General features: G+C 70.8%; 49 protein-coding genes and 2 pseudogenes (2 of these 51 only partly in view). 26 read left to right on the forward strand and 25 right to left on the reverse strand.

What is annotated here, in order from left to right; translation table 11 throughout:
- A protein-coding gene (locus AQJ84_RS19790; RefSeq protein WP_030042407.1) for a membrane protein crosses the window boundary here: on the reverse strand, positions 1–948 show its 5' portion. Its footprint begins 906 nt before the window's first position; 948 of the gene's 1,854 nt are visible here — the first part of the coding sequence; the start codon lies at positions 946–948; its stop codon lies off the left edge, out of view.
- 150 nt (positions 949–1,098) lie between these two features.
- The gene (locus AQJ84_RS19795; RefSeq protein ID WP_059198845.1) at positions 1,099–3,768 is read right to left on the reverse strand and encodes a D-alanyl-D-alanine carboxypeptidase; all 2,670 of its coding nucleotides are present in this window, start codon (positions 3,766–3,768) and stop codon (positions 1,099–1,101) included.
- A gap of 242 nt (positions 3,769–4,010) precedes the next feature.
- Here AQJ84_RS19795 and AQJ84_RS19800 point away from each other — a divergent pair, with 242 nt between their 5' ends.
- The 3 genes from AQJ84_RS19800 to AQJ84_RS19810 all read left to right on the forward strand — a co-directional run bounded on the left by AQJ84_RS19800 (position 4,011) and on the right by AQJ84_RS19810 (position 6,333).
- Positions 4,011–4,766, forward strand: coding sequence for a GOLPH3/VPS74 family protein (locus AQJ84_RS19800; RefSeq protein WP_030039000.1), 756 nt, complete (start codon positions 4,011–4,013; stop codon positions 4,764–4,766).
- A gap of 316 nt (positions 4,767–5,082) precedes the next feature.
- Entirely contained in the window at positions 5,083–5,940 is an 858-nt protein-coding gene (locus tag AQJ84_RS19805; RefSeq protein WP_059198846.1) for a helix-turn-helix domain-containing protein, read from the forward strand.
- Between the two features lie 201 nt (positions 5,941–6,141).
- On the forward strand, positions 6,142–6,333 hold the full coding sequence (locus AQJ84_RS19810) for a DUF397 domain-containing protein (protein WP_030039003.1): 192 nt from the start codon (positions 6,142–6,144) through the stop codon (positions 6,331–6,333).
- Between the two features lie 138 nt (positions 6,334–6,471).
- Here the strand turns inward: AQJ84_RS19810 and AQJ84_RS19815 are convergent, their stop codons facing one another.
- Positions 6,472–7,338, reverse strand: a complete 867-nt coding sequence (locus AQJ84_RS19815; RefSeq protein WP_030039004.1) for a MerR family transcriptional regulator — start codon at positions 7,336–7,338, stop codon at positions 6,472–6,474.
- A gap of 56 nt (positions 7,339–7,394) precedes the next feature.
- Positions 7,395–7,907, reverse strand: a complete 513-nt coding sequence (locus AQJ84_RS19820; protein WP_030039005.1) for a glutathione peroxidase — start codon at positions 7,905–7,907, stop codon at positions 7,395–7,397.
- Positions 7,908–8,096: 189 nt separating this feature from the next.
- Between AQJ84_RS19820 and AQJ84_RS19825 the strand changes: the two genes are divergently transcribed.
- The 4 genes from AQJ84_RS19825 (at position 8,097) to AQJ84_RS19840 (ending at position 13,341) form a co-directional block, all read left to right on the forward strand.
- Complete coding sequence (locus tag AQJ84_RS19825) at positions 8,097–9,233, forward strand: GNAT family N-acetyltransferase (protein ID WP_037802486.1); 1,137 nt, start codon at positions 8,097–8,099, stop codon at positions 9,231–9,233.
- A gap of 338 nt (positions 9,234–9,571) precedes the next feature.
- Positions 9,572–10,804: a DegT/DnrJ/EryC1/StrS family aminotransferase gene (locus tag AQJ84_RS19830; RefSeq protein ID WP_051869687.1), complete on the forward strand. Its 1,233-nt coding sequence runs from the start codon at positions 9,572–9,574 to the stop codon at positions 10,802–10,804.
- Positions 10,805–11,311: 507 nt separating this feature from the next.
- A complete protein-coding gene (locus AQJ84_RS19835; RefSeq protein ID WP_030039008.1) occupies positions 11,312–11,596 on the forward strand; it encodes a DUF3040 domain-containing protein in 285 nt (94 codons plus the stop codon).
- A gap of 521 nt (positions 11,597–12,117) precedes the next feature.
- Positions 12,118–13,341: a cation:proton antiporter gene (locus AQJ84_RS19840; RefSeq protein WP_030039009.1), complete on the forward strand. Its 1,224-nt coding sequence runs from the start codon at positions 12,118–12,120 to the stop codon at positions 13,339–13,341.
- Between the two features lie 361 nt (positions 13,342–13,702).
- Here AQJ84_RS19840 and AQJ84_RS19845 read toward each other — a convergent pair whose 3' ends face one another.
- The gene (locus tag AQJ84_RS19845) at positions 13,703–14,188 is read right to left on the reverse strand and encodes a cation:proton antiporter regulatory subunit (protein ID WP_225877164.1); all 486 of its coding nucleotides are present in this window, start codon (positions 14,186–14,188) and stop codon (positions 13,703–13,705) included.
- A 188-nt stretch (positions 14,189–14,376) separates the two neighbouring features.
- Here AQJ84_RS19845 and AQJ84_RS19850 point away from each other — a divergent pair, with 188 nt between their 5' ends.
- From AQJ84_RS19850 to AQJ84_RS19870, 5 genes are all read left to right on the forward strand, one after another.
- A complete protein-coding gene (locus tag AQJ84_RS19850; protein WP_030039011.1) occupies positions 14,377–14,826 on the forward strand; it encodes a hypothetical protein in 450 nt (149 codons plus the stop codon).
- 214 nt (positions 14,827–15,040) lie between these two features.
- Positions 15,041–16,387, forward strand: coding sequence for an MFS transporter (locus tag AQJ84_RS19855; protein ID WP_030039012.1), 1,347 nt, complete (start codon positions 15,041–15,043; stop codon positions 16,385–16,387).
- The gene (locus AQJ84_RS19860; RefSeq protein ID WP_030039013.1) at positions 16,384–17,808 is read left to right on the forward strand and encodes an alpha/beta hydrolase family protein; all 1,425 of its coding nucleotides are present in this window, start codon (positions 16,384–16,386) and stop codon (positions 17,806–17,808) included. The genes AQJ84_RS19855 and AQJ84_RS19860 overlap by 4 nt, the downstream gene beginning before the upstream one ends.
- A gap of 54 nt (positions 17,809–17,862) precedes the next feature.
- Entirely contained in the window at positions 17,863–18,732 is an 870-nt protein-coding gene (locus AQJ84_RS19865; RefSeq protein WP_030039014.1) for a PaaX family transcriptional regulator, read from the forward strand.
- Positions 18,733–19,526: 794 nt separating this feature from the next.
- Positions 19,527–19,871, forward strand: coding sequence for a MerR family transcriptional regulator (locus tag AQJ84_RS19870; RefSeq protein WP_030039015.1), 345 nt, complete (start codon positions 19,527–19,529; stop codon positions 19,869–19,871).
- Positions 19,872–19,916: 45 nt separating this feature from the next.
- Here the strand turns inward: AQJ84_RS19870 and AQJ84_RS19875 are convergent, their stop codons facing one another.
- The 6 genes from AQJ84_RS19875 to AQJ84_RS41065 form a co-directional block, all read right to left on the reverse strand.
- Entirely contained in the window at positions 19,917–20,303 is a 387-nt protein-coding gene (locus tag AQJ84_RS19875; RefSeq protein ID WP_030039016.1) for an FhaA domain-containing protein, read from the reverse strand.
- Between the two features lie 71 nt (positions 20,304–20,374).
- Positions 20,375–20,683 (reverse strand): SCO5918 family protein, encoded by a 309-nt coding sequence (locus AQJ84_RS19880; RefSeq protein WP_030039017.1) that lies wholly within the window; start codon positions 20,681–20,683, stop codon positions 20,375–20,377.
- A gap of 50 nt (positions 20,684–20,733) precedes the next feature.
- On the reverse strand, positions 20,734–21,135 hold the full coding sequence (locus tag AQJ84_RS19885; protein ID WP_030039018.1) for a CBS domain-containing protein: 402 nt from the start codon (positions 21,133–21,135) through the stop codon (positions 20,734–20,736).
- 46 nt (positions 21,136–21,181) lie between these two features.
- Entirely contained in the window at positions 21,182–22,675 is a 1,494-nt protein-coding gene (locus AQJ84_RS19890) for a DEAD/DEAH box helicase (RefSeq protein ID WP_030039019.1), read from the reverse strand.
- Positions 22,676–22,951: 276 nt separating this feature from the next.
- The gene (locus tag AQJ84_RS19895) at positions 22,952–23,155 is read right to left on the reverse strand and encodes a cold-shock protein (RefSeq protein WP_030039020.1); all 204 of its coding nucleotides are present in this window, start codon (positions 23,153–23,155) and stop codon (positions 22,952–22,954) included.
- Between the two features lie 304 nt (positions 23,156–23,459).
- On the reverse strand, positions 23,460–24,446 hold the full coding sequence (locus AQJ84_RS41065; RefSeq protein ID WP_078631687.1) for an STAS domain-containing protein: 987 nt from the start codon (positions 24,444–24,446) through the stop codon (positions 23,460–23,462).
- A 605-nt stretch (positions 24,447–25,051) separates the two neighbouring features.
- Here AQJ84_RS41065 and AQJ84_RS19905 point away from each other — a divergent pair.
- From AQJ84_RS19905 to AQJ84_RS43530, 3 genes are read left to right on the forward strand one after another with little or no spacing between them, the layout of a single operon-like run.
- The gene (locus tag AQJ84_RS19905; RefSeq protein ID WP_225889110.1) at positions 25,052–27,139 is read left to right on the forward strand and encodes a sensor histidine kinase; all 2,088 of its coding nucleotides are present in this window, start codon (positions 25,052–25,054) and stop codon (positions 27,137–27,139) included.
- Positions 27,136–27,555 carry a roadblock/LC7 domain-containing protein gene (locus AQJ84_RS19910; RefSeq protein ID WP_030039022.1) on the forward strand — a complete coding sequence of 140 codons (420 nt, stop codon included), beginning with the start codon at positions 27,136–27,138 and terminating at the stop codon, positions 27,553–27,555. The genes AQJ84_RS19905 and AQJ84_RS19910 overlap by 4 nt, the downstream gene beginning before the upstream one ends.
- A gap of 57 nt (positions 27,556–27,612) precedes the next feature.
- The gene (locus tag AQJ84_RS43530) at positions 27,613–27,786 is read left to right on the forward strand and encodes a hypothetical protein (RefSeq protein ID WP_164873018.1); all 174 of its coding nucleotides are present in this window, start codon (positions 27,613–27,615) and stop codon (positions 27,784–27,786) included.
- Between the two features lie 73 nt (positions 27,787–27,859).
- On the opposite strand, the gene AQJ84_RS19915 is transcribed toward AQJ84_RS43530, so the two are convergent.
- Positions 27,860–28,282: a hypothetical protein gene (locus tag AQJ84_RS19915; protein ID WP_225877166.1), complete on the reverse strand. Its 423-nt coding sequence runs from the start codon at positions 28,280–28,282 to the stop codon at positions 27,860–27,862.
- A gap of 141 nt (positions 28,283–28,423) precedes the next feature.
- On the reverse strand, positions 28,424–28,663 hold the full coding sequence (locus tag AQJ84_RS19920) for an Imm32 family immunity protein (RefSeq protein WP_030039024.1): 240 nt from the start codon (positions 28,661–28,663) through the stop codon (positions 28,424–28,426).
- Between the two features lie 812 nt (positions 28,664–29,475).
- Between AQJ84_RS19920 and chvE the strand changes: the two genes are divergently transcribed.
- Entirely contained in the window at positions 29,476–30,582 is a 1,107-nt protein-coding gene (gene chvE / locus AQJ84_RS19925) for a multiple monosaccharide ABC transporter substrate-binding protein (RefSeq protein WP_030039025.1), read from the forward strand.
- Positions 30,583–30,629: 47 nt separating this feature from the next.
- Here the strand turns inward: chvE and AQJ84_RS19930 are convergent, their stop codons facing one another.
- The 6 genes from AQJ84_RS19930 to AQJ84_RS19955 form a co-directional block, all read right to left on the reverse strand.
- Positions 30,630–31,097: a DUF7144 family membrane protein gene (locus tag AQJ84_RS19930; RefSeq protein WP_030039026.1), complete on the reverse strand. Its 468-nt coding sequence runs from the start codon at positions 31,095–31,097 to the stop codon at positions 30,630–30,632.
- Between the two features lie 30 nt (positions 31,098–31,127).
- The gene (locus AQJ84_RS19935) at positions 31,128–31,595 is read right to left on the reverse strand and encodes an SHOCT domain-containing protein (RefSeq protein ID WP_030039027.1); all 468 of its coding nucleotides are present in this window, start codon (positions 31,593–31,595) and stop codon (positions 31,128–31,130) included.
- Between the two features lie 265 nt (positions 31,596–31,860).
- Complete coding sequence (locus tag AQJ84_RS19940; protein ID WP_030039028.1) at positions 31,861–32,058, reverse strand: hypothetical protein; 198 nt, start codon at positions 32,056–32,058, stop codon at positions 31,861–31,863.
- A 292-nt stretch (positions 32,059–32,350) separates the two neighbouring features.
- On the reverse strand, positions 32,351–34,996 hold the full coding sequence (locus AQJ84_RS19945; protein ID WP_053192824.1) for a LuxR C-terminal-related transcriptional regulator: 2,646 nt from the start codon (positions 34,994–34,996) through the stop codon (positions 32,351–32,353).
- A 309-nt stretch (positions 34,997–35,305) separates the two neighbouring features.
- The gene (locus AQJ84_RS19950) at positions 35,306–36,742 is read right to left on the reverse strand and encodes a DUF2252 domain-containing protein (RefSeq protein ID WP_053192817.1); all 1,437 of its coding nucleotides are present in this window, start codon (positions 36,740–36,742) and stop codon (positions 35,306–35,308) included.
- A 158-nt stretch (positions 36,743–36,900) separates the two neighbouring features.
- On the reverse strand, positions 36,901–37,227 hold the full coding sequence (locus tag AQJ84_RS19955) for a carboxymuconolactone decarboxylase family protein (RefSeq protein ID WP_030039033.1): 327 nt from the start codon (positions 37,225–37,227) through the stop codon (positions 36,901–36,903).
- A gap of 461 nt (positions 37,228–37,688) precedes the next feature.
- Here AQJ84_RS19955 and AQJ84_RS19960 point away from each other — a divergent pair, with 461 nt between their 5' ends.
- From AQJ84_RS19960 to AQJ84_RS19975, 4 genes are all read left to right on the forward strand, one after another.
- Positions 37,689–38,087 carry an amphi-Trp domain-containing protein gene (locus tag AQJ84_RS19960; RefSeq protein WP_030039034.1) on the forward strand — a complete coding sequence of 133 codons (399 nt, stop codon included), beginning with the start codon at positions 37,689–37,691 and terminating at the stop codon, positions 38,085–38,087.
- A 329-nt stretch (positions 38,088–38,416) separates the two neighbouring features.
- A complete protein-coding gene (locus AQJ84_RS19965; RefSeq protein WP_030039035.1) occupies positions 38,417–39,754 on the forward strand; it encodes a hypothetical protein in 1,338 nt (445 codons plus the stop codon).
- 117 nt (positions 39,755–39,871) lie between these two features.
- Positions 39,872–40,138 (forward strand): DUF6959 family protein, encoded by a 267-nt coding sequence (locus AQJ84_RS19970; protein ID WP_030039036.1) that lies wholly within the window; start codon positions 39,872–39,874, stop codon positions 40,136–40,138.
- Between the two features lie 174 nt (positions 40,139–40,312).
- Positions 40,313–40,897 (forward strand): GNAT family N-acetyltransferase, encoded by a 585-nt coding sequence (locus tag AQJ84_RS19975; protein ID WP_030039037.1) that lies wholly within the window; start codon positions 40,313–40,315, stop codon positions 40,895–40,897.
- A gap of 163 nt (positions 40,898–41,060) precedes the next feature.
- On the opposite strand, the pseudogene AQJ84_RS19980 reads toward AQJ84_RS19975, so the two are convergent.
- A pseudogene (locus AQJ84_RS19980) lies at positions 41,061–43,298 on the reverse strand (family 43 glycosylhydrolase); the annotation flags it as partial.
- A 265-nt stretch (positions 43,299–43,563) separates the two neighbouring features.
- A complete protein-coding gene (locus AQJ84_RS19985) occupies positions 43,564–44,994 on the reverse strand; it encodes a glycoside hydrolase family 43 protein (protein WP_059198847.1) in 1,431 nt (476 codons plus the stop codon).
- A gap of 604 nt (positions 44,995–45,598) precedes the next feature.
- On the opposite strand from AQJ84_RS19985, the gene AQJ84_RS19990 reads away from it, so the two are divergent.
- The 4 genes from AQJ84_RS19990 (at position 45,599) to AQJ84_RS20005 (ending at position 48,950) form a co-directional block, all read left to right on the forward strand.
- Complete coding sequence (locus AQJ84_RS19990; protein WP_053190216.1) at positions 45,599–46,345, forward strand: dienelactone hydrolase family protein; 747 nt, start codon at positions 45,599–45,601, stop codon at positions 46,343–46,345.
- Positions 46,346–47,201: 856 nt separating this feature from the next.
- Complete coding sequence (locus AQJ84_RS19995; RefSeq protein WP_030039042.1) at positions 47,202–47,519, forward strand: hypothetical protein; 318 nt, start codon at positions 47,202–47,204, stop codon at positions 47,517–47,519.
- Positions 47,520–47,566: 47 nt separating this feature from the next.
- Positions 47,567–48,322, forward strand: a complete 756-nt coding sequence (locus AQJ84_RS20000; RefSeq protein WP_225877167.1) for a hypothetical protein — start codon at positions 47,567–47,569, stop codon at positions 48,320–48,322.
- Positions 48,323–48,656: 334 nt separating this feature from the next.
- Positions 48,657–48,950, forward strand: a complete 294-nt coding sequence (locus AQJ84_RS20005) for a hypothetical protein (RefSeq protein WP_157874912.1) — start codon at positions 48,657–48,659, stop codon at positions 48,948–48,950.
- A gap of 171 nt (positions 48,951–49,121) precedes the next feature.
- Here the strand turns inward: AQJ84_RS20005 and AQJ84_RS20010 are convergent, their stop codons facing one another.
- Together AQJ84_RS20010 and AQJ84_RS20015 are read right to left on the reverse strand one after the other, a co-directional pair.
- Positions 49,122–51,353 carry an arylsulfatase gene (locus AQJ84_RS20010; RefSeq protein ID WP_259294266.1) on the reverse strand — a complete coding sequence of 744 codons (2,232 nt, stop codon included), beginning with the start codon at positions 51,351–51,353 and terminating at the stop codon, positions 49,122–49,124.
- A 689-nt stretch (positions 51,354–52,042) separates the two neighbouring features.
- A complete protein-coding gene (locus AQJ84_RS20015) occupies positions 52,043–52,936 on the reverse strand; it encodes a helix-turn-helix domain-containing protein (protein WP_051869669.1) in 894 nt (297 codons plus the stop codon).
- 77 nt (positions 52,937–53,013) lie between these two features.
- Between AQJ84_RS20015 and AQJ84_RS20020 the strand changes: the two genes are divergently transcribed.
- A complete protein-coding gene (locus tag AQJ84_RS20020; protein WP_053190214.1) occupies positions 53,014–54,834 on the forward strand; it encodes an ABC transporter ATP-binding protein in 1,821 nt (606 codons plus the stop codon).
- Positions 54,831–56,546: an ABC transporter ATP-binding protein gene (locus AQJ84_RS20025; RefSeq protein ID WP_053190213.1), complete on the forward strand. Its 1,716-nt coding sequence runs from the start codon at positions 54,831–54,833 to the stop codon at positions 56,544–56,546. Before AQJ84_RS20020 ends, AQJ84_RS20025 begins: the two co-directional genes overlap by 4 nt.
- Before the next feature lies 1 nt (position 56,547).
- Here AQJ84_RS20025 and AQJ84_RS44220 read toward each other — a convergent pair.
- Both AQJ84_RS44220 and AQJ84_RS20035 read right to left on the reverse strand, forming a co-directional pair.
- Positions 56,548–56,763, reverse strand: a pseudogene (locus AQJ84_RS44220) (adenosylhomocysteinase); the annotation flags it as partial.
- Positions 56,764–57,250: 487 nt separating this feature from the next.
- A protein-coding gene (locus AQJ84_RS20035) for a hypothetical protein (RefSeq protein ID WP_051869670.1) crosses the window boundary here: on the reverse strand, positions 57,251–57,549 show its 3' portion. The gene runs 190 nt beyond the window's last position; only the last 299 of its 489 coding nucleotides appear in the window; its start codon lies off the right edge, out of view; it ends in the stop codon at positions 57,251–57,253.

Genomic DNA, 57,549 nt, shown 5'->3' on the forward strand with positions numbered 1-57,549 from the left:
CTGCGAGTTGACCAGCCAGACCAGGACGATCCCGAGGGCGTACACGCCGGAGGTGATCCGGACCGTCTTCCAGTCGCGTGGGACCAGGAAGAACACGAGCAGGGCGTACGCCAGCGGCAGGATCACCGAGCCGATCTTCATCGGCTGGGTGCCGGAGAAAGGGAAGAGCCAGGCGGACACCGCGACGACCGCGGTGGGGGCGATGCCCAGCGCCCAGGCGCCCGGCCGGCGCTTCTGCAGGAACAGCGCCGCCGCCACCAGCCCCACGAACAGGCCCGCCACCGGCGAGGCCATCGTCGCGAGGGCGGCCAGCGGGGCCGCGCACAGCGCCTTCGCCCACCGCTTGTAGCGCCAGCGGTACGGCCAGCAGAACACGACGGCGACCGCGCCGAGGGCGAACACCGTGCCGAGACCGAACGTCACCCGCCCCGAAGCCGCGTTGCACAGGAACGCGAACACCCCCGCCAGCGCCGCCCACAGCGGGTTTCTCACCGACCGGCTGCGGATCAGGACCATCGTCAGCAGCCCGGCCGAGACCGTGCCGGCGATCATCATCGTCGTACGGACCCCGAGGACCGACATCAGATACGGCGACACCACGCTGTACGACACCGGGTGCATCCCGCCGTACCAGGCCAGGTTGTACGCAGAGTCCGGATGCCGGCCGACGAACTCCGCCCACGCGTCCTGCGCCGCGAGGTCGCCGCCACTGTTGGCGAACGTGAAGAACCAGACGATGTGCAACGCGCCCGACAGGGCGGTGACGGAGAGGACGGGGTACCGCAGCAACCGCTCGCGCAGAGCGAGGAAGGCGGTCCGGGCCCTGGCCCGGGCGGTGCTACGGCCGTGCTCGGGATCCTCGGGATCCGGTGCGGGCACGCGTATTCGCGGGCCGGTACCCGGGCCCGGATCGGTGTCGTCGGCGCGTGTCGGCTCCGCTGTGGCCACCTGAAGGCACTCCCCGTGGTGTCCCGTCTTCTGTTTACGGCCGCGTCCCATGAGCGACCTGCCCCGATTCGTGACGCTAGCACGCACCCCGCCGACCGGAACCCGGACGGGCTCCGGTCGGCGGAGTGCGCGGCGCACTTATGGGCCGGATCAGCCGAGACGCGTCAGCTTGTCCTGCAGGCCCGGCTCGACCAGGTCCTTCTGCAGGGCCACCGGGACCTTCACCGCGCCGCCGGATCCGTCACCGACGGTGAGCGTGCCGACCTTGGCGCCGGCCTTCGCGGTGTGCGGTACCTCGTCGGAGGCGAAGGACAGCTTCACCTTGAAGCCGGCCCAGCCGACCGCGGTGACGTCCTTGGTGACGACGACCGGCGTCCTGCCGCCCAGCCCGTCGTCCACGTATCCGACGACGTCGCCCTTCTTGAGGATCTTCGCCGACGTCATCTCGTCCTGCGCCGCCAGCATCGCGACCTTGCTGACGTCGTTGACGGTCTTGATGATCGGCGACTTGTGCTGGCCGAGGATCGCGCCCACGAGGGTGACGGTCTCACCGCCGACCTCCTTGCGGGCCGCGAAGAGGAGGTTGCCGCCGGCGGCGGTCGTGGTGCCCGTCTTGATGCCGATGGCACCGTCGTAGGGGACCAGATAGTTGTAGTTGTACCACTTCTGTCCGGACGGATCGATCCACTGGCCCATGGACGTGATCTCCATCAGGCCGGGCATCTTCACCAGCTCGTTGCCGAGCTTCACCTGGTCCTCGGCGGTGGAGACGGTGGTCTCCTTGAGGCCCGAGGCGTCGGTGTAGGTGGTGTTCTTCATCCCGAGGTCCTTGGCCGCCGCGTTCATCTTCTTGATGAACGCCGCCTCGCTGTCCGCGTCCCAACGGGCCAGCAGACGCGCGATGTTGTTCGCGGACGGGATCATGATGGCCGCGATGGCCTGGCGCAGGGTGAGGTTGTCACCCTCCTTGACGGTGTTGAGGGTGGACTCGCCGTCCTCGTTGTAGCCGCCCTCCTTCTCGGCGGTGGCGTCGACGGGGACGTTCGGCCCCTCCGAGCCCGACTTCAGCGGGTGGTCCTGGAGGACGACGTACGCGGTCATCGCCTTGGCGACCGATCCGATGGCGACCGGCGTCTGCTTGCCGAAGTCGCCCATCGTGCCGATGCCGTTGACGTCCATCCAGCCCTGACCGGTGCTCGGCCAGGGCAGGTTGGCCTTGCTGCCGTCGAAGGTGTACGAGTCCTCCGCGGTCAGCGTCAGAGTGGGCGCCGGCAGCGGGCGTACGGCCTGCGCGATCGCAAACACAACCGCCAGCAGCAGTACCAGCGGAGTCCAGATCTTGACCCGCCGCACGGCCGTGCGGACCGGCGTCTGTGGAGGCGGCGGCGTGTTCGTCAGCTCCGCCAGCAGGTCGAGCGGTGGCTTCGGGGGCAACGGCTGCTGGGTCGTCCGCTCCGGGCCCAGCTGGGGGACGGGGGCGGTCGCGTCGGCGGGGGCCGGGGTGGGGGCCTGGGTGGGGGCCGGGGTGGGGGCCTGGGTGGGGGCCTGGGTGTTCGGCGCCGGCTTGCGCGTCGCCGGATCGTCCAGCGGCTTCAGCGCGACGAACTTGCTGGTGCGCTCGGCCGGAGTCTCGGGCTCCTCGCCCTTCTTCCGGACGGCGTCCCCGAGCTTCAGCATGGTCGTCGGCTGATCCACGGGGGGTGCGACCGGCCGAGGAGCCTTGAAGACCGCGGTGGGCTGGTCCACGGGGGGCTCGTCGTCGTCCTCGGCGACGGGGGCAGCGGTGTCCTCGGAGGCGTCGTCGGTCTTGGTGCCGTCGGCAGCCTTGGCTTCGGTGTCGGTGTCGGCTGCCGCCTCGGCGCCCGAGGCCGACTGGTCGCCGGGTCCGGCGGCCGGAGCGTCCGGGGCCGAGGCCTGGTCGGCCTCGGCCGGCGCGGGCTTCCGGTCCGCGACCTCCGCCTCGCCCTCGGCCTTGGCGGGCTCGTCCGCGACCTTCGCCTCGCCCTCGGCCTTGGCGGGCTCGTCCGCGTCCGCGTCCGCGGTCTCGGCCTCTGCCGCAGCGGCGCTGTCCGCGTCGTCGGCGGCGGGCCCGGCAGCCGGAGCGTCCGGGTCCGAGGCCTGTTCGGCGTCGGCATCGGCGTCGGCGTCGGCTTCGTCCCGCGCCGACTCCTGGTCCGTGGTGTCCTCGGCATCGGCCGCGGAGCGGTCCGCGTCCGTCCCCGCGGGGTTCTCGCCGTCCGCGGTGGCCACCCACGCGGCCACGGCGTCACGCAGCCGCGCGTCACCCGGCGTACCGGCCTCGCCGCGACCCTCGGAGCCGTCGGCGGGGTTCTCCCCCGCCTCGGCGGCCTCCGCGCCGTCAGCGCCCTCACCCGGCGGCTCCTCGGCGTTCTCAGGGTCCTCCTGGAAGTCCTCCGTCGAGTCCGCGTCGGCGGGCTCCTGCCCGGCCTCCGCCTCATCGGCGTCGCCCGGCGTCCCGTCGGCGTCGGTCTCCGCCTCGGAGCCCTCCCGCGCGGCCCCTGGGGCCTTCTCCGCGTCCCCGGCGCTCACGGCGTCCTCGATGTCCTCGGTCCGCTCCGCCGGATCGGCGTCCGCGTCCTGGGTCCGCTTCGTCTCCGCGGTGAGCTCTCGTACCGAGAACACCCGCGTCGCCGTGTCGACGCCTCCGCGGGCCACCGCGAGGCGCGGGTCGCGCTTCTCGGCGGTTTCGGGGCGCTCGGGAGACTCCGTCCTGGCCTCGGGAACCGGGCCCGTACTCCCCGACGTCGGTTCTGCCGACGACTCGCGCTTCTTCGACCTGTCGGGGGACTCGCCCGCCACCGATGCCTCCTCCTGCGCCGCACGCCATCCGTGTCCGTGCGCCTATCGAACCGTGAACCGCCGCCCGGAACACCGCTCCCCCGCGTTGTCCGAACCATGTACCAGTGTCCTGTGTGTGGGCTTGCCCAGAGCGGTAGACGAGAACGACATACCTACCGGTTCCCTTACAAACAGGTCACGCACCCTCGACAGACCAATGTGAGAGGGGTCACCCTGTCATTCATCCACGCGGGGAGGCATGGATGGGCAGGAGCCGCAGAACGATTCCGGAAGAGCTTCTACTGCTGGCGTTGGACCCGACCACGGGTACCACCGCACAGCCGCAGTCGCTCGACCTTGGTCTGGCCGGAGCACAGCTAGTGGAGCTGGCGCTGGCCGGACGGATAGCCCCAGACGGGGATCGTATCGCCGTGGTGTCCCCACGGCCGACTGGAGATCCGACACTGGACTGCGCGTTGGAGTTGCTGCGAAGGCGTGGCGCTCCCGTACGGGCTGTTCACTGGATCGGCGGGCCGCGTCTCGGGCTCCGCCAGACCTACCTCTCGCATCTGGAGCGGTGCGGCATGGTGCATGCCGTGGCGGGCCAGATGTGCGGAGTGCTGCCGACGACTCGCTACCAGGCGACGGACACCGAGATCAGCCGGGAGATCAAGGCCCGACTGGACTCCGCGATCCGCACCGGCGTACCGCCGGACCCGCGGACCGCGGCGCTCGCCGCACTGGCCCACGCGGTCGGCCTCGGCAAGCACCTGTATCCGGGGAACGAGGGACGCTCGTCCCGGTCCCGGCTGCGGGACCTGATCAGGCACGACCCGATGGGCGGCCTCGTGGCGCACGCCGTGATGGACGTCCAGAACGGCGCGGCCGCCCAGCCACGCCGCAGCCCGGCACCGACCGGCCGCCAGGCCGCCCCCGGAGCCAGGCCCGCACCGGAACCCGCGCGCGGCGTTCCGATGCAGCCGCACCGCGGATCCATGGTGCGTGTCGTGGCCCACTGAGCCGCGGTCACACGACAAGCACGACAGGAGCCACGGGCACCACAGCACGACAGGCACGACAGGGCATCACGCACCACGCACCGCCGAGCGCCGCACCGCAGTCCCCAGGACCGGTCCGGGAGCCGCAGGTCCGCGCGGGGTGACGGAACCGTACGTCCGGACGACGACGCGGTTCCGCCACCCCGCGCGGCCGTGTGTGCGGGGACCGCGCATATCCCCCGTTTCCCAGCGGTAGTAAGCACCTTGGTGGCAGTCTGCTCAACAGCAGATACGCAAAGTGGCAATCATGAGGCACGCAGCCGGAGGTGCACGTCCCGTGGCGTCCAATGTCAATCCCACTGTCAGGCGACGCCGGCTGGGCCAGGAGCTGCGCAGGCTCCGCGAGCTCAAGGGCATGACGGCCGAGGAGGTCGCCGAGCGGCTGCTGGTGTCGCAGTCGAAGATCAGCCGGCTGGAGAACGGCCGGCGCAGCATCAGCCAGCGTGACGTCCGGGATCTGTGCGGGGTGTACGAGGTCGACGACCAGCGCATCGGCGAGTCGCTGATGCAGATGGCCAAGGACTCGCGCCAGCAGGGCTGGTGGCACGCGTTCGGGGACATCCCCTACAGCGTCTACATCGGCCTGGAGACGGACGCCGAGTCGCTGCGGGTCTACGAACCCCAGATCATCACCGGCCTGATGCAGACCCGCGCCTACGCCGAGGCCATCATCAGAGGCGGTTCGCCGGAGACGTCGGACACCGAGATCGACAAGCGGGTGCAGGTCAGGATGCGGCGGCAGGATCGTATCGCCGCCGACGGGGAGCCGTTGCGGCTGTGGGTGGTCCTCGACGAGGCGTCGCTGCGCCGGGTCGTCGGGAGCCGGCCGGTGATGCGCGAGCAGCTGGAGCACCTCGCGGAGATGTCCCAGCGTCCGCACATCACCGTGCAGATCCTGCCGTTCGAGGTCGGCGCGCACCCCGGCATCAACGGCCAGTACTCCATCCTGGAGTTCGCCGACGCGGCCGACTCCAGCGTGGTGTACATCGAGGGCGTCACCAGCGACCTCTATCTGGAGAAGGCCCACGACGTGCAGAAGTACACGGTGATGTACGAGCACTTGAGGGCGCAGGCGCTGAACGTCGACCAGTCGACCCGGCTCATCGAGGACGTGGCGAAGGAGTACGCCCGCTGAGCCTCTCCCGCCCCTCTGGTGGGCGAAGGGCCGGATGCTACACCCCAGTTGGGTCGGACTGGAAGTATCCCCTGGAATATGCCATCCAGAAGAGTGAACGACTGCTCCGGAAGGGGAGGCGAGCGAGTAGCGTCGATCACGCCAACGATCAGCAAAGGTTGGCGGAAACCGAACTGCGCAACTCGCTTACGGAGCAAACACATGGCAATTCTTCAGGGCGCCACCGACGCGTGGACGAAGTCCTCGTACTCCAACAACAACGGCGCCTGTGTCGAGGTCAAGTCGCCCACCGTCGCGGTGCTGGACGTCCGCGACTCCAAGGTCACCGACGGGCCGACGCTGGCCTTCCCCACCGAGGCATGGAGCGCGTTCGTGGCCTCGGTCAAGGCGTAGGGAGCGGGTCTTCCTGATCCCCATCCCCGGCCGACCGCACCACCGACAACTGCACAAGCACCATGAGAGCCCTCTCGACCAGATCGCCGTCCTTGCCGAGAGGGCTCGGCTTGTGGCCCGGTGCGCCCCGACTCCCGCTCAGCGCACCGGGAACGCCACGTCACACACCGGATCCTCCGCGCCCGCCGCGTCCCAGTCCGCGAAGTAGACCTCCCGGCACGGCCCGTCGTACTCCAGACCCTCCCGCCTCATCCAGGCCTCCACCGCCTCGAACGCGGCCAGGATCTGCGGATGGGCCACCTGCGCCTTGGTGATCCGGGTGTAGGCCAGCCGCAGAGCCGGCTCCACCCGCACCGCGAACTCCCGGCCGCGGCCCTGTCCGGCCAGCCAGGCCCGCGCCGCAGCCTCGTCTGCCACCGGTACGCACGACTCGGCCGGGCCGTCGCTCTCCATCGACACCTCGGAGTGGTAGGCGACGTAGGGCGGGGCGGTGATCCCGCCGCACTCCCGTGCCGCCTCCTCCAGCCGCCCCAGCGACGCGCCGATCCAGGCCGGCAGCTCGTCCGCCAGCGTGTGCCTGAGCTCGGTGATCACCACCCGCGCCGGTACGTCCACCGTCTCGACCACGAACTTCCCGTACATCTCGGAGTTCCTCCCCGACAGTCGTCCACGGAGGTACTCGACGAGTGTCCGCTGCCCGGCCATCCGCGCCTCGACGTCCGTCCAGTAGGCGGCCAGCCGGTCGGCGCTCCTGACTCCGTCCGCCTCGACCACCTCGGCGATCCTCGCCAGCGGCATGTCGAGTTGGCGCAGCATCGCCACCAGCCGGGCGCGTTCCACCTGGTCCGCGCGGTAGTAGCGGTAGCCGCTGACCTCGTCGACGTGCGCCGGGGTGAGCAGTCCGAGCCGGTCGTACAGCCGCAGGGCCTTGGCCGACAGCCGGGCCCGCGCGGCGAACACGCCGATGGTGAGCAGATCCTGGTCCACCGCGTCATCCTCCGTCATCGGACGGCTTGCTCCGCCCGATGAGGAGGACGCTCGACCCTGCCCCAGGGGCAAGGTCAACCGGCCAGCTGAGCCTCCACGGCGGCCACCAGTTCCGCGGCCTCCGGCTCGGTCTGCGGCGAGAAGCGGGCGACGACCTTGCCGTCCCGGCCGACGAGGAACTTCTCGAAGTTCCAGCGGATGTCGCCGCTGTGGCCCTCGGCGTCGGCGAAGCCGACGAGGCGGTCGTACAGCGGGTGCCGGTCCTCGCCGTTGACCTCGACCTTCTCCGTCATCGGGAAGCTCACGCCGTACGTCGCCGAGCAGAACTCGGCGATCTCCTCGGCGCTGCCGGGCTCCTGCCCGAGGAACTGGTTGCAGGGCACGCCGAGCACCGTGAGGCCGCGCTCCCCGTACTGGGCGTGCAGCCGCTCCAGACCCGTGTACTGCGGGGTCAGCCCGCACTTGGAGGCCACGTTCACCACGAGCACGGCCCGGCCGGCGTACTGGCCGAGATCCGCGGAGCCGCCCTGGAGGGCACCGATCTCGACGTCGAGGGGGGAAACACCGTTGCTGTCTACAGTCGTCATGAGCGGATGCTAACTCCGCCGGGTGAAGCCGTGGCCATCGGCGCTACGCGCGGAGCCACCCGATCCGCACCCATCCGTTACGACCGGCACCCTTGACAGGCTGCGTGGTGTTTCGCGACTTTTGACCCTTGGGGTAGGGCGCGGCAACGCGTCCTGGGGGACAACAGGGGGGCGTCGCCTGTGCGAGCCATGAGCAAAATCGAGGCGGACATAACGATCCACAGACCCGAGGAGCTGAGCACCGGGCTCCGCGAGGCCTGGCACCGGGCGATGGACGAGTCGCCCGACTACCAGAACCCTTTCCTGGCACCGGAGTTCGCGGTCGGCGTCGGCCGATACCGGAGTGGGGCGGCCCGGGTGGCCGTTCTGCACGAGCACGGGGAGCCCGTCGGCTTCCTCCCGTACGAGCGGGGCGCGTTCGGCGTGGGCCGGGCCATCGGGCTCGGCCTCTCCGACTGCCAGGCCCTCGTGCACCGGCCCGGCGTCACCTGGGACGCCCGGCGACTGCTGCGGGCCTGCGGACTGTCCGTCCTCGAGTTCGACCACCTCGTCGAGGAGCAGCGGCCCTTCGGCGACCACGTGACGGGCACGTTCGCCTCCCCGATCCTCGACCTCAAGGACAGCGGCGACAGCACCTACCCCCAGTGGCTGCGCGCCACCTACCCGGGGCTGGCCAAGACGACGCTCAAGAAGGAGCGCCGGCTGACCCGCGACCATGGCGAGACTCGGTTCGTCCACGACGAGCGCGACCCGAGGATGCTGCGCCGGCTCATGGAGTGGAAGTCCGCGCAGTACCGCAGGACGGGCCGCATGGACCGGTTCGCCCGGCCGTGGATCGTGGGCCTGGTCGACCACCTCTTCCAGGTCCGCGAGGAGCACTTCACCGGCGTCCTGTCCGTGGTGTACGCCGGGGACCGCCCGGTCGCCGCGCACTTCGGCCCGAGATCGCGCACGGTCTTCGCGGCCTGGTTCACCGCCTACGACCCGGACTTCCACTACTACTCGCCCGGCCTGATCATGCACCTGCGGATGGCCGAGGCGGCCGGCCGGGACGGCGTACGGATCATGGACATGGGGCGCGGCGACAAGGAGTACAAGGACTGGCTCAAGACCCGCGAACTGCGGGTGGGCGAAGGGTTCGTGACGCGTGCCCATCCGGTCGCGGCGGCCCACCGGCTGTGGCGCAGACCGGTGCGGGGCCTGCGCAACACGGTCCTGGCCCACCCCTCGCTGCGGGAGCCGGCCGACCGCCTCCTGAAGACCGTCGGCACGCTGCGCACCTCGGCCCGCCCGGCCTCGGGCAGGGCGGCCCCGCGGCCCCACTGAACCGACCGACCACCCCGCCCCGCGTGCCCGTCGGCCGAGCGGGCCCGCCCGCCCACCGAACCACCGGGCCCGCCCGCCTACCGAACCACCGGGCCTGCCCGCCTACCGAACCACCGGGCCTGCCCGCCTACCGAACCACCGGGCCTGCCCGCCTACCGAACCACCGGGCCCGCCCGCCGAACCGACGGCCGCCCGCCCGGCACCACCTCACCGCGGCCTTCTCCCCACGCCGGCGCGCCATGCCGCCAGACGCGTCCTAGGCCGCCCCTGGCCGGCTCCGGTGGCCCTCGCACGACGAACGACGTCCACGCACGGCCCATTCGACAGAAGAGGTGACGATGCCGTACGGATCCCGGCTCGCCGCGACGATGACACGGCGACTCGGACGGGAGTGCGTCTACGTGCCCTCGGCACGGCTGGCCCTGTACCTCGCGCTCAGGCGCTGGTGCCGGCCCGGCGGCCGGGTGCTGATGTCGCCGGTGAACGACGACGTGATCCTCTTCGTCGTGCTGGCGGCCGGACTGCGCCCGGTGCAGGCCCCGGTGTCGGCCTGGGACGGCAACATCGACCCGGCGGCCGTACCGGAGGCCACCTGGCGCGGCGTGGACGCGGTGCTGAGCACCAATCTGTACGGAATACCGGACCGGGTCGGCGAACTGAGCCGCCGCTGCGCGCAGTTGGGCATCCCGCTCATCGAGGACGCGGCACACGCCATCGGCACCCACGTGGACGGCCGGCCCATCGGGACCTTCGGCAAGGCGGCCGCCTTCAGCCTCTCCAAGCACGTGGCGGCGATGGCGGGCGGGTTCCTCGCCGTGGAGGACGGCCGCACCCGGCGGGAGCTGGAGCTGCTGCGCGACGACCTCCTCGAACCGACCCGGCTGCGCGCCGACCTGGCCGCGACCCTGCGCCCGCTGGCCCGCTCGGCCGTGCGGACCCTGCACCTGGTCCGCCCGGCATGGCGCACCATGCAGCGCCTGGGCCTGCTCGAACGCGACGACTTCCGGATGCCTCTGCACGCCCCGCGGCTGTCCGCCTCCGCGCTGCGCGCGCCGAACCTGACCGCCTACGAGCCCTGGGTCCGTGTCGACCTGCACGACTTCCGCACCCGTCACGGGGCCCTGGTCCGCGGCCAGTTGCGGCTGCGGATGTCCCGTCTCGACACCGACCTCACCCACCGCAGGGCCGGCGTCACCCTCCTCTCCGGCACGGCGTGGGCCTCCCCGGCCCTGCGCGACCGAGCCGCTCACGACGGCCCCTACCCCCTCTTCCGCGCCCCGCTGCTGGTCGACGACCGGGACGCCCTCGCGGAACGCCTCGTGGACCACGGCATCGTCTCCGGGTACATCTACGACCCCCCGCTCGACGACTACGCGGGCGCCGAGTTCGTCGACCCGTCCCCCGACCCGGCCCCCGCGCGCTGGTTCGCCTCCCATGTCCTCCCGGCGGACCCGCTCCTCGCCCACCGGGTCATCCGCGCCCTCACCAGGGAACGCGCCACGACGGCCCAGCCGGCGGCCCCGGCCCCGGTCCCCGACACCAGGAAGCCGCCGACACCGCTGGGACAGTAGGGACTCCGGGCCCGCCCGGAGCGACGCCGTGGGTGGCGGCACGGCACCCCGCCACCCATTTCTCCGGCGTGGGGTGCGCACCGGCGTTTGCCGGGGCCGACCGCCAGGAAGAATGCATGGTGAACCCAATAACCGGGGCGGCCCAAGGGCGACATGCCGAAGTCCGGTTGAGACAAGCGCGTCGGTGGGCGGCCCGGGCGGCGCCGCGCAGTTCGCCGTGCGGTACGAGGGCGGGCCGGACGGGACGTACGTGTGGGCGCGGGTCGGCGCGACGGCGCGGGCCGGCGTGACGTTTCCGTAGCGCCTCACCCAACCTGCGGGTGCGCAGAGCGCCCGAATCCTGCATCGGTGGCCGGCTGCCTCTGCCTCGCATCGGCCGACTGACCCTGCCTCGCTTTGTCGTGCCCGCGACAGTCGGCGGGCGGGGGAGGGGCGCCCCGAAGCGCCACGTCTCACCCTGCCGCGTCAACTCCCTGTGCGGCAGCACGCTCCCGGGAAGGAGAAGGCATGCCCCAGTCCGACGACGAGCTGCTGGTCGCGCTCCAAGCACGGTTCGAGCGCGACGATCCGAGATTCGCCCGGGCGATGAGCGCCGGACGCCCTTTCCAGCCCCGTGAGTACCGGCACACACGCGCGTGGTGGTCGCTGGCCGTCGCGCTGGCCGTACTGGTCGCCGGCGTGGTCGTGGCCGACGGACTGCTCATCGCGACGGGCCTGGTCCTCGCCGGGATGGCCGCGCAGCTCTTCGACCCGCAGCGTTCACGCGGGCGTCGCTGCCCGCCCCGCCGCTGAAGACGGACCCGTACGGCCCCTTCTCCGATCTCCGCTTTACCGTATGCGCTAAGCTTCTTTACCAAGCACTTACGCTCTCTTGAGCGTGAGTATGCTCAGCCGTAGCAGTGATCGCCGATTTCGGGACTGACGTGAGTTGGGGGGCGTGCCATGGGTCGAGTCATCCACGTGCGCGTCGACAACGCGGCTCGCGACGGCGTCCCTGATACCAGCGGCACCGGTCCCGGCCGCCTCTCCGTGCGCTGACCCGCCGTTTCTCCGGCGCGACCGCCCCGCCGCCCGCCCGAGCCGCGTCCGCCGGCTCGCGCACACCCACCCTCACAGCGCCGACCCGCTGCCTCCCCCGACTCCCTGACACCTCGTCGAGACCACGACCGACCTCCACGAGACCTCGACAGGGCCCACGGGGAACCCGCCACCCGTACGGCGCCGACGCCCCGCACCGCGCTGACCGAGCGCGCCGTCGGCACCCGCCCTGGCACAGACGCCGCCGCCGAATCGACCACGGAGGACAGACGCCCGTGCACAACACCACCGCCCTGCTCATCGAACTCGGCGCGATCATCCTCGTCCTGGGTCTGCTGGGACGCCTCGCCGGCCGGGTGGGGTTCTCGCCCATACCCCTGTACCTGCTGGCCGGCCTCGCCTTCGGGCACGGCGGCATCGTGCCCCTGCAGGCCAGCGAGGAGTTCGTGGCCACCGGCGCCGAGATAGGCGTCATCCTCCTGCTGCTCCTGCTCGGCCTCGAGTACAGCGCCTCCGAACTCGTCACCAACCTCAAGTCCCAATACCCTTCCGGCGCGGTCGACTTCGTCCTCAACGCCGCTCCCGGCGCGGTGATGGCGCTGCTGCTCGGCTGGGGTCCGGTCGCCGCCGTCGCGCTCGCCGGCGTCACCTGGATCTCCTCCTCCGGCGTGATCGCCAAGGTCCTCGGCGACCTGGGGCGGCTCGGCAACCGGGAGACCCCGGTCATCCTGAGCATCCTGGTCCTCGAGGACCTCTCCATGGCCGTCTACCTGCCGATACTCACCGCCCTGCTCGCCGGCGTGAGCCTGGCCGGCGGCACCGTCACCCTGCTGATCGCCCTGGGCACCGTCGGCGGCGTCCTCTACCTGGCACTGCGCCACGGACGCCTGATCAGCCGCGCGGTCTCCTCGGACAACGCCGAGATGCTGCTGCTCGTCGTCCTCGGCCTCACCCTCCTCGTCGCCGGCCTCGCCCAGCATCTCCAGGTCTCGGCGGCGGTGGGCGCGTTCCTCGTCGGCATCGCCCTGTCCGGCGAGGTCGCCGAAGGCGCGCACAGTCTTCTGACGCCGCTCAGGGATCTGTTCGCCGCGGTCTTCTTCGTCTTCTTCGGCCTGCACACCGACCCCGCGGACATCCCGCCGGTCCTCCTCCCGGCGCTCGCCCTGGCCGCCGTCACCACCCTCACGAAGATCACCACCGGCTACTGGGCCGCCCGACGCGCCGGCATCTCCGCCAAGGGCCGCTGGCGGGCCGGCGGCACCCTGGTCGCGCGGGGCGAGTTCTCCATCGTCATCGCCGGACTCGCCGTCGGCGTCGAACCCCGCATCGGCCCGCTGGCCACCGCGTACGTCCTCATCCTGGTCATCCTCGGCCCCCTCACGGCCCGTTGGACCGAACCCCTGGCCCACCGCCTCACCCACCGCCGCACCCCGCCACCCGCACCGCGAGACGAACCGACGGTGACCGAACCGGCGACGGCTGTGCGGGCCGGTCACTGAGGGGCGATCGGGCCGACCTGCGGTGCGGGTGTCGGCCCGCCGCGGGGGAGCCCCTCCGGCATCCACTCGTCGGACACCGCAAGGCCTCCAGGCTCGGGGGACGAGACGGCTGTCCCTCCTCCTGTGGTGAGGGTGAGCGGGTGTCACGTGCGGTACGAGGGCCGGGGGCGGGGACCCCGCCGTGACGGGCGGCGCACGGTCCCTTCGCGTTTGGCCTGCGGCGGGGCGGCCTGGGGGGACGCGAGCCGAGCCGGACGGACGCTCCCGGTTCCGTCCCGCGCGGCGGAAGGGCGAGAACCGGTCAGTTCCCGCCCGCCGCCCGGGCGTGGCGCGCGGAGGCCGGTGACCGGCGTCGAAGCCGTTACTCGCGGGCGAGGATCGTCGCGGCCGCCGCCACGCCCTCCCGGGTGCCGATCACGATCAGGATGTCACCGCCGGCCAGCCGGAAATCGGGCTTCGGCGAGGGGATGGCCTCGGCGCGACGCAGTACCGCCACGATCGACACCCCCGTCTCGGTGCGCATCCGGGTGTCCCCGAGCAGCCGCCCGTTCCAGTGGGCCGTAGCCGACAGTTCGACCCGCTCCGCCACCAGCCCCAGCTCGGTGGTGGACAGCAGGTTCGGGTTGTGGTGCGCCGGCATCATCGCGTCGATGAGCGCCTCCGCCTCACCCGCGGTCAGCCGCACCGACAGGGCGCAGGCGTCCGGGTCGTCCTCCTCGTACGCGCTCAGCGTCCGCGCGCCGTCGCGGTGCGCGACCACCGACAGACGGCGCCGCTCCTTCGTGGTCAGGTCGTAGCGAACCCCGATCCCGGCCAATGGCGTACTGCTCAGGCGTGGAGCACCCACGACTGCCCCCTGTCTGATTCCGGCGTCCCTCAGGACGGCTGTTGGTGCCACCCTAGCCAGCGTCCGGAATCGGGCAACGCGAGTGTGACGGCCGTCGGCCGGATGGGAGAATCCGCTTCCAGGGTCCACGCCGCCGTGGCGGCAGGCGTCCCTCGTGCGTCGAGGAGGACCGAGGAAGGGCGGGGAGCATGATCAGGCTGGTGACGCTCAGGACCGGCGCCAGGCCCGTCCCCCGCCCCGTCGACACCCCGCTGGTGTGGGCCTCCGCCTTCGGGGGTGCACTGATCCTGGTGGCACTGCACACCACGCTCGTGGGCACGGACCGCCCGGGGCTCGCCCTGGCCGCGCTGTCCCTGCTGGCCGCCGCACTGGGCCTGTGTGCCCGCTTCACCGCCGCCCCCGGCACCGCCGTACTGTGCTGGCTGTTCCTCAACGGCTTCGCCATACCGCCGCTGGGCACCCTCACCTGGGCCGGACACCGTGACGTGTCCTGGCTCGCCTGCCTGTGCGCCGCGACCCTGCTCGGCACCGTACTGGCCCGCGTCGCCCACGCCCGCGCCGCCTACCGCCGCGTCACCGCCGCCATGACCCCGGCGTCGGACCTCGACGACTGGCTCGACCGGCCTCGCGGCAACTGACGGCGGTTCCGCCTCGACGGTCGCTCCGGCCGCCGCACCCCCGACCGCCGTACCTCCACAGGCCGCTGCGACGCGCCGGCATGACCGCGCCCCCGCGTGCCGCCAGCTACTCGGCTGCGGCTCGAACATCGCCCGATGTTGTGCACTTTATTGACGGGAGTCATCTGCACGCCTAAGTTCGCGGTGTCCTTCCCCCGCTCAAGGGAGACCCGCGATGCCCGCGTCCCCGTCCCCGTCCGCGAGCCCCGACCGCACCCGGCAACTACGCCGAGTCGCCCTCTCCGGCCTGCTCGGCACCGCCGTGGAGTTCTACGACTTCCTCGTCTACGGCACCGTCGCCGCCCTCGTCTTCGGCGAACTCTTCTTCCCCGGTGCCGATCCCGCCGTCGGCACCGTCGCCGCGTTCGGCACCTTCGCCGCCGGCTACGTCGCCCGCCCCCTCGGCGGCATCGTCTTCGGCCACTTCGGCGACCGGCTCGGCCGCAAGTCGATGCTGCTGCTCACCATGGGCCTGATGGGCGGCGCCAGTTTCCTGATCGGCCTGCTGCCCACGTACGACACGATCGGCGTCTGGGCGCCGGTCCTGCTCATCGCCCTGCGCGTCGTCCAGGGCATCGCCATCGGCGGTGAGTGGGGCGGCGCCACCCTGATGGTCGTGGAACACGCCGGAGAGCGGCGCCGCGGCCTGTGGTCCAGCTTCACGCAGATGGGAGCCCCGCTCGGCTCCCTGCTGTCCTCGCTGGTCGTCACCCTCGTGGTCGCCATGCCCAGGGACGAGTTCGCGGCGTGGGGCTGGCGGGTGCCGTTCCTGCTCAGCGTCGTCCTGCTCGGCGTCGGCCTCTTCGTACGCCTCAAGGTCGTCGAGAGCCCGCTCTTCGCCGAGGTGAAGAAGGACAACACGGAGTCCCGGCTGCCGATCCTCGACGTACTGCGCCGCCCGCGCCCCGTCCTGCTCGCCTGCTGCGTCGGCATCGGCGCCTTCACCGCCCAGTCGCTGCTGACCAGCTACCTGATCTCGTACGCCACCGGCATCGGCTACGCCCGCCCGCAGGTGCTCACCGCGCTCACGGTCTCCGCCTGCGTCGCCCTCGTCGTCCTGCCCTGCGCCTCCGCGCTCTCCGACCGGGTCGGCCGCCGCCCCGTCGTCCTCGCCGGCGCCCTCGCCTCGGCCGCGCTCGCCTTCCCCGTGCTGGCGCTGATCGACTCGAAGTCGCCGGGACTGCTGATCCTCGCCGTCGTCCTCGGCCACGGCATCGCCCAGTCCACGATGTACGGCCCGCTCGGCGCCCTGCTCACCGAGATGTTCGGCACCCGGGTCCGCTACACCGGCGCCTCCCTCGGCTACCAGGGAGCCACCCTGATCGGCGCCGGCTTCTCCCCGATGATCGCCGGAAGCCTGGTGGCGGGCAGCGGGAACGGCACCCCCGTCGCCCTGCTGGTGTGCGGCGGCTCGCTCGTCACCGCGCTGACCGTCTGCTTCGTCCGCGAGACCAGCCGCACAACCCTCGCCGACACCGCCGAACGTCCCACCGCCCCCCACACGGAGGAGATCCCCGCATGACATCCGGCCCCCGCGTCGCCAGTGCCACTGCCCTCCTGCTCGCCCTCGCCTCCCTGCCCACCTCGGCCGTGGCGGCCCCGGCGGACCCGTCGGCCCTGTCGGCCACGTCGGCCACCGGCCGCGTCGAAGGCCGGCTCCCGTCGGGCGCGACGTACATGATGGACATGCCCGACGGCTGGAACGGCACCGTCCTGCTCTTCAGCCACGGCTACACCACGGCCGGCGCGCCCAACCCCGCCCAGGACGCCCCCGACGAAACCACCAAGGCCCTCCTGCTGAAGCAGGGTTACGCCCTCGCCGGCTCCTCCTACGCCACCACCGGCTGGGCGGTGACGGACGCCGTACCCGACCAACTGGCCACCCTCACCGCCTTCACCGACCGCTTCGGAGAGGCCCGCCGGACCATCGCCTGGGGCCGGTCCTACGGCGGACTGGTCACCACCGCCATCGCAGAGCGCCACGCGGACCGCATCGACGGCTCGCTGTCCCTGTGCGGCCTCGTCCAGGGCGGTGTGGCCAACTGGAACAACACCCTCGACCCCGCCTTCGCCCTCAAGACGCTCCTCGCACCCGACTCCGACATCCCGCTGACCGGCCTGCCGGACCAGACGGCCGCCACCCGCGCGGCGGACGCCCTGACGGCCGAGGTGGACGCGGCACAGTCCACGGCCGCCGGCCGGGCCCGCATCGCCCTCGCCGCCGCCCTGCACAACATCCCGGTCTGGAACCAGCCGACGCAGACCAGGCCCGCCGCCACCGACTGGGACGCCCAGCAGGCCAACCAGTACGAAGCCGTCAAGGGCCTGCTGAAGATCGCCGCCTTCAACCGCCGCCAGGAGGCCGAGAGTCGGGCGGGCGGCAACATGTCCTGGAACACCGGCGTCGACTACGCGAAGCTGCTCGGCCGGTCCTCCGTACGCAAGGAGGTCGACCAGCTGTACAGGAAGGCCGGCCTGTCCCTGCGCGACGACCTCGCCACCCTCGACCGCGCCCCCCGCATCAGCGCCGACCCGGCCGCCGTCGCCTGGATGAGCGGCACCAGCTCCTTCACCGGCGAGCTGACCACACCGCAGCTCTCCGTCCACACGACCGGCGACGCCCTGGTCCCCGTCCAGACCGAGAGCGCCCTGCGCCGGGCGGTCACCGCCGCCGGCTCGGCGCCGCTGCTGCGTCAGGCGTACACCGACAACGCCGGCCACTGCACCTTCAGCCCCGCCGAACAACTCGCCGCCCTGCACACCCTGGAGGCCCGCCTCACCACGGGCCGCTGGCAGGGCACCGACCCGCGGACCCTCAACTCCCGCGCCCGGGCGGCCGACCCCACGACCCCCGCCCGCTACGTGGCGTACCGCCCGACCCCCTACCTGCGACCGTACGACCTGGCCCACCCCGCCGACGGCGGCTCCCACGACAGCCACTGAAACCGTACGACGGCCGCCCGCCGCGCCGCGGGTGGGCGGCCGTACCCTTTCCCCGTGGAGGACGAAGACATCCTGGACACCCTGGACAGCCTGGACGCGCCGGACACCCCCGACGGCCCGCAGCCGCGCCCGCAGTCGCTCATGCTCACCTTCTTCGGCAACCACGTCCTGGAAGCGGGCAACCTGTGCGTCTACTCGGGCAGCATCATCGACGCCCTCGGCCGAGTCGGCGTGGGTGAACAGGCCGTACGCTCCACGCTGACCCGCATGGTCAACCGCGGCCTGCTGCAACGCCAGCGCGAAGGACGCCGGATGTACTTCGGCCTCACCCCGCAGGCGACCCGTGTCCTGGAGGACGGCCGTACCCGCATCTGGAAACAGGGCGCCGTCAACGACGACTGGGACGGCACCTGGACCCTGCTCGGTTTCTCCCTCCCCGACTCCTGGAAGCGCCAACGCCACGACCTGCGTTCCCGGCTCACCTGGTCCGGATTCGGCGCCCTGTACAGCGGCCTGTGGATCGCTCCCGGCAACGTCGACGTCTCCACCACCGTCTCGGAACTCGGCCTCACCGCCCACGTGAAGATCTTCCACGCCCAGGCCGACGTCGCCACCGACATCGAGCTGATGATCCGCGACACGTGGGACCTGGAGTCCATCGCCGCGCGCTACGTCACCTTCGACAAACGCTGGACCGCCCACCTCGGCACGGCCTCCGGGGACGACCCCATCGCCACCCGCCTGCGCCTGGTCAGCGAATGGCTCTGGACCATCCGAACCGACCCCCGACTCCCGGCCCGCCACCTGCCCCCCGCCTGGCCGGCCCGCACCGCGCAGGACACCTTCCGCCGCGTGGCGGAACAAACCGCGGCACCCGCAGGGCAGATGGCCCGCGACCTACTGGAAACAGCCCGACTCCGGTAACCGGCACTCGTGCGGTCGCCTTGCACCTGCCGAGCGAGACCGCCACCGTAGATGACCAGGTCCTCGGCGACGCGCGGTGTGCGAAAGCGCCACCCCGTCGTGATGCGAGTGCCGGGGGGCTTTGACGCGGGCCGACGGCAAGGTGCCCCGACCGGGTGACGCGAACCCGGTTCGACACCAGCGATCACTCAGGCAGTCGTTCCGGGCGCACTTCTGGCTGCTCATCCCGGACCGGGACCCGAAGTCGAGCGGCTGCGCCCGGATGGGTGCTGGTGAAGAACCCTTCACTCGCATGGGCTGAAATCTGTCATGGCTGCTGTAGACATGCCTCCGTACCAGGGTTAGTGTGTTTGCTGTAGCCAGGAAGTCAGTGAGGCGCGGCAGACACGAACTGCCCGCATGCAGTGCAGGCACGGCGGTGGAGTGGCGGGGCCGGAGTTGGTTTCGGGGCCCCCTCGCTGGCCGCCGGGTCAGGCGGCCTCATCAGGGCTGTCAGCAGTACGCAGGACCGCAGTACCAGCAGTACCAAGATTCTTGGCAAGGAAGAGAAGGAGGCGGACGCCATCAGGATCGCCCGGGCGAGAACGGTCAGCCCGGGTACCGCAGGCACCGGAACGGAAGGTGGTCCCACGGTCACGCATCCGCGATCCCCGCACTCTCCGCCCTTCGAGGGCTGGTGCGGAAGCAGAGGGTCGGCACCGCAGTAAGCCGACCGATGGTGTTACAAATCCCTCGGGGCCTTGGTGCCGTACGGCACCAAGGCCCCTCGACGCATTCCCCAATCAGAGGTGCAGATGACCGCAGACACACCGCTCGACAGAATCGACGACGACGACTACCCCGCTTACACCATGGGACGAGCAGCGGAGATGCTCGGCACCACGCCGGCCTTCCTGCGTGCCCTCGGTGAAGCCCGGCTGATCACCCCCCTGCGTTCCGAGGGCGGCCACCGTCGCTACTCGCGCTACCAGCTGCGTATCGCCGCCCGCGCCCGCGAGATGGTCGACCAGGGCACCTCCATCGAGGCGGCCTGTCGCATCGTCATCCTGGAAGACCAGCTCGAAGAGGCCCGGCGCATCAACGACGAACTGAAGCTGCGGCACCGTGACGTCGGGTCCAGCCCCAAGGCGGACGTCTGACTGCACCTTCACAGAGGACGGTGGCCCCACCAGGAGGGCCGAGGGCTACGATCGCCCGCCCGCCGGGCTGACGCGGCTGTGGACGCGGAACCGGGCGGGTGTGTCACCCGGAGCGGGACGGAGGTCCACGACGACCGGGCCGGCGAAGATGTACCCCTGTTCGGCGGCATGACGGCACACCTGGTGGACGAGGACGGGTGCCACCGGCAGAGGGTTGTCACAGAGCTGCCGGTGGACCTCCGGAGGCACTTCGACGACGAAGGCGTTGGGCACCACGATGCGCTGACGGCCGAGGATCAGGGCGTTGTCGTCGCACTGCCTCAGCAGCGCGGCCACGACCTCGCCCCGCCCCGGCCTCACCGGCAGCAGGTAGCGCCGGACGTTCGTCGCCCAGCGCTCCATGGCGCGTTCGCTTGTGTGCAGGAGCCTCATCGGGGGCGCCTGCCCCAGCGTCCGGTCGGGCAGGCTCAGCCACAAGAGTGGTCGACAGCCTGCCCTGTCGCTCAGACGGGCAGGGGCGCGCCCAGCATCACGGAAGCCCGCTGGAGCGGGTCGACGACCGTCGCGGTCGCGGCCTTGGGGGCGGTGCGGCAGGTGAAGCCGAGCGCGGTCATGGCCCTGAGGACCTCGCCGGTGCTGAAATCGCGGCGGTCCTGGCGGGTGATGATCTGGCCGACCTGCTTGGCGGGGTAGTGGCGCCGCCCGATGATCACGGAGTCACCGATGACCGGCTCCGGCTTGACGCCCTTCATCGACTCCAGCACGCCCCCCTTGCTGAGCTCGAACGGGAAGCGGGCGATGACACAACGCATGATGCCTCACAGGGAGAAGAAGGGGAGAGGACCGACCGTGGGGAGGCGGTTCAGCCGGAGAGGGAGAGGACGCCCAGGGCGTTGCCGTGCTCGTCGACCACGGGCATGACCCCGAGCCGGCGGTGTCGCATCGTCCGCTCGGCGTCGGCCACCGTGGTCAGCGGTGAGGCGAAGGGCCCACCGTCGGCGATGTCGCGCAGACGGACCTGGTCCGTGTATCCGACGCCGTCCCGTACGGCGGTGAGCCGGGCCCGGGTGACCAGGTCGGTGCACTCGCCGTCCTCGTCACAGACGACGAGGTGACCCGTGCGGGCGGCGGTCATGACGGACAGCGCCACCTCGACGGTCATGTCGTCCCAGACCTGGGGTCCGGCCGTGTCCATGGCATCGGCAGCCGTCCTGTGCACGGAGTTGGCGCTCGTCGGACGGGGATGCATCTGGACCAGCGTCAAGAGATACCTCCTGCAGAGATGGGTCGGCTTCCTGATCACTACGTTTCTAGGCTGCCGCGTCGGAGACGGACCGCCGCGCGGGCGCGCGCCGGGTCGCCGAGGCGGGGCGGCGCCGGCCGCGTGAGGTGGCGCTGCGCTTGGGGCGCTCGACCACCGGCGCGGTGATGACGACCGGGATGCCGGAGGGGGCCTGGGCGCCGGTGATGCGGTGCAGGGCCTCTTCGCCGGTGCGGACCTGGGTGGTCTGCGGGACGATGCCGGCCGTCGCCATGAGGCGGGACATGGCGCGGCGCTGGTTGGGCGTGACCAGGGTGACGACCCTGCCGGACTCGCCGGCGCGGGCGGTCCTGCCCCCGCGGTGGAGGTAGTCCTTGTGGTCGGTCGGCGGGTCGACGTTGACGACGAGGTCGAGGTTGTCGACGTGGATGCCGCGCGCCGCGACGTTGGTCGCCACCAGCACGTTGACGTGTCCGCTCTTGAACTGCGTCAGCGTGCGGGTGCGCTGCGGCTGCGACTTGCCCCCGTGCAGGGCGGCGGCCCGCACCCCGCGGTTCAGCAGGTGCTCGGTGAGGCGGTCGACGGCGTGCTTGGTGTCGAGGAACATCAGCACGCGACCGTCACGCGCGGCGATCTCGGTGGTGGCCGTGTGCTTGTCGGTGCCGTGTACGTGGAGCACGTGGTGCTCCATCGTGGTGACCGCGCCGGCCGACGGATCGACGGAGTGCACGACGGGGTCGCTCAGGTAGCGGCGCACGAGCAGATCGACGTTGCGGTCGAGAGTGGCGGAGAACAGCATCCGCTGGCCCTCGGGGCGGACCTGGTCGAGCAGGGCGGTGACCTGCGGCATGAACCCCATGTCGGCCATCTGGTCCGCTTCGTCGAGCACGGTGATGGAGACCCGGTCCAGCCGGCAGTCGCCGCGCTCGATGAGGTCCTTGAGGCGTCCGGGAGTGGCCACGACGATCTCGACGCCGCCGCGCAGCGCGCTGGCCTGCCTGCCGATCGACATCCCTCCCACGACCGTGGCGAGGCGCAGCCGCACCGAGCGGGCGTACGGCGTGAGTGCGTCGGTGACCTGCTGCGCCAGCTCCCGTGTCGGTACGAGGATCAGCCCCAGCGGCTGCCTGGCCTCGGCGCGCTGCCCGGCCGTACGGGCCAGCAGCGCCAGCCCGAAGGCGAGGGTCTTGCCGGAACCGGTGCGCCCCCGGCCGAGGACGTCACGGCCGGCGAGGGAGTTCGGCAGCGTCGCGGCCTGGATCGGGAACGGTACGGTCACGCCCTGCGAACCGAGCGCGGCCAGCAGTTCCCCGGGCATGTCGAGGTCGGCGAAGCGCTCCGCGGCGGGCAGCGCCGGGGTGATCGTCTTCGGGAGGGCGAACTCACCCTGGGGCGCGGCGGGGCGGCGGCTCGGACCGTTGGAACGGAACGGCCCGCCGGAGCGGCTCGGAGGCGATGAGGCGAACCGGTTGCCGTTCTTTCCCGGGGCGGCGCTGCCGTTCCGAGTGCGGGCGAAGCGGTCGTTCGTGCGTGTGCGGTTCATGCGGAACCTTCCTCGATGCGGCACGTATCAAGGAATTCCCGCAGCAGGAAGCCGCACGAGAATTGCAAGAACAGGCCGAATGGAACGCGAAAATGAATGTGTGCTGCGGAACATTCGAGAGGGGAGAGGGGTTGGCACCCCTCGAAAGGGAATCCGTGTGCGTGAGCCTGCGGATTCCTCGCAGTAGTGCCGCAGGCGAAAACACTGCGGAAAGCAGGTGTAGCTGGGGCCCGCACCCCGAAGGATGCGGGCCCCAGCTACACGTACGCGTCAGCGTCAGGCGAGGACGATGTTCTCGGCCGTCGGGCCCTTCTGGCCCTGCGCGATGTCGAAGCTCACCTTCTGGCCTTCGAGCAGCTCGCGGAAGCCCTGGGCGGCGATGTTCGAGTAGTGGGCGAACACGTCAGCGCCGCCACCGTCCTGCTCGATGAAGCCGAAACCCTTTTCCGCGTTGAACCACTTCACGGTGCCAGTAGCCATTTTTGTCTCCTTCGGGGCAGTGAGTAGACGCCCGCACTTTACGAACGCCGTGTCGCCGCGATGATCAGCCCGCCCGGAAAAAGACCGGTATCAAAAAGCACTCCAGTGGCTCGGAAGCCGACTGGGGAGTACTGAAAAATTCGGGAACCACAACTGCAACTGAGATAGACAGTAGCACGTTGCGGCGGTCCGTGTTTGTAGAGTAATTCCGCTCCGCTCGTTGCTGCAACGAAACTGCCCGCTCGTTCCGTTAAACCCTCATCCCGCGGATACAGATATAATGCCGTCCATGATCTCTGCCTGATCAGCGAAATGCCGGGGACAGTCCCTCCCTGGGCAGGATCAACACGCAGGGGGCGCCAGGACCCGGCAGCCCGACGACCTCGCCCATGTTCTGCCAGCCCCAGGACGAGAAGGCGGACTGTCCCACCAGGTCGGCGGGATGCAGCAGGGTGACTCCGAGGCGGCAGCGCAGGTCCCTGAGCAGGCGCTGTTGCAGGCGGCGGGCGATGTCGAGGTGCTGCGCGTGCGGATGGGCCACCACCTGGGTGAGGACGGCGAACCGCGCGCGCGAGGTGAGTCGTTGGATGCTCTCCTGGAGCGTCGCGTCCAGCCCGCGCCGCCCGGAAAGGTCGGGGCCCACCGGAAAACCGAAGGCACAGCCGACCAGCACCGTCGTCTCGGCGACCAGGAGCGCGAAGCCGGGGCGGTGGACGCTGACCGCCAGGCGGCGCAGGAAGTCTCCACGGTCCTGGTGCGCCTCGCCGGGGGTGCCCGCGACGGACTCCGCGGCCAGGTCGGCGATGTCCTCGCGCACACCCTCGGCCTGCCACCGGCTCAGCCGACGGAGCCGGATCCCGTCCTTGAGCACCGGCTGCACCGACCCGCGGGCGGAGCCCGTGGGTGCCCGCGGCGCGGTACTCGTGAGGTCGCGGCGTACGGCAGGCGGTACGGGACCCGCGGGGGCCGTGAGAAGCAGCGAGGTGGATCCGGTGGCGGCGAGGAGCCGGGTGATCTGTGCGCACGGGTGGTGCAGCATCAGGGAGGCGTGCACCCGGCCGGCGCGCCGTGACGCCGACAGCAGGACGTCCAAGCCTCTGGCGTCACAGGAGCCGACCGTGGCCAGGTCGATGTCGATGGCGGTGACACCGTCCAGGAGGCACTGCTCCAGTGCGGCCCGCAGGAGAGGGGTCGTGGCCGGTCCGATGTCACCGGCGAGCGTGACGAGGGTGCGCTCCCCTCGGTTCCGCCGATGGATGTCCAGCCGAGTTGCTTCGACCGCGGGGGACATGATGCCGACCCGTCACCGCGCCGACCGCTGAGGGCGGCCCGGACTCGTCTTTCGCCAAGGACGACCCGGTGTGGCCGGAGTGCGTGATGCCCTCGGTACCTCAACCGTACGCCGCCCGCAACCGGAGCGGCTTCGCCGAGGGCCTCACCCTCGCGTGTTCGTGATTTCGGACACTGGTCGGTGAATGGAACATGCGGGGCCGGGCGAGGTGCTCACGTGGCCGTCATCGACGGCACCCTCCTGAGGCGCTGTCCCGTCCTGCGCGGTCACAGTGTCCCGGCCCGTGATGTGAGGGCGGCGCAACTGAAGTCCCCACGGGGTCTAACAGGTCGGAAACCGGCCGCAACCGCAGTCGGACTAGCTTCGTGACCATGAGGGTGTGGACGCCATCCCGGCCGTGGCCCGGCAGGCTCGGCAGACTCGGCGCAATCGGCAAGGGCGGTTTCGGCAGGGGTGGTTCGGGGCGCCGCCGCGGTGGCCGAACGAGTCCCGTCGGCCGAACGGGACCCGGTGACGGACCGAGTTCCGGCGACCGGTCGATGCCCGGCCGTCGGCCGATGTCCGGCCGTCGGTCGATGCCCGGCTGGCGCAGCATCAGAGGCCGTGTGGCGGTGGTCATCACGGTCCCGATCTGCTTGCTGTTGGCGGTGGCCGGTCTGGCCGTGTACGGCCGCGCCGAGGCCCTCGGCGACGCGCGCACGACCCGTGCCGAGGTCGGCCTCAGCCTCCGGGTCCAGGCACTGGTGCACCAGCTCCAGCGTGAACGCGGCCTGACGAACGGTCTGTTGGGAGGTGAGGAGAGCTTCCGGACCCCGCTCGCCGCTACGCGCAAGCGCGTTGACACGGCGCTGCGCGGAATGCGCCCCGAACGAGCCGTCGAGGATGTCGTCCAGCGGCACCTGCGCCGCCTCGCCGCCGTCCGCTCCGCCGCTGACAGCGCGACCGTCGGCCCGGACACCGCCGACCGGACCGCCACCCTCGCCTTCTACACCACCGCCGTCGACGCACTCAACGCCGTCGACCCGGTGACGGAGACCGCGACCAGCGCCGACCGCCAACTGCGCGACAGTCTCACGGCGTTGCGGGAACTGGCGGCCGCCAAGGAGTCCGTCGCTCTCGAACGCGGGCTCCTCAACGGCGTGTTCGCCGACGGCGCCTTCCACGGCCGCGAGTACCTCTCCTTCACCGAGGTGCGCGCCACCCGTGTCGCCGCCCTCGCCCGCTTCCGCCAGGTCGCCACCGCACCCCAACGCGCCGCCCTGAAGAGCGCCTTCGGCACCAAGGGCGCCCAACGCGCCACCGCCTACGAGAACCAAGCCGAACGTGCCGCCGACGGCTCCGCGCTGAGCGCCGACGCGGGCACCTGGTGGGACGCGATGACCGCACTCGTCGACGATCTGTACGACGTCCAGCGGTCAGTCGGTGACGACGTACGGGACCGGGCCGACCGGCTCAGTCACGACGCGGAGCTGGGTCTCGCCGCCTACCTCGTCGCGGGAACGCTCATGGCCGCCCTCGTCGCGGGTCTCGCCGCCTTCGCCTCGCGTTCCCTCACGCGCCCGCTGCGCGCGCTCGCCGAGGCCGCCCATGACGTGGCCAGGCACCGACTGCCGGCGACCGTAGCCCGTATCCAACAGTCCCCGCCGTCCCCGCCGTCCCCGCAGTCCGCGTCATCCCCGCAGTCCGCGTCATCCCCGCAGTCCGCGTCATCCCCGCAGTCCGCGTCATCCCCGCAATCCCCGCAGGACCAGGGGGAGTACCTCGCTTCGGCCGAGGTCCCGGACAGCACCGAGGCGGAGTTGTCGGGCGGCACGGCGGAGATCGCCGCGGTCGCGGCGTCCCTGCGGCAGGTGGAACACACCGCCCTCCACCTGGCTGCCCAGCAGGCCGGGCTGCGCCGCAGCACCACCGAATCGCTCGCCAACCTCGGCCGCCGCAACCAGAACCTCGTACGGCGCCAGCTCAGCCTCATCACGCGTCTGGAACGGCAGGAACTCGACCCGGACGCCCTCGCCGAGCTCTTCGAGCTCGATCACCTCGCCACCCGCATGCGGCGCAACGCCGAAAGTCTGCTGGTCCTGGCCGGGCAGAATCCGCCGCGGCCCACGGCGGCACCCGCCGACAGCCTGGAAGTCGTCCAGTCCGCCGTCGCCGAGGTGGAGCAGTACCAGCGGGTCCTGATCGCGACCGTGGAGCCGGTGCGGGTGCGCGGGCACGCCGTCGCGGATGTCGCCCACCTCCTCGCCGAACTCATCGAGAACGGGCTGAACTTCTCACCACCGACCGAGCCGGTCGAGGTGCACGGCTGGTACGACACCGAGGACGACACGTACTGCTTCGCCGTCGTCGACCACGGCATCGGCATGTCGGACGCCGACAAGGAACGTGCGGGCGCCCGTTTCTCCGACTCCGGCGAGGAGGCCCTGCTGGCCGCGCCCACCCGGTTCCTCGGCCACCTCGTCGTCGGCCGGCTCGCCCACCGCCTCGGTGAAGGGGCGAGGGTCCACCTCTTCGACACCACAGGCGGTGGCCTGTCCGCACTCCTCGTCCTTCCCGGGCGCCTGCTCGCCCCTGCGCAGAACAGCACCGCCCCACCCCCGCCCGCCAGGCCCGCCGTCTCCTCCCTGCTCAACGGCTTCCGAGCAGGTGTCGCCCGTGCCGAGGCCAGAAGCACCCAAGGAGTGTCATCGTGACCACCGCCGTCCAGAGTTTCGGCTGGCTCATCGCGGAGTTCGTACGCACCACCGACGGCGTCGTCGACGCCGTCGCCGTCTCCTCCGACGGCCTCCTCATGGCCACCTCGGACGGCCTCGGCCGAGATCGCGCCGACCACCTCGCCGCCGTCGTCTCCGGCATCACCAGCCTCGCCCAGAACGCGGCGGTGACACACGGCTTCCGCGGCATGAAGCTCGTCATGATCGAGATGCTCGGCGGCTTCCTCATGGTCGGCCGCATCCGCGACGGCAGCTGCCTCGGCGTCCTCGCCGCCGAGGGGTGCGACGTCGGCCTTGTCGGCTACGAAATGGCCGTACTCGCCGACCGAGCCGGCGAACTGCTCACCCCGCAGCTGATACGCGAACTCAACTCCACCCCACTGGCCGCGGGATAGCGTTTTGTCCCCCGGCCCAAGGGCACACGGACAGTGAGACTCCGCGGAGGTACCGAGATGAGTGCCGGAGAAAAAGCCAAGGCAAAGGCCGAACAGGTCGTCGGCAAGACCGTGCGGATGGCGGCCCACGCGGTCCACAAGGAAACCCTCGCAGCGAAAGGCGCCGCTCTCGAAGCGCGGGGCACGACGCGGGGCGCGAAAGAACGGGGCAAGGGTTCCCTCAAGCGCTGAGTCCTCGACCCGCCACCCGGTGACTGCGACCCGCCACCCGGTGGCTCGCCGGTGACCGGAGCGTCGTCGCTGTTCAGCACCACTGCGAGTTCGCGCGGTCCGCGACGATCTCCACGTGGAGAAGGCGGTCGTCCGGGCCCTCCACGACGAGATAAGCGGTCGTGCCTCCAACCGATTTGGTGAAGCAGCCAGGCGACGTCCCGCCTCCGGCCAAAGCCCGCGGCCGCCAACCGTCGGCCCGGGCCGCCTCCCGGTAGTGCCGCAAGGCTTCCCTCGACGAACCGTCGTACCGGTACCGCGCCCCCACGACCACGAAGCGGTCATCGTCATCGCACTCCTGGAAACGGTCCTCCCGGGTCGCCCCTTCCGGAGCTGCGTCCAGCACCGTCTCGCCGGCCAGCACCTCAGCGAGCCGGTCCTCGCCCTCGCCGCACCCGTGGACGGTCAGGAAGTACAGCGCGGGCAACCCCGTCAGCAGCAATCCCGAAACGGCCAACGCGGCAACCGGTCGAAAGCCTGTCCCCATTCCCCTCATGCCGCCAGACGTTAGCGCACCACCGCGAAGGCGCACCGCGCGATCCAAGCGCCGCCTTCGCGCCGGTGAGTGAGGCCGGGTACGGCTACCGGACGTCGACCGTCATTCGTCTTCACACCTCTCCAAGACCAGGCCTACGGAGCCCTCTTCGAGTCCGTTGCCCTCCTCCAGGTGGAGATGAGCGCCGTCCGGCGTGCCGTCCTGGGCCAGCGTGAGGAGGTGACCGGCCAGGGTCTTCAACCCGGCGGCGTTGGCCTCGATGACGATCTCTCCGCCCAGGTTGCGGACCTCGATGCGCGCGCCCTCCTCCCACGTGAAGACTCTGGTGGTGCCATCGGTCACCGCACTCACGTGAGTGGTCGTCGACGGTGCGGCGCTGGGTTCAGGGGTCATACCTGAGCATCGCCTACCCAGGGGCCGCCAGGCCGGGAGAGCCCATCCCGCGAGCGCTTCGCGCCGCTGAGTGTTCTGTCGGGGACCGAGAGCGATCTCCGAACTTTCTGTAACCGTTCCTGTTCACCCCGTTGACACCTCGCACACTCGCCCTTAACGTCACGCCAACATTTGGAACATGTGACGAGATTTCGAACCTTTGAAGGCGATTGCCCTGTGCACCCCCGGAATGAGCACGCCCGTGGCCGGAACGCCGGCGCGCAGTCTGGCGTGCGTACAGGAGTACTCCGGCAACGGGATCACGACAGTCCGCGAGCGTCGGATGCCGGGCCGCGGCGGGGCATCGCGGCGTCCGAGCACCGACTCGAGCAACGCGCCGGGCCGGTCGGCCTGACCTCCGCCATGTGAGCGAGGTCCGCCGGTTGTCCACTCGCCTCGAGACCTGTGCGCCAAGCCCCCCGACGACCTCGAGGAAGACGTGCGCATCCACGAGGGCGCCGTGAGCGGATCCGCCGCGGCGCACCGCTCCGGCCGAGGTCCGCTCCGTCCGGGACGCTCCAGGGGTCTACCCGTACACCACCCATCTGCGGGGCCGGACCCTGGACACCGCGGGGGAGTGGGCGCGGCGCGCCCGACCCGCCCGCCGACCGCCCGGCCCGCTCCACCGCTTCTCCCTCCACCTTTTCCCCCTCCACCTTTTCCCAGCGACGTCTGCTGCCCCGTCATCCCCTCAACGACGAGAAGAACAAGGAATGATCACCATGTTCAGACGAAGAGCCGCCCTTGCCTTCCTCGCCGGAGCCGGCTCCCTCGTCCTCACCTTGTCCGCCTGCGGCCAGTTCAGCGAGAGCAGTTCCGAGGGCGGTTCCGTGGGCCGCCCCGAGGGCGGTACCGTCGGCATCGCCATGCCGACCCGGGCCTCCGAGCGCTGGCTCACCGACGGCAAGAGCGTCGTCGAGGGCCTGGAGGACAAGGGGTACAAGGCCAAGCTGGTCTACGGCGACGACGACCCGAAGCGCCAGGTCGCACAGATCGAGGACCTGGTCAAGCTGGGCGTCGACGCGCTGATCGTCGCGGCCATCGACGCCAGGTCGCTGAACAGCGTGCTGCAGCAGGCCGCCGATGCCAACATTCCGGTGATCTCCTACGACCGGCTCATCATGGGCACCAAGAACGTCGACTACTACGTCTCCTTCGACAACGAGATGGTCGGCCGGCAACAGGCCCGCCACATCATCGAGAAGCTCGGCCTGGAGGACGGCAAGGGTCCGTTCAACATCGAGCTGTTCGCCGGTTCCCCCGACGACAACAACACCAAGTACTTCTTCGACGGTTCGATGGCACTCCTGCAGCCGTTCCTGGACAGCAAGCAGTTGGTCGTCCCGTCCGGCGAGACCAAGCTCAACAAGATCACCACCCTGCGCTGGGACGGACCCACCGCGGAGAAGCGCATGAACGACATCCTCTCCAAGTGGTACGGCAGTCAGGAGGTCGACGCGGTCCTGTCGCCGTACGACGGCATCTCCAGAGGCGTTCTGGACGCGCTGACGGCGGACGGCTACGGCTCCGACAGCAAGCCCCTCCCGGTGGTCACCGGTCAGGACGCCGAGCTGGCCTCGGTGAGGTCGATCATCGCGGGTCAGCAGTCGCAGACCGTCTACAAGGACATCCGCGCGCTCGGCGAGGCCGCCACACAGATGGTCGACGACATCCTCAGAGAGAGGTTGCCGAGGATCGACAACAGAACCGACTACAACAACGGCGTCAAGGACGTGCCCGTCTACTTGCTGCAGCCGGAGAGCGTCGACAAGACCAACTACGAACTCCTGGTCAGGGACGGATACTTCACCGCCGACCAGCTCAAGTAGCGACACAGGGCGGGTGCGTCTTCCGTCGGACCGGACGGCGCCTCGCCTCACACCCTGTGCGGGGGGCGCTCCTCGGACGGGGCGCGCTCTTCGGACAGGTCGGACAGGTTGCCGCGCTGGACCACGCACAGGGCCCAGATGATGAAGCCCGAGATCGTGATCATCACGACCGACCACACCGGGTAGTACGGCAGGGAGAGGAAGTTGGCGATGATGACGAGTCCGGCGATGGCCACGCCGGCGACGCGCGCCCAGGTCGCGGTCTTCAGCAGCCCGATGCTGACGATCACGGCGACCGCGCCCAGAGCGAGGTGGACCCAGCCCCAGCCGGTGAGGTCGAACTCGAACACGTAGTTGCGCGTCGTGACGAAGATGTCGTCCTCGGCGATGGCCATGATGCCCCGGAAGATGTCGAGCAGGCCGACAAGGAAGAGCATCACGGCCGCGAAGGCCGTCAGGCCGGTCGCCCATTCCTGCTTCGCCGTGTGTGCCGGCCGGGTGTGTGTCGCGGTCATCGTGTGCCTCGATTCGTGGTGTGCGGATGCTCAGCGACTGGGCGTGCGGGCGGTGGAGCCGGCGGGCTCCGCCGCGCCGTGGCCGGTCAGGACCAGTTCCTTCGCCCTGCGGAACTCCTCGTCCGTGATGTCGCCGCGGGCGCGGATCTCGGACAGCTTGCCGAGCTCGTCGGCGCTGCTGGGGCGAGCCATGCCGCCCGCGGCCTCCTTGATGTGGGCGTCGAAGGCTTCCTGCTGTGCTCGGGCCTGTGCCATCTCCCGGCGGCCCATGTTCTTGCCGCGGGCGATCACGTAGACGAAGACGCCCAGGAAGGGCAGCACGATGGTGAACACCAGCCAGCCGGCTTTCGCCCACCCGCTCAGCACGTCGTCGCGGAAGATGTCGACGACGACGCGGAAGAGCAGGACGAACCACATGATCCACAGGAAGAACAGGAGCATGCTCCAGAAGACGCTCAGCAAGGGGTAGTCGTACGCCAGGTAGGTCTGCGCGCTCATGTCTCTTCTCCGTCCCGGGCGCTCGCCCGGCCGCCGTTGCGTGCTGTCCCAGCGTGGGACCGGTCAGGGCCGCATGGCCTCACCCGACGCGGGTGAGCCTGCGGGCGGCCCGGAAGTCGGTGGGCGCTCCCGCGCGGCGGGACCAGGGTTCGGCCCGAGTGCGGCGGGGGACTGCGGCCGTCCGATACCCGGCACGGCACACCGCCCGGCACGGCACACCGCCCGGCACGGCACACCGCCCGCCACCGCACACCCTCCGGTCCCGTCACTCCGGCAGCTGCCGCATCTCCACGACACGCAGTCCCAGTGACTGGCAGCGTGCCAGCAGCCCGTACAGGTGCGCTTCGTCCACGACGGGGCCGAACAGGACGGTCTGGCCGGACATCACCACGTGACCCAGCTCCGGGAAGGCTTTGGCCAGCGTTTCCGACAGGTGGCCCTCGACTCGGATCTCGTAGCGCACGAGCTGTCCTCCCATGGACTGCCGGGGACAGGCGGACGGCATTCCCCCTCCTACGACCGTGCGCCTTCGCGCTCCTTCGGACCTCACCCGGTACAGGTGACCCGTGGCCTGGCGACGGATCGCCACGGACCAGCGCGTGGGCCGGTCCCCGGGTGGGCGCGTCGCCGCTCCTGCCCCTCGCGTACGACGTACGCGCCTCGTGCCTCACCCGCCACGGGGGACGGCGGCGGGCAGAACCGTGTGGCGGCCGGTCCGTGCGGAGCGAGGAGCCGAACCTCTCACCGACGCGCGGTCACAGCAGCCGGAGGTCGCGTGCGCGGCGCACCGCGTCGCCTCGCCGGTTCACCGCCAGCTTCCGGTAGACGCTCTTGAGGTGGGTCTTCACCGTGTTCACCGACACGTAGAGGTCGGCGGCGACCTCCTCCGTCGACATCATCCGGGCCAGCCGCTCCAGGACGTCGCGCTCGCGTCCGCTCAGCTCCACCGCGACGAGCGGCGGGGGCAGCGACTCCGGCCTAGGTTGCTCACCGTGTCGCGGCCGGCCGGGCGTGAGCCAGCCCGCTGCCAGCTCGTGGAGCGGAGGCGTGGCCAGGAGGGGCCGGATCCACGCTCCCGCGTCGAGGAACGGACGCCGCAGCCGGTCCCGCCGAGCGTCGAGGAGCGCGTGCGCCACGAGCTTGCGGGCGGTGGCGGTGTCTCCCGCGCCCACCGCGGCCTGAGCCCTCACCAGCGCCGCCCTCACGGTCACCGCCGGCCCGGGCCGGCCCCCGGCGCGGATGCTGTCGAGCAGGTCGACGGCCGCCCCGGCACGGCCCGCGGCAACCTGGATCGCCGCGGCCTCCACGGCACACGCCGGCTGGTCGCCGGAGACGTCCTGGAGCACCTCGGCGGCTTCGTCCGGCCGTCCTTCGGCCAGGTGGGCGGCGGAGGCGAAGATCGCCTCATGGCCCGCCGCCCAGGGTGAGACCACGGCGGCGGCGACGGCCGGGGCCGCCGCCTCGACGGCGGCTCGGGCCTTGCCCCTGACCGACAGGAGGCGAGCTGTGGCGAGGGCCCGTCCCGCCGCCGTCACCGGATCACGCGTTGCCGAGGGGAGCCGGGCCGACTCGTCGAGGAGGGCTTGGGCCCGGTCCAGCTCATGGCGGTCGACGGCCACGGCGGCCAGGACCAGCTGCCCGATGCCGGAGCCGGACGGCTGGGGCAGGCCGGCCCGCTCCACCTCGGGCACCGTCGCCAGGGCCCTGCGCTCCGCCCGGCCGAGCCAGCCGTTCAGATAGTCGAGCAGGGCCAGGAGCTCCATCGAGTCCTCCCGGGGCAGGACGGTGGAGGCCCCGCCGGGAGCGTCGGCCGCCGCGGTCAGGGCGGTGCGCGCGTCGTCGAAACGCCCGGCCCACAGGCGGGCCGAGCCCAGATGGGTCAGCAGGAGAGCTGTGAGTTCGGGATGCCTGCCCAGGAGGTGTGGCGGGACCTTCTGCCGCAGTTCATCGGCCTGTTCGGCGGCCTTCTCGGCTCGTGGGGGACATCCGGTCAGTCGGGCGGCCAGTGCCTCGAGCAGCGCACAGCTCAGCTGGGCGGCCGCCGACTGGGGCGCGTCGTCGGCCAGATGCTCCTCGGCGTGGCGCAGGTGGGCCAGTCCGCGGTCGAGGTCGTACCGGGCCAGGTCGCGGGCCGCGCGCACGAGGTCCGCCGCGGGACTCCTGGCCTCGGACCCCATGGGGGAGAACAACTCGGTCAGGTCACCCGAGCACAGGCCGGTGAAGAGCTGTCCGATCGCCAGGTCGTCGACGAGGGCACCGGCGGCGAAATCCCAGTCGCCCGCGGCGGCCCCGTGGGCGAGTGTCTCCGGCAGGAATCCGGAACGACGCAGCCACCGCGCGGCCCGCCGGTGGAGTTCCGGATCCAGGCCGGGCAGGCGCTCACGCAGATGGGCCCGGAGTATCTCCCCGAACAACGGGTGGAGCTGGTACCACGAGTGCCCGAGGTGCTCGACGAACGCGTTGTCGCGGTGCAGCCCGGCGAGAATGGGCTCGGCATCGCTCCGCAGGGTCAGTGCGTTGGCCAGATCGGGACAGAAACGCTCCAGGACGCTGACACGCAGCAGGAGGTCCTGTGTCTCCTCCGGCTGTGCCTTGAGGACCTCGGCCAGCAGGAAGTCCGCGACCGTACTGCGGTCCGCCTCGAACTCCTTCAGGTAGAGCTCAGGGTCGGGGCTCTCCAGAGCGGCCAGGGCGGACAGGCGCAGGCCGGCGGCCCAGCCCCGGGTGCGGTCCACCAGGGCGCCCGCGGCGTGGACCGGAAGGTTCAGACCGTGCAGCTCGAGGAGTGCGACGGCCTCCTCCGGTGTGAAGGCCAGTTCGGCGGCGCGGATCTCCGTCAGCTCGCCGGCCGCCCGGTAACGGTGCAGCGGCAGCAGCGGTTCGGTGCGGGTGACCAGGACGAGGCGCAGGCAACGCCCGGCGTGGTGCAGGACGAAACCCAGCTGCTCCGTGATCTCCGGGTCGGTCACGCGGTCGTACTCGTCGAGCACGAGGGTCACGGGCCGGTCGCGATCGCTCAGCTCGGCGGCGAGCGTTGCCAGCAGCCTGTGGTCCACCCCGCTCGCGTCCGCGGGGACCCCGACCGCGTCGGATACCGGGGCACCGCAGGCGCGCAGGGCCTGAAGGACGTATGCCCAGAACACCCCGGGACGCCGGTCCCCCACTTCGACGGTGAGCCAGGCGAGCGGTGGCGGCAGTCCGGCGGCCCAGTCGGCGGCGAGCACGGTTTTGCCGGCCCCGGCCGCACCGTTGACCAGTGTCAACGGCGTCCCGCGAGCTTGGTCGAGATGGTCGAGGAGCCGCTGCCGCCGCAGGAACGTGGCGGGCCTCGCCGGGAGAGCGAACCGGGTGCGCAGGAAGGGGTTCCCCTGGGGATCGGCGCACGGAACGGCCGGAACCATCGGAACGGTCGGACCTTGGGCGTTCTCGTAGGTCTGGGCGTTCTCGTCGGTCCGGGCGTTCACGTGGGACTGAGCGTTCTCGTAGGTCTGGGCGTTCTCGTGGGACTGAGCGTTCTCGTCGGTCTCGGCCACGGTGCTCATCACCCCTGTCCGCAGGGTCACGTCACGGGCGGCGCACCCTGCTCCAGCATCCCAGTCTCTCCGCCACAGCGCGCGGTACGCCGGGCCACTGGCCCGTTCACCAGCACTTATGCTCCTGCGCCTGGGCCCTCGGGCGCGTTCGGGTCGGGCCGGGTGTCCTCTCCCGGGTCAGGCCGCCGGCAGCTCCTCCGCGGGGAGACGGCCCGCGCGCACCGCGTCGACCAGAGCCTGGTGGTCGCGTTCGTTCTGGTCGGCGTACGCCTCCGCGAAGGTGGCGAGTGCGCGGTCGAACGAGTCACCGCCGCCCAGGTAGGTGGCGATCGCGATGCGGTCGCCGGACCGCGCGTGCGCACGAGCCAGCGTGACCCCGCACAGTTCGCCGAACGCCCGCATGTCCTTCGGCCGCATCCGCTCCGGCAAGGCGATGCCCTTCCAGTCGCGCAGCTGGCGGACGTAGAAGTCGCGTTGTTTGCCGTCGAACCCGTCCACCCGCTCCCAGCCGAGGAAGATGTCGCTGGTGGCCTGCATCAGCCGCTGGCCCGAGACGACTCGTTCGCCCTGGTTGCGGTAGCGGCTGACGCCGACGTGTGCGGCGAGTACGGAGGTGTCGGCCTCCTTGGCCTGGAGGAACAGCGGGTCGCGGTCGTCCCGGCCGAGGAGGAGGAAGATCCAGCATCGGGTGCCGACGCTGCCGACGCCGACCACCTTGCGGGCGACGTCGGCCAGACGGTAGTCCTCCAGGAGCGTGCGCCGGTCGGAGGCGAGCGTGCGGCCGTAGCGCTCGATCAGGCCGCGGAACTGGCGCTCCAGGGCGCTGCGTTCGACGTCGGGCAGCAGGTCGCCGGCCGGGATGAGCAGAGGAGGATCCGCCGCGATCCTGGGACGGCCGTCGACCGTCTCGGTGAGCTTGTCGAACGCCTGGAGGCTGTCGCGGGTGCGGGCTTTCGCCATGGCGCGGGCCAGGTTCTTCTGCCCGCGCTTCGATGCGTGGAGCCGGCCTGTGGCCAGGGTCTCGAGGAGGTCCGCGTCGATCTTCGCGTACCAGACGTCGAGGTTGCCCGTGCCCGCGAAGCGGATCATCGCCTCGCGGTAGGAACGGACCGTCGCGCTCACGATGCGGGCGCGCTCGGCGTCGTCGAAGCCGTTCGCCCGGCCCGCGATGACGAGACTCGCCGAGAGCCGTTTGACGTCCCACTCCCAGGGGCCCGGCAGTGTCTCGTCGAAGTCGTTGATGTCGAACATCAACTGCCGCTCCGGCGAGGCGAGCAGCCGGAAGTTCAGCAGGTGCGCGTCCCCGCACAGCTGGGCCGTGAGCCCCGAGCGCGGGCTGTCGGCCAGGTCGGACGCCATGATCGCGGCGGCGCCCCGGTAGAAGCGGAACGGGGACTCCAGCATCCGGCCGTAGCGGATCGGGACGAGTTCGGGCACCCGTGACGCGGACTGCGCCTCCAGGATCGCCAGCGGGTCCGGCCGGTCGGGAGACGGCCGGTACACGGCGTGCCCCGACCGTGGCGAGCGGCGCCGCGCCTCCTTGCCGAGAGCCACACGGTCCTCGGGCGTGGTGTGGGGTGCGGCGCGCATGGCCGTGGTCGCGTTCTGGGACATCGAAGACCCTCCTGCCTGGTCCTGCGGCCGTGGGGGCGCCCGGCACAGGGCACATCGGACAGAAGGGCAGCTCAGTGGCCTTGACTCTGTGGCCTTGACTCTTGCCTTCTGCCCGAGGTCGGCCGCGCGGATCATCGATGCCGGGTGGGCGGCTGCTCTCAGCCCTGGGCCGAGATCTGGGCATCGGCGACGGCGATGGCGATGCCCAGTGCCGCGGCGATGTTGCCGGCTGCGGTCATGACGCGCGCGGTGCCGACGATGGGTGCGATGGCGACCAGGACGTCCTGCAGCTGGTCGGTGGTCACTCCGGTCTTGAGCGCGGGGTCGATATGGGCCGCGTAGGAGATCGGCGGGGCGTCCGAGGCGGCGAGCGCCGCGATACGCGTGAGCAGGAGCATGTCCGGGGCCAGCCCGCATCGCTCGATCGAGTCGACCGTCATGGCGGCGAGGGTGTCCAGGACAGGGGTGTCGGAAGCAGTGGACATGTCGCATGCCCTCCTGGTGAGTTACGAGCCCGAGGGGGTGGGAGGCGGAAAGAGAACCGAGTTCCGCAGAGGTGGGGGCCCTGCCTCCAACCGTAGAACCCATCCGGGCCTCGCGCATGGCACGCCCGTGGTTCGTCGAGCCATGGCGGAGGGCGGGCGGGAGGCCGATTGCCTGTCAGCGCGACGACATCACCTTGACCTGCACAGACGGCAGGCGGACTAGTCATCGGGAACCGCCCGTCGGGCACCCCGACATGCGCGGCGAACCCGAGAGGACGAGATTGGAGGTAGCCCAGCCCGACCGCCGAACGTGAAGGCGCGGTTGCGCGGGTCGTTCGACACGAAGGAGCCGACGACGGGGCTGGACGGCCTGGCCATGCTCGCCAACTCCCCTTGGATTCCGTCCCTACGCGTCGTTCCGGGCCGTCGTCACCCTGGCCGTATCCGGATCGGAGACACCCATGAAGGACCTCAAGTTCGAGCAGAAGCGCTCGCTGTCACGCCTTGAGGCGGCTGACCAGCTCACGGCACTCGCAGCCGCGCTGCGGGAAGGCGGGGAGGCCGAACTGGAACTCGGCCCCGGAACGCTGAGCCTGCGGATCCCCGACGACCTCCGCAGCGAGATGGAGGTCGAGATCGGCAGCGGGGAGATCGAGCTGGAGATCGAGTTCAAGTGGCCGACCGCACCGAACCGGACAGCGCCGTCGCGGACGGCCGCGGGTGCCAAGGAGACCGCGGGTACCAAGGGCTCCGCGACGCGGACGGGAACGCGGAAGGGCGCGCCCGCAAAGCCAGGGCGCGGCAGCACGGGCACCAGCGGGAGCAAGGGCGTGAAGCGGTCCGCCACGAAGAAGCCCTGAGGCCGGGTCAGGGCGTCGTTTCGACCACCGGGCCCTGTTCGGCGCACACCGACTCGCGGCCGCTCGGCCGCCGAATGTCGCCGACCACGGACCGACGACCGACGACCGACGACCGACGACCGACGCCCGACGACCGACGCCCGACGACCGACGCCCGACGATCGCCGACCACCGACGCCCCTGGCCCACTTCATGACGTCTGAGGGCCGGCGTCACCACTCCGGGCGGTCGACCACCTCTCGCCCGTACGGCCCACCTGGGCGGGCCGTCCCGCGGTGGAGCGGCGGAAATGGGAGGTAGGCAATTCACCCAGGAGCCCTGGAGCCCCCATGACCAGCCCGCACGAGCCGTCGGAGCCGGATGCCGCCTCACAGGGGGGTGCGGGTGACGCGGCCGGAAGTGAACCCGAGCACGGCTCGGCGGCCGTACGCATCACTCGAAACACCGCCTCGGCGGTGCTCATCGTGCTCACCTGCATCCTGGTGCCGGTCGCCCTGCTCACGGTGTGGGTGCACGACATCGCGCTGGACACCGACCGGTACGTGGAGACGGTCTCGCCGCTGGCCTCGGATCCGGCGATCGAGGACGCGGCGGTCAGGCGCATCACTCATGCCGCCGATGTACGGGTGGACGGTAGCCGGGCCGCCGCTGACATCGCCGCGTGGCTGCAGTCGCAGGGGCTGCCGCCCCGCGCCGCGCAGGCCGTGAAGGGACTGGGCCCGCAGCTCGACTCCGCGGTCAACGACACGGTCGAGAAGGTGGCCACCCGTTTCGTGCAGAGCAACCGCTTCGAGTGGATCTGGACGAACGCCAACCGGGCCGCCCACGGCGCGGTCGTGCACGCGCTCACCGGCGAGGGCCGCGGCGCGGTCGGCGTGGAGGGCGGGACGGTCACCCTCGACGTCGGCGAAGCCGTCGAACAGGTCAAACAGGCGCTCGTGGACGCCGGCGTGTCCCCGGCCTCCAAGATCCCCGAGGTCGACAAGCAGATGGTGCTCTTCCAGTCCGAGGAGCTGGAGAAGATCCGCAAGGGCGCCCACCTGCTGGACGTGATCGGGAACTGGTTTCCCGTGATCGTCGTGGTGATCGGCGCGGCCGGCGTCCTGCTGGCCCACCGGCGCCGCCGTGCCCTGGCCCGCACGGCTCTCGGCGCGGCCTTCGCCTGCCTGGTCGTGGCCATCGTCCTGGTCATCGCCCGCCGCTTCTACCTGGACCATCTCCCGCCCCAGGTTCAGTCGGAGGCCGCCGCGGCAGCCGTCTTCGACACCCTGCTGCACTTCCTGAGGGTCAGCCTGCGCACGGCCATCGTGCTCGGTGTGGTCATCGCGCTCGGCGCCTACCTGATCGGCCCCGGACGGCTCCCGCGCACCATCCGGGGCACGTCCGAGCGCGCCGCGGGCTCCGCGGCCCAGTGGGCGTACGCCCACCAGGTCCGCACCGGCCGGGTGGGCACCTGGACCCAGGCCCACCGGCGGTGGATCGCCCTGGCCGCCGTGCTGATCGTGGCCCTGGTCTTCGCGCTCTGGAACCACCCGACGGCCCTGACCATCCTGCTGCTGGTCGTCATCCTGCTGGCCGTGCTCGCGCTGCTCGCCCTCCTCGCCGCCACCGGCCGCGCCACCACCGACGCCGAGCGGGTGGCACAGCGGCCGCAGACCGGCGAGTGAACGGTTCCCCTCCGAGGGCCCGCACGGCAATGCGGCGTCGCCGAGGGCAGGGTGGGCGAGGGCTGCGTGTGGGGACGGTCGTTGATGCCGACGGGTGATGTCAGGTTGGATGGTCCGATGGAACGCATTGAGGCCGAACTGTTCACCGACGGTGGCAACGACGCCGTGGTTCGCCTGCCCGGCAGACGGTTCCCCGGAATCCTGGTGCAGGGCGACTCCCTGCACATCCTCCGCAGCGACGTGGCCGAAGTGGCGGAGGCATGCGAGCGAGGCGCCCTGGATGAAGCCCGGGACTCCGCCGGCCTTCTTCTGGCGAACCTGGATGCCCTGCTGGCGCGGTACGAGGCCGCGTTGGGCGAGCACGGGATTCCGCGGCCGTACTGAGCTGCCGGCCAACAACTCGGGAAGCCCGGTCATTCGTGAACCGTTGGCGGGCTGACCTGCGCGAAGGGCCGGTCTCCTGATCCGCAGACCGAGCCGGATCGGTAGCGGCGGTCAGCCAGGTCACTTCGGATATTCGGTGTTCCGCCCGCCCCATGGGGCCACAAGATGGGGCGCATGACTTTGGCCACCCCCATACTGCACACCGCTCGCCTGCGACTGCGCCCCTTCACCGACGCCGACGCGGACATGCTCTTCGCCCTGCACAGCAGCACCCACGTGATGCGCTACTGGGACTCCCCGCCGTGGGACGAACGGGCCCGCGCCGAACGCTTCATCAGCATGTGCCGGAAGGTGGCGGACGAAGGCACCGGAGCCCGGGTGGCCATCGACCGCGCTTCTGACGGGGCCTTCGTCGGCTGGTGCGGTCTGACCGGATGGAACCCGGACTACCGCAGCGCGTCGTTGGGCTACGTCCTCGACGAAGCGATGTGGGGGCACGGCTACGCGACGGAGGCCGCGCACGCCGTGCTGCGGTGGGCGTTCGACACACTGGACCTGAATCGGGTTCAGGCCGAGACCGATACGCGCAACGTGGCATCCGCCCGGGTCCTGGAGAAGATCGGATTCGTGCGTGAAGGGACGTTGCGGGAGGACTGCGTCGTGAACGGCGAGGTATCCGACTCGTGGGTGTTCGGGTTGATCAGGCGAGAGTGGCGGCCGGCGGCCGTGCCGATTCCAGCCCGCGAAGAACGGCGTTGAGTCCGTCTCCGGCAGAGGCCGCGTCCAGGTGGGGTGAGGAAGCCTTGACGGTTGAGGCGTCCAAGGCGGCTGCGGGTGACGTTCATGGCCGGCTCGGCACGCCACGATGCGGCGCCCCGCACGGTGTAGCCGTGCGGGGCAGCGGGTGAGTGAGGGAACGGGTTCAGGCCCAGGGGTTGACCGCCTTGAAGGAACTGTCGGCGCGGAAGGTGGCGTTGTCCTGGAAGGGGTCGATGCGCAGCTCGAAGTTGTAGTGGCGGAGGTAGCGGCCGGGGTAGTTGTAGGACTCCAGGCTGACCGAGCCGGTGGCCGAGCCCGGCCGGGCGCAGAAGGTGGCGTCCTTGCTGAAGGTGGCCGTGCCGTTGTTCGCGTCGAAGCGGATCCGGTAGTCCTTGTGGCGCAGGTAGCGGCCGGACGAGTCACGGAACGAGTAGCAGGTGGAGTCGGCCAGGCCGGGGACGATGGTGAAGGTGGCGCTCTGCTTGACCGCCGTGGTGCTGGAGGACGTCACCGGGTCGACGTAGCCGAGGCTGTCGGACCGGACGGCGGCGTAGCGGCCGGTGAAGTTGACCGACTGGAGCGAGCGGTTGGTGTGCGTCGGCAGGGCGGCGCCGCCGGAGACCGGGGTGATGCTGCTCAGGGTGGGCACGACCTTCTTGATCAGGCCGCCTGAGTCGAACTCCAGCTTGTCGACGGTGGTTTCGCGGTGGGTTCCGTCGCCGCCGGGGATGGCGAAGCGGTGGTAGGCGATGTACCAGTCGTCGGTGTTCTGCACCTGCACCACGGAGTGATGGCCGGGCCCCTTGATGCCCAGGTCGAGGCGCTTCTCCAGGATCACGCCTCGCTTGGTCCAGGGACCGGTGGGCGAGGAGCCGGTGGCGTAGGCGACGCGGTAGTTCTCGTCGCGGGTGTCGTTCTCCGACCACGTGAAGTAGTAGGTGCCGTTGCGCTTGATGACGAAGGTGCCCTCGTTGTAGCCGCTCGGGGTGATGTCGGTGACCTTGGAGGCGTCGAAGGAGACCATGTCGTCGTTCAACGGCACTACGTAGGCCCGACCGTTGCCCCAGTAGAGGTACCGCTTCCCGTCGTCGTCGGTGAAGACCGCCGGGTCGATCATCTGGCCGGTGAAGGCACCACGGGCGATCAGCGGCTTGCCGAGCGGGTCCTTGAACGGGCCGGTGGGCGAGTCGGAGACCGCGACCCCGATGTTCGTGTCGGCGGAGTAGTAGAAGTAGTACTTCCCGTTCTTCTCGGCCATCGTCGGGGCCCAGGCGCGGGCGTCGGCCCAGCTGACGTCGGGTCCGAGGTCCAGGATGACGCCGTGGTCCGTCCAGTGGACCAGGTCCTTGGAGGAGTACGCCTTGAACTTCGTGCCGCTCCAGCCCGCGAAGCCGTCGGTGGTCGGGTACATGTAGAAGGTGTCGCCGAACCTGACGATGTTCGGGTCGGCGGTGAGCCCCGGCAGGACCGGACTCCGCATGATCAGCGCCTCGACCGTCCAGGTGCGTTTGTCGCCCGCGGGGCCGGTCACCTCGTAGGTGAGCGGCTGGGTGAAGTCCCGCGGGGTGCCGGAGGCCGGGCTCATGGACGCGCCGTCGGCGAGGGTGAACTGCGGGGCGAGCGCGGTGAGTTCGGTGCCCTCGGTCAACGGGAGGGTGATCTTGCTGTTGGCGTCGTCGACGATGGCGTCGATCTTCAGCGCGGGGTGGGTGGCCGCACCGATGCCCGTGGTGTTCCCGCTGAGGTCGAGGACCTCGCCGGGCGCCAGCGCGCGGTTGTAGACCCGGAAGTCGCGGATCCTGCCCTTGAAGAGTTTGTCGCTGGTGTAGAGCGACTTGCCGATGTAGTTGGCCGTGGTGATGCCGGACCCGATGGATCCGGGGGTGAGGGTGACCGCCGTGTTGCGGGCCTTCTCCACGCCGTCCTCGTACAGGACGCCCGTGTTGCCGGTCTGGGTGTAGGTGACGTGCTTCCAGACCGAGCGCTGCAGAGCCGCGGAGGTCCGGGTGTTCTGCTCGGTGGACGAGTTCCCGGAGGCGATGGCGGTCCGGAACGTGTCGCCGGTGGTGAACAGGTACCCGTTGCCGGCGCCGCTGCTCGCGGTGTTGCCGAAACCGTAGAGGAAGTACGGCGTGGCCTGGGCGGCGTCGATCCGCACGTCCATCGAGACGGTGATCGCGTTCATGCCGCTCATGATGTTGTCCGGCACCTTGATGTAGGTGTCGGAGCCGTTGAACGTGAGTCCTTCCCCCGCACCCGCCCAGCCGGCGGTGCCGTTGACGGTGCCGTTCCGGCCGTTGCCCGAGGCGTCAGCCGCCACGGTGCCCGAGGTGGCGTCGAGTTTGTACCAGAGCGCCAGGCCGTCGGTGATCTCCGCCGCCTGGGCGGGGGCCGCCGGGCCGAGGACGCCCGCCAGGAGCGAGGCGAGGGCTACGGCGACCAGAGCGCCCGGCCGGAATCTCCGGCGGCCCTGAGGTCTGACGTTACGCATGGGTTCACATCCCCTGAAGAAGACATGCCTGAGGAAGGTGGAGCGCGAGGAGGAGAACGGTGCTCCGACCTCGTTGACCACCGGGACAGCGCGTGGGTGGGATGCCGACGCCTTCCCCGCTTGAGGGCGGGCGGCAGGTGGGGCGTCGCCTGAGGGCGCCGGCATCCCTGTCAGGTCAGCTCGTCAGACGGAAGGTGGCGTCGCTTCGACCCGTCGCCGTGGTGATCGTTTCGAGCTTCAGCTGGAACGCGTAGTGGCGGATGTAGCGGTCGGGGTGGTTGTACGACTGGAACGAGGACCAGGCCGAGTCGGCGAGTCCGGCGACCTGCCGGAAGGTGGCGTCCTCGGCGAACTGGGTGGTGCCGTCGTTGTAGACGAGCTGGAAGTCGGTTCCGTCGTGCCGCAGGTAGTAGCCGGGGAAGTTGACCGACTCGAAGGAGACGGTGCCGGTCCCGGCCAGGCCGGGCCGCGGCCGGAACTGGGCGTCCTGGTTGGTGACGTTCTGGTCGATGCGCACGTCGAAGTTGGCGTGCCGCACGTAGCGGTCCTGGAAGTTGAAGGACTGCAGCCGCTTGCCCGGGACGTTGGCCCAGCGCGCCTGGATCCGGGCGTCCTCGGCGGCCGTCAGGTTCAGGATCGAGCCGTGACGCTTCTTGGTGCCGCCCAGGGAGTAGGTTCCCGACGTCGGGAGCTTGTAGGTGCCGGTGGCGGACGGGTTGGTCGTCGTGACCGGCATGTATCCCTTTCCGGCCGCGTACTGGTCGAGGTACAGGGTCCACTCGTTGCGGTCCCGGAACTTCATCCACATCGGGCCCTCGACCTGGGAGCCCGTCAGGCCGATGCCGGAGAGGTTGCCGAGGTTGGTCCAGGTGCCGAGGATCGAGTTGCTGCCCTCGAGGGTGATCTGGCCGTCGCCGGAGGCCCGGACGTAGCGGTAGTTGCCGACGCCGGAGGGGACCTCGACGATCTGGGTGTCGATGATGCCCTGGGTGCCGGGGCGGTCGATGTAAATCTGCGGTGTCGTGATGGTGCGGAAGTTGGAGGTGCGGGCGTAGTAGATGCGGTGCTTCAGTACGCCGTTGAGGGTGGCATTGGTCGCCCAGTACATGACGTAGTCGTTGGTGGCGGGGTCCCAGATCGCCTCCGGGGCCCAGGCGTTGCGCCCGTCGGGGATGGCGCCGGCGACGTTCAGCAGCCACGGCTGAGACCAGGTGACCAGGTCCGTCGACTCCCACACCACGAGGTTGCGGCTGCCGTTGGAGGTGGAGTCACCCCACGACTGTCCACAGCCGATGCACAGGTCGGTCGCGATGATCCAGTACTTGCTGCCGTCGGGTGAGCGGACCAGTGCGGGGTCGCGCACCCCTCGCGTACCCACGGTGGAGCGCAGGGTCATCCCGCCGCCGTTGAGATCGGTCCAGTTCAGACCGTCCGCGCTGTACGAGAAGTACATCTGCTGACCGGTCGACCCCTCCCCGATGAAGTGCGTCATCAGGTACCCCGGATCGGCGGCGGCGGCCCGCTGAGGTGCGGTCACGACTTGGGCTGTGAAGAGCAGGCAGGCGGCGACGAGTATCGCCGCCAGCCGGGAGAGAACCGCGGGCATATGCGTTCCTGTCTTTCTGGAGTGCCATGGGCTGGGGCTGGGGCTGGGGCTGGGGCAGGGGCAGGCGCAGGGGCGCAGGTGCAGGTGAGGTCGAGGGGGAGGCCCGGCCTCCGTGCCGCTGGGGCCGGACCGGCTCCCGCGCGACGTGGGACGGCGCGTCATACCGGTCAGCGGCCGACGAGCCGCGGTTTCCGCGTGAGCATGGCAGCGACCGGAGACCCCACGATGGCGGGCCGGGTGACGAAGGCGGCGGAGAGAGCCGACAGAGGCGACTCAGGAGGGCGCCGGAGACGGGTGCGCAACACGGGCTGTCCCCTTTGACGGCCATGGTTCGAAAAATCGAACATTGTTCGCAAGTTCGAGCAGAAGATAGATGTCAGCCGGGGGCGCGTCAATGGAACTGGCCAGTTCGGTTTCCCGCGTTCGCCCCCGCGACCCCATGTGACCTCCGTGGGGTGTGACCGAGGTACGCGCCAAAGGGGCAACGAGATGATCTTGAAGCCCTGAGCGCTAGGCCCCCGTATTTCTGAGGGATACGCGCACTGCTCTGCCAGCGGCAGAACACCGGCCGGACCGGGCTCGACGATCACTACAGTCCAGTCTCATGACGACGATTACGACGCGTACGGTCGAGTATCAGGCCGACGGTTTGACGATGATCGGGCACCTCGCGCTCCCGGCCGGTGTCGACCGCCGGCCCGCGGTGCTGCTCGGACCAGAGGGCATGGGGCTCGGCGACGTCGAGCGCCGCCGGGCCGATGCTCTCGCCGAGCTGGGATACGTAGCGCTGGCCTTCGACCTTCACGGCGGGCGCTATTTGGGCGACCCCGAGGAGATGCTGGCCCGTTGCCTGCCACTGCTCGCTGATCCCGGCCGGATGCGGGGCATCGGCCATGCGGCGCTCGACGTGTTGCGCATCGAATCGCGGGCCGACCCCGACCGGATCGCCGCCATCGGCTACGGCACCGGAGGCGCTGTCGGGCTGGAACTCGGGCGCGACGGCGTCAACCTGCGCGCGATCGGGACAGTCAACGCACTGACCACGGGCCGGCCGGGCGAGGCAGCGCGCATTCGCTGCCCGGTGTGGGCCGGCGTCGGGTCGGAAGACCCGATCATGCCGCCCGCACAACGGAACGCGTTCACCGCCGAGATGCAGGCCGCAGGCGTCGATTGGCGCCTCGCGGTCTACGGCGGCGCCTTGCACGCCTTCCACCATCTGCCGGTCGACCACCCCACGGTCCCCGGCGTCGGCTACCACCCACAGCACGCGCAGCGAGCCTGGCGCGATGTCGTCGACCTGCTCGCCGAGTGCCTGCCCCTGACGGAAGGTCTGCGGGCACGACCCAGGTAAACAGCCTGGCGTCAGGCCTGGTCCGCGTCGGGCACCCACAGTCCCCTCCCCTCAAGTCCCCATAGCGGAAACACATTCGGGCGGATGCTCGACCGAGGACCGGTCCCGGTCTGTTCCCGGTTACGGCGACGAGACACTCGCTTTCGACGCCACCCAGGTCGTCGACAGTGGGGGACCCAGCATCCCCGTCACCGTCCTGGTCGTCCGACAGGACTCCACCGTCACCACCTTTGTGTCCCTCAACCCCATTCAGCCCCCGACCATCCCCCAGGAAATCGTCGACGCGCAGCTGAGGAAGCCCCTCTGACCTCGTCGGGCGGGGGATGACGTACGTGCCGCGGTTCACAGGACACCTTCGTCTGGAGGATCCGGCCTCCACGCAGCCGCAGTGGCACGGGTGTGACACGACCCCGGACGACGACAGGCCGGACGATCCGCAGCAACACGACGGCCGTTACGCCGGCAGCCAGGGCCAGAGCGCCGAAGCCCCGCACTGGCGCCAGGTCCAGGGGCGGCACGCTCGTGCGCCAGATGGCGTCCGAGCAGGAGCCCCTCGATCAACGGGCGAGAGCCGTCCCTCTCGCCGTGGAACAGGTCGTATCGAGGGGCTCTCGCTGCCTCTGAGGTCCACCGTGGCCAACACCTATGGGGCACGTCTGGGGGCACGTCTGACGGGGCGCGTCTGGCGCACGTCCGGGGCGCGGGCAACGGATCCGGCCTGACGCTCGACGAGAACGGTGCATCCGAGTAAGCGGTGCATCTGAGTACCAGTGCTCATGTGCGGTGCCCGCCGCGACCAGCATGCTGACCGCATGTACTTAGTGGATCGTCACCCACAGACGGGACGGCAGCGGGCATGAGACGTGCGAACGAGCCGTCAACCGGCCAGCAGATCGGGGTCAGCGTGGCGCTGCTCGTCATCGACTTCATGCTCATCGCTTGGTCGGTGTACGGCGTTGGGATAGCGGGATGGGCCGACAGCTACGAAAGCGACGGCGTCGCTCCGTCGAGTGCGTCGCGGGCGGCGTCGCAGGCACTGTGGCTTCTGGGGGGCGGCGCAGTACTGACAGGCGGTGGCCTCCTCGCCCTGGGATGGCGCATCCCTGGCATCGTGCAGTTGGTCGTCCTCGGAGGCGGGGCGATGCTGGTCTCTTCACTGCCGGCCGGTGGATAGCGCCGTTTCACTCGACGGCTCCCGACGGCGAGACCAGCGACCGTAGCGTGTTCAAACAGCCGGTCCACCCGAACGACCCGCTGTCCGGGTACAAGCAGGGCGGCATGAACGCCGAGGCGCACGACGTCACCGGCATCGACACGAGGAGCCGCTACGACAGCAGTCGCACCCCGCCGTTCACCGTCATGACGTCGATGCCCTACAAGCCCCGGCAACCCGCCGAGAAAGGCCCGCACCACATGTCCGCCGACCAGGCGTCTTGGAACACCGCCGTACGCCACCTGTACCGGGACGCGTTCGCGTACATCGCCACCGGCCCGCGCCGCCACGAGGACTGGACGCTCGACGTCCTCGCGCTGTTGGCCCGGGCCGTGCCGGACCCCCGGGGCTGGGCCCGCGTCGACGACGGGGAGAAGGACCCGGAGCGCGTAGGGAACCCGACGTGGCCCTTCGCCGGCCACCCCCCGGAGTACGTCGCGCCGCGCCTCAAGGAGATCGACCGGGACAGTGCCGAGAACCTGCTCCTGGCCCTCACCGAGGGCGGCTGCACCCTGTCCAACCTCCAGTACTTCAACGAGTCCGTGGACGAGCTGAGGGCGATGGCGCGCACGGTCCTGGCCCGTTACGGGGACGAGGCCGCCTATCGCACCAACGTCAGCAAGACCGGCAGCGCGCCCGGCACACTCGACTTCACGCTGGAGGGACTGGGGTACAGCCCGATGACCGTTTTCACTGAGGACTGCGGCCTCGTCGTCGTCTCGGACACCGAGGTCGGCCTGTTCTGGACCTTCAACGACCTGTGACCCGGCTGCTGCTCCGTACGTGCACACCCGCTGACCAGGCCACTTGAGAGGATGCCGCCGGCTGCCCCGTTCCGCCTCCTACCCCGACCGGGAGACTGCCGGGTCCAGCTGCCCGTCGTCCAGACCGCCCCTCCGGGGCTCATGTGCCCTGGACGTGCCCTCGCGGGTGGCTCCAGCCGAGTTCCGGTCCTGCCGCCGTGACCCCGGCCCAGGCGTCCCCTTGAGCATCCACGCCTGGACGCGCCCCTGTGCGCCCTTTACGATCTGCGCAATATATGGCGATATCGCGGAGGGTTTTGCCATGGTGCGGCCGGTTTCTTTGAGCGATGCGCGCGTGCGCGCAGTGAGCGAGGCGCTGAGACCGTACGCGTGGCGCGGCCTCACCCCCGAAATGGTCAGCCGTCTCGCGCTCGCCGCCGTCAACGGACACGGAGCGGCCGACGCGGCACCGGTGACCCGCCATGACGTGCGGATGGGAGTACTCGTCGACTTCCTTACCGGCTGCCAGTGGCGCTCGCTGACGGCCGGCGCCGTGAGCCGCCAGTTGGTGACCGCTCTGGACACGTGGCACCACGAGAGCCGATGGCTCGAGATCGAGTTGCGCCGACTGCTGGACGGAGACGGCTGAGCCAGGCCGCAACGAACCCTCACCCGCCCGGGGTGACGACCTGGCGCGCGTACGGCGCGGGCCCGGTGCCGACACGCGAGTACGACTGGCCGACGAGTGACCTTCTGCCACGCGAGTTTCCCGCCCTCGCGCCCAGGACAGAGCGGATTCGCACCCCACGAGGGGAGACGGCTACTGGCGGGCCATGTGCATGCGCATCTCGCTGGGGGCGTCGACGATCAGGTCGCCGGAAAGGTCGACGGTGACGGTGTGCAGGGTGCCGGTGAACCGGAACGGTGCCCGGTAGTCCGGGGTGACGGCCGATCCCGGGTTCGCGCCGCAGGCCATGCCCCCCGGGTTGAAGGCGACCGGGGTGGTGAACGGCATGTCGGTCTCGCCGACCAGGCGGCCGTCGATGTACAGCTGCGCACGGCCGGATGCGCCCTTGCCGTGGGCGATGTCCGGGTTGCCGGTGGGCTCGAACTCGAAGCGCAGTGTGTGCCGTCCTTCGGGCACCTTCTCGCGCGAGCCCACGTGGTACAGGGCCCGTTGGACGTAGTTGTGGGCGTAGTGCAGGTGCCCGTCCTTCACGTAGAAGGTCCAGCCGCCGGCGTTGGCGCCCTGGCAGAGAAGGACGCCCGCCGCGCCGCCGGGCGGGATCTCGACGTCGGCGGTGACACTGTGCGGACGGTTGAGGACCCGGGGCGCCACCGCGGCCGGCAGGACCTGGGTGCCAGGGCGGAAGGTGTAGCCGCTCCGGGCCTGCGTGATCTGCGGGCGCTCGAGCATCAGGCGCTCCAGGGCGCTGCCGTCGATCGGCAGCACGTTGTACTTGCCGGCCTCCACATACCACAGGGCGATCATCTCGATCAGTTTGCTGCGGTGCTCGTCGGCGAGGTTCAAGGTTTCGGCGACGTCGTTGTCGACGTGGTAGAGCTCCCAGTGGTGGGCGTCGAGGTCGTCGAGGTCCGCCATGGTGATCGACGTGCCGAACGGCCGATCGGCCTCGGCGAAGGAGGGGCCGGGCCAGGGGCAGACCGCCCGCCATCCGTTGTGGTCGATCGCCCGGTGCCCGAACATCTCGTAGTACTGGGTGCGGTGGCGACTCGCCGCGGTGGCATCGTCGAAGGTGTGGGCGAAGCTGACGCCGTGCAGGGGCGACTGGGTGACGCCCCGGATGCTCGCGGGCGGCTCGATCCCGAGCACGTCCAGAACGGTGGGGACCATGTCGATGATGTGCGCGAACTGGGCGCGGATCTCACCGCGAGCCCGGATACCGTCGGGCCAGTGCACGAGGAAGGGATCGCTGACGCCGCCACGGTAGGTCTCCCGCTTCCACCGCCGGAAGGGGGTGTTGCCCGCCCAAGTCCAGCCCCATGGGTAGTGGTTGAACGTGCCGGGGCCGCCGAGCTCGTCGATCCGCGCCAGGCTCTCGTCCAGCGTCTCGGGCGCGTTGTTGAAGAACTGCATCTCGTTGGTGGTGCCGGTCACCCCGCCCTCGGCGCTCGCCCCGTTGTCGGAGACCACCATGATCAGCGTGTTGTCGAACTCGCCGGTCTCCTTCAGGAAGTCCAGCAGCCGCCCGATGTGGTGGTCGGTGTGGGAGAGGAATCCGGCGTAGACCTCCATCATCCGCGTGGCCAGCCGCCGCGCCTCGGGGGACAGCGACTCCCAAGCGGGCACGTCCGGATCGCGCGGGGAAAGCTCTGCGTCCGCGGGCACCACGCCGAGCTGCTTCTGCCGGTCGAAGGTGTGCTCGCGGTAGGCGTCCCAGCCGTCGTCGAACCGTCCCCGGTAGCGGTCCGCCCACTCCGTCGGCACATGGTGCGGGGCATGGGTGGCGCCGGGGCACAGGTTCAGGAAGAACGGCTTGTCCGGGGCGACCTGCTTGGCGTCCGCGATGAACGACATCGCCCGCTCGACCAGGTCCTCCGTCAGGTGGTAGCCCTCCTCCGGCGTGGCCGACGGCTCGACCTGGTGGTTGTCGTACACCAGGTCCGGATACCACTGGCTGCAATCCCCGCCCAGGAACCCGTAGAACCGCTCGAAACCCCGCCCCAGCGGCCACCGGTCGTACGGGCCCGCCGCCGACTCCTGCTCCGAGGGCATCAGGTGCCACTTGCCGACCATGTACGTGTTGTAACCGTGCTGCAGCAGCATCTCGGAAAGGAACCCGTTCTCGAACGGGATCTGCCCGTTGTAGCCGGGATATCCGGTGGCCAGCTCCGTGATCGCCGCCATCCCGTTCGCATGATGGTTGCGGCCCGTCACGATGCACGAGCGCGACGGCGAGCACAGCGCGGTGGTGTGCATGTTGCTGTACAGCAGGCCGCCCGTGGCCAGCGCATCCAGGTTCGGTGTCTCGATCGGGCTCCCGTAACAGCCGAGCTGCCCGTACCCGGTGTCGTCCAAAACGATCAGCATCACGTTCGGTGCACCTGGCACCGCCCGCACCGGCTGCGGCCACGCCGGGCTCGACTCCTCCGTCGTCCGCCCCACCACTCCTGGAAACCCCTGCCCCGGCCTGTACTCGTTCCACGACGCCTGCGACATTCCGGCCTCCGTCCCACCAGCCGGCGCGAGAACCGGTGATGTGTGTGCGTGGGATGTCACAACAGAGCCCTGTCGCCGACACGCGATCCCGATCGGATGGCCGGGGGAAAGGCCCTGTCGTCGGCCTCGGCTGGGGTGCGACCCGCGCACTTCCACGCTAGGTCGCCACTGTCACCACGGCGACCGGGGCGCCGTACCCCGTCCTCGCTGTGAGCGAGCACCGGAAACCACGGCGTGATCGCGCACGGTGGCGGGGTCGCGCTTTGTGCCGCGCTGTGACATGGTCATGCCCGTGTTGCCGGCCGCTGCGCATGCCTACCCCATCAGTTCGTCGAGGAGTATGGCGCTGACACCGCCGTGGCCGTGGCCGGGTGGTCCTTCGTGCGCGACGCCCAGATCGCACCGTCCTCCCACGGAGCCGCCATCAGCCGGAGTCACCCGCATCGGCGGCGCGAGCGGGCTGTCGGCGCCGGCGCAGGGACCGTACATCCGCACCCTGCCCGGGAACCCGTCCGCCTCGGGTGTCTCCGCCGGTTGCCGGCGGTGACCGGCGCGGCCCCTTAAACGGCGGCTGGGGCGTCGCCCCATCGTGCCGGGAGGCGTGGCACGTGGTCCACCCACGCCATGTCGGCCGTCGCGACGAGCGACTGGCGGGCCACGGCCGCGGGGGTCACACCGGTGAACGCCATGACGTCCCGGTGCAGATGCGACTGGTCGGCGTAGCCGCAGTCGGCCGCTACCCTGGCCGCCTCCTGGCCCCCGGCCAGGCGGGTGGCGGCCCAGTCGAAGCGCACGAGCTTCACCGCCCGCTTGGGCGGCAGGCCGAGCTGCGCGTGGAAACGGGACCACAGGCGCTTGCGGCTCCAGCCCAGCTCGTCGGCCAGCCCCTCGACCCGCACCTGGCCGTGCCCGGCGACGATACGGTCCCAGGCCCAGGCCAGCTCCGGCTCGATGGCGGGCCCCGCGGCGGACAGCCGGGCGAGGAACGCTTCGACGAGCGCGAAGCGTTCCTCCCACGACGCGGCCTGGGCCAGCCGTTCGCGCAGCCGGGCGGCCCGCCGCTCTCCCCACAGGTCGTCCAGGACCACCACGGAGCTCTCCAGCTCAGCAGGGCCCACGCCCAGCACGGTACGCGCGATGGCGGGGGACAGGCGCACCTGTATCCACTCGACGTTCGCGGCCCGCACCCGCGCCGCACCGCCGACGCCGAAACCGAGCCCGGTGACAAGGCTGCCGCGGTGCCGCCGACCCGTCGGCTCGTCGATGCCGAGCGCCGCCTCGCCGCAGACCAGCGCCAGCGTCAGCACGGGGTGCGGGTCGAGCCGGTGGTCGACCGGAGCCGGGCCGCGGTCGCGCAGCCCCGCCAGGACGACGCCGGGCAGGCGGCTGGGCCGGGCCGGGCGCATGACCTGCCACACGGGGGTAACGACGCGCTGGCGCACGGCAGTTGACATGTGTCCATGCTACGGGCCCGCCCCGGACGGAACATTTCTTCAATCCGGCGGGCCGCGGCCGCGGCGAAGGTGAGCGCATGACTTCCACCGGAACCACCGCGCCGCCACCACCGGGCGTGGCCCGTCTGCTGCGTCCGTACGCGGGCGGCTTCGCCGCCGTCGTCGTCCTTCAGGTCATCGGCGCTGTCGCCGGCCTGGCACCGCTCCTCGCGGTCGTCGAGCTCGGCCGTACGCTGCTGGCTCCGGGGCCGGCCGACGACGGGCACGTGCGCGACGTCGTGATCGCGGGCGCGGCGGGGCTGCTCGTACGGCTGCTGTTCACGGCCGCCTCGTCCGGCGTCGGACACCTCCTCGACACCCGGGTGCAGCTGTCGCTGCGCCGGCAACTCGCCGCGCGGCTCGGGCGGGTGCCGATCGGCTGGCTCGCGCGGCGGCGCAACGGGGAGCTGGCGAAGCTGGTGGGCGAGGACGTGAGCGCCGTGCACCCGCTCATCGCCCACACGCCCGGCGAGCTGGTCTCCGCCTTCGTGGTGCCGCTGGTCTCGCTCGGCTACCTCCTCACCGTGGACTGGCGGCTCACGCTGATCACGCTGATCCCCGTGCTGCTGGCGGTCGCGCTGGTGCCGCTGATGATGACCCCCGCGCGGCTGCGCGAGCAGAAGGAGTTCGACGCCGCGATGGGCCGGATCTCGGCGTCGGTGGTCGAGTTCGTGCAGGGCATCGCCGTGGTGAAGGCGTTCGGCGGGTCGCAGCGGGCGCACGGCCGGTTCCGTACCGCGGTGGGCGACTTCACCCGGAGCTTCTACCGGATGGTGCGCGGCCTTTCCGGCGTCGCCGCCGGGATGCAGGTGGCGCTGTCGCCGCCGTTCGTGCTGCTGGCGGTGCTGGTCGGCGGCGCGTACCGGATCACCGGGGGCGGGCTCGCCCCGGCGGACCTGCTGCCCTTCCTGCTCCTCGGCCTCGGGCTGACCGCGCCCGTGGCCGCGCTCGGGCACGGCTTCGACGACCTGCAGGCCGCGCGGCGCGCCGTCGGCCGCATCCGGGACGTACTCGCCGAGCCGTCGCTGCCCGAGCCCGTACGGCCGGTGGCGCCCGAGGGACACCGGGTGGAGCTGCGGGACGTCCGCTTCGGTTACGAGGGTGCCGCGGCCGGGCGCGAGGTGTTGCGCGGTATCGACCTGGTGCTGGAGCCGGGCACGATCACGGCCGTGGTCGGGCCGTCCGGCAGCGGCAAGTCCACGCTGGTGCAGCTGCTGCCGCGGTTCTACGACCCGACGCACGGCTCCGTGCTCCTCGGCGGTGTCGACCTGCGTGAGGTGGGCAGCCAGGAGCTGTACCGGCGGGTGTCCTTCGTCTTCCAGGACGTCCGGCTGCTGCGCGCCTCGGTCGCGGACAACATCGCCCTCGCCGTACCGCACGCCGACCGCGACGCCGTCGTCCGCGCCGCCCGCCGGGCGAGCATCCACGACCGCGTTCTCGAACTGCCCCGCGGCTACGACTCGGTGATCGGCGAGGACGCCCGCCTCTCCGGCGGCGAGGCGCAGCGCGTCTCGCTCGCCCGCGCCCTGCTCGCGGACGCCCCCGTCCTGGTCCTCGACGAGGCCACCGCCTTCGCCGACCCGCAGACCGAGCAGGCGGTGCGCGAGGCGCTGGCGCAGACCCGGGGGAAGCGGACGACGCTGGTCATCGCCCACCGCCTGGAGACCATCGCCGACGCCGACACCGTCGTGATGCTGCGCGACGGCGAGATCGTGGAGCGGGGCACGACCACGGAACTCCTCGCGCGGAACGGCGAGTTCGCCGAATTCTGGAAGATCCACGCGGATGCCGTGGAAGCCGGTGCCGTGCATGCCGGTGCCACGGAAGCCAGTGCCATGAAGGGGGAAGAGGCCCGATGATCAACACACTGCTGCGCGTGCTCGGCCACGAGTACGCCGGACCGGTGCGCCGCACCGTTGCCCTGATGACGGCGACCGCCCTCGCCGAGGGACTGTCGTACGCCCTGCTGGTGCCCGTGCTGCGCGCGCTCTTCGGCAGCACACCCGAGGACGCCCGGCCCTGGCTGGCCGCCTTCGGCGCCGCGGTCGCGGTCTACGCGGTGCTGCGGTACGTCAGCGACCGCTCCGGCTTCCGCGTGGGTACGACGATGCTGCACGGCATGTACGAGCGTCTCGGCGAACACCTCGCCCGGTTGCCGGTCGGCTGGTATCAACCCGGCCGCACCGGCGAGGTGTCCGTCCTCGCCAGCCAGGGCGTGTTGCAGGCGATGGGCGTGATCGCGCACCTGTTGGCGCCGTTCATCTCCGCCTGTGTGACGCCGCTGACGATCGTCGCCGTGATGCTCGCGTACAACTGGCAGCTGGGGCTTGCCGGCCTGGCCGCTGTGCCGTTGGTGGCCGCGGTCCAGCTGCGCACGGCCCGCGCGACGACGGCGACCGACATGGAGCGAGTGGCACGCGAGCGCGCGGCCACCGGCCGCGTCATCGAGTACCTCCAGGCCCAGCCGGTGCTGCGCGCCGGCGGCCGCACCGGCGAGCGATTCGGTCTGCTGGACGACTCCCTGAAGGAACTGCGCCGCGCCTCGCGGCGCTCCACCCTTTCGGCGCTGCCAGGTGTGCTGGGTCTCGCGGTCACCGTGCAGGCGGTGTTCACCGCGGTGCTCGCACTCGGTGCGTACCTCGCCCTCGGCGGGGACGTCGGCACGGCCGAGGTGCTCGCCGTCCTGGTGCTCGCCGCCCGCTGCGCCGACCCGCTGCTGTCCCTCGCCGAGATGAGTGGTGGCATCCGCGCCGCCCGCGCCGAACTCATCCGCCTCGACGACGTCCTCAGCACCGAGCCGCTGCCGGAGCCCCGCGTGCCGCGCGAACCCTCCTGCCACGACATCGAGTTCGACGCGGTCACCTTCCGGCACGGCGACCGCGTGGTCGCCGACGGGGTGACGCTGTCCGTACCCGAGGGCGGGCGGCTGGCCGTCGTCGGGCCGTCGGGCGCGGGCAAGACGACGCTGCTGCAGCTGCTCGCCCGCTTCCACGACGTCGACGCGGGCGCGGTGCGGATCGGCGGCGTGGACGTGCGGGAGATGGACACCGCGGCGCTGATGGCGCGGATCGCCATCGTCTTCCAGGACGTCTACCTCTTCGACGGCACGATCGAGGAGAACGTGCGCCTCGGCCGCCCGGACGCCACCGACGCCGAGGTACGGGCCGCGGCCGCCGCGGCCCGTCTCGACGAGGTGATCGAGCGGCTGCCCGGCGGCTGGTCGACGGACGTGGGCGAGGGCGGGGCGCTGCTGTCGGGCGGCGAGCGGCAGCGCGTCTCCATCGCCCGCGCGCTGCTGAAGGACGCGCCGATCGTGCTGCTCGACGAGGTCACTTCGGCCCTGGACCCGGTGAACGAGGCGGCCGTGCACGCCGGCATCGAGGAGCTGATGGCGGGCCGGACCGTGGTGCTGGTGGCGCACCGCATGAGGACCGTGCGCCGAGCCGACAGCGTCGCCTTCCTGGACGCCGGGCGGGTGGTCGAACAGGGCAGCCACGAGGAGTTGCTGCGACGCGCCGGCCGGTACGCCGCGTACTGGGACCTGTCCCTGGCCGGGACGGCGCGGGACTGAAACGGCCGTGCAGGCTGCCGCCCCGGCCGCGCAGCGCCTCGGTGGAGAAGACGCCGGAACGGCCGACGAGGAAGTCCTCGGGATCCTTCAGCGGAGATCGGGCCACGGAGATCACCGGGCAGCGGAGTCTGTCGTGGCCGGCGTAGCGGCGGCGGCCGTGCTCGGTGTCCTCGACGACACCCAGGATCTGGCCGGAGAAATGCCCCCTCAGGGCGTCGTCTCCTCAGACCTTCTCGATTAGCACGGGGTGTCCCGCGAGGAGTTGCTTCATGTCGTCGGTGTCGGAGGCCACCGCGGTCGAGGGTCAAGCGCCTGGTCGCGCGCGGCTTGCTGGCTGAGCCCGCGCAGGGCCGGTTCATCCTCGCCCGGGGTGTGGCCGGGCCAGGCGGCGCGTCATGAGCAGGGTCATCGACCAGTTCCGAACCGGTGAGCCAGACAGTCACACTCCAGCGTGACGGAACTGGACTGCCCGCCCATCGACACGGAGCACTGCGGCTCTAGGGCCTCCGGATGTTGCTCGGTGATTCGACACCAACGAGCTGTTCAGGAGGCCCTGCTCGTGTGCGCCGAGCACCCCGCGACCATCCGATCGAGATTCCCGTTCGACGGACACCGCTCAGGATCGGAACGACGACACGGAAACTGAGACGGGCTCCCAGCCTGCGTGGCCAGCCGCGTCGGCGACTTGGCTCGCCACTGGTTGGTCAGGCGGGTCGCGCACCCGGCTCGCCGACATCGGGGCCGAGGTCAGTGGCGGCGGCCAACGCATGGGCAGCGGTTATGAGGTCGTTCTCCCACCCGAGGAGCTCGTCGGGTGGGATCCATTCGCTGTAGTCCGCTGCGGCGGAGAGGAACCGTGTCTCTTCCCGGGTTCGGGCCGCGACTGTCATCGACAGCCGATCGGCTACGTTCTTGGGGCTCAGCTCGCCTTTCGCGAGGCCGAACGCGAGGCTCACCAGGAGACATCGGCCGGCCGTCTCCTCGTCGGGAAGAGGTATGCCGA

The sequence above is a fragment of the Streptomyces resistomycificus genome, from assembly GCF_001514265.1.
Taxonomy (GTDB): Bacteria; Actinomycetota; Actinomycetes; order Streptomycetales; family Streptomycetaceae; genus Streptomyces; species Streptomyces resistomycificus.

Coding starts and splice junctions, on each gene's coding strand:
- AQJ84_RS19800 (WP_030039000.1), top strand. CDS start 4,011: ATGGGCAGGAGCCGCAGAACGATTCCGGAAGAGCTTCTACTGCTGGCG.
- AQJ84_RS19810 (WP_030039003.1), top strand. CDS start 6,142: ATGGCAATTCTTCAGGGCGCCACCGACGCGTGGACGAAGTCCTCGTAC.
- AQJ84_RS19815 (WP_030039004.1), bottom strand. CDS start 7,338: ATGACGGAGGATGACGCGGTGGACCAGGATCTGCTCACCATCGGCGTG.
- AQJ84_RS19820 (WP_030039005.1), bottom strand. CDS start 7,907: ATGACGACTGTAGACAGCAACGGTGTTTCCCCCCTCGACGTCGAGATC.
- AQJ84_RS19825 (WP_037802486.1), top strand. CDS start 8,097: ATGAGCAAAATCGAGGCGGACATAACGATCCACAGACCCGAGGAGCTG.
- AQJ84_RS19830 (WP_051869687.1), top strand. CDS start 9,572: ATGCCGTACGGATCCCGGCTCGCCGCGACGATGACACGGCGACTCGGA.
- AQJ84_RS19835 (WP_030039008.1), top strand. CDS start 11,312: ATGCCCCAGTCCGACGACGAGCTGCTGGTCGCGCTCCAAGCACGGTTC.
- AQJ84_RS19850 (WP_030039011.1), top strand. CDS start 14,377: ATGATCAGGCTGGTGACGCTCAGGACCGGCGCCAGGCCCGTCCCCCGC.
- AQJ84_RS19855 (WP_030039012.1), top strand. CDS start 15,041: ATGCCCGCGTCCCCGTCCCCGTCCGCGAGCCCCGACCGCACCCGGCAA.
- AQJ84_RS19860 (WP_030039013.1), top strand. CDS start 16,384: ATGACATCCGGCCCCCGCGTCGCCAGTGCCACTGCCCTCCTGCTCGCC.
- AQJ84_RS19870 (WP_030039015.1), top strand. CDS start 19,527: ATGACCGCAGACACACCGCTCGACAGAATCGACGACGACGACTACCCC.
- AQJ84_RS19875 (WP_030039016.1), bottom strand. CDS start 20,303: ATGAGGCTCCTGCACACAAGCGAACGCGCCATGGAGCGCTGGGCGACG.
- AQJ84_RS19880 (WP_030039017.1), bottom strand. CDS start 20,683: ATGCGTTGTGTCATCGCCCGCTTCCCGTTCGAGCTCAGCAAGGGGGGC.
- AQJ84_RS19890 (WP_030039019.1), bottom strand. CDS start 22,675: ATGAACCGCACACGCACGAACGACCGCTTCGCCCGCACTCGGAACGGC.
- AQJ84_RS19895 (WP_030039020.1), bottom strand. CDS start 23,155: ATGGCTACTGGCACCGTGAAGTGGTTCAACGCGGAAAAGGGTTTCGGC.
- AQJ84_RS41065 (WP_078631687.1), bottom strand. CDS start 24,446: ATGTCCCCCGCGGTCGAAGCAACTCGGCTGGACATCCATCGGCGGAAC.
- AQJ84_RS43530 (WP_164873018.1), top strand. CDS start 27,613: ATGAGTGCCGGAGAAAAAGCCAAGGCAAAGGCCGAACAGGTCGTCGGC.
- chvE (WP_030039025.1), top strand. CDS start 29,476: ATGTTCAGACGAAGAGCCGCCCTTGCCTTCCTCGCCGGAGCCGGCTCC.
- AQJ84_RS19930 (WP_030039026.1), bottom strand. CDS start 31,097: ATGACCGCGACACACACCCGGCCGGCACACACGGCGAAGCAGGAATGG.
- AQJ84_RS19935 (WP_030039027.1), bottom strand. CDS start 31,595: ATGAGCGCGCAGACCTACCTGGCGTACGACTACCCCTTGCTGAGCGTC.
- AQJ84_RS19945 (WP_053192824.1), bottom strand. CDS start 34,996: ATGGTTCCGGCCGTTCCGTGCGCCGATCCCCAGGGGAACCCCTTCCTG.
- AQJ84_RS19950 (WP_053192817.1), bottom strand. CDS start 36,742: ATGTCCCAGAACGCGACCACGGCCATGCGCGCCGCACCCCACACCACG.
- AQJ84_RS19955 (WP_030039033.1), bottom strand. CDS start 37,227: ATGTCCACTGCTTCCGACACCCCTGTCCTGGACACCCTCGCCGCCATG.
- AQJ84_RS19960 (WP_030039034.1), top strand. CDS start 37,689: ATGAAGGACCTCAAGTTCGAGCAGAAGCGCTCGCTGTCACGCCTTGAG.
- AQJ84_RS19965 (WP_030039035.1), top strand. CDS start 38,417: ATGACCAGCCCGCACGAGCCGTCGGAGCCGGATGCCGCCTCACAGGGG.
- AQJ84_RS19970 (WP_030039036.1), top strand. CDS start 39,872: ATGGAACGCATTGAGGCCGAACTGTTCACCGACGGTGGCAACGACGCC.
- AQJ84_RS19975 (WP_030039037.1), top strand. CDS start 40,313: ATGACTTTGGCCACCCCCATACTGCACACCGCTCGCCTGCGACTGCGC.
- AQJ84_RS19985 (WP_059198847.1), bottom strand. CDS start 44,994: ATGCCCGCGGTTCTCTCCCGGCTGGCGGCGATACTCGTCGCCGCCTGC.
- AQJ84_RS19990 (WP_053190216.1), top strand. CDS start 45,599: ATGACGACGATTACGACGCGTACGGTCGAGTATCAGGCCGACGGTTTG.
- AQJ84_RS19995 (WP_030039042.1), top strand. CDS start 47,202: ATGAGACGTGCGAACGAGCCGTCAACCGGCCAGCAGATCGGGGTCAGC.
- AQJ84_RS20010 (WP_259294266.1), bottom strand. CDS start 51,353: ATGCTGATCGTTTTGGACGACACCGGGTACGGGCAGCTCGGCTGTTAC.
- AQJ84_RS20015 (WP_051869669.1), bottom strand. CDS start 52,936: ATGTCAACTGCCGTGCGCCAGCGCGTCGTTACCCCCGTGTGGCAGGTC.
- AQJ84_RS20020 (WP_053190214.1), top strand. CDS start 53,014: ATGACTTCCACCGGAACCACCGCGCCGCCACCACCGGGCGTGGCCCGT.
- AQJ84_RS20025 (WP_053190213.1), top strand. CDS start 54,831: ATGATCAACACACTGCTGCGCGTGCTCGGCCACGAGTACGCCGGACCG.